The organism is Pseudomonas sp. Pseusp18 (assembly GCF_059506005.1).
Window position 1 is genome coordinate 1,893,077 of the sequence record NZ_CP169240.1, and the last position, 57,671, is coordinate 1,950,747.

Genomic DNA, 57,671 nt, shown 5'->3' on the forward strand with positions numbered 1-57,671 from the left:
ACGGCGCGGGTAATGGTTTGCGGGCGATCGTTCGAGGCCTGCTGCCACTGACCCTGATGTCGCCCACCCATTATGTTTTGCTGATGGGGCGCATGGCTCGGCCTTCGCTCATTGGACAAGCCTTGACTCCCCTCGCGGGCGGTTATCTGTTGCAGACCTGGGGCGCTGGCGGAGTGCTTGCGGGCTTGAGTTCGTTGGCCGTATTGAATGTGCTGTTGGTCTTGCTGCTCATTCGGCTGGTGTGAAAAGAACAGTGCCGACCCTGCGGCAAGGTCAGCCATGCACGCTGCTCAGATACTCGAACAACTTGGCCGCTTCCGGGGTCAGTTGCGCCTGACTCGCAACCCCCACGAACAACGTGCGGTGCGCCCAGTCATCGCTCAAGTCGACAGCAATCAGACGGCTGCCGAGCAATTCGGCACGCACGGATGACAACGGTAAAATCCCGATGCCCAAGCCGGCTTCGATCATGCGACAGATGCCGTCGAAGCTGCTGACCTGAATCCGGACCTTGAGGATCTTGCCCGCACTCACGGCGGCATCGGTGATTCTGCGCAGCAACGAGCTGCCCTGGTTGAGCGCGACATAATCGAAGCCAAGCGTGTCGGCAAAGGACACGCTGCGCTCATTCGCCAGTTCATGGCCGACCGGCACCAGGAGCACGAGTCGGTCGTCACGATAGGGCAGTTTGTACAGGCCCTCGGCCGGTACGTTGTCGGCAAAAATGCCGATGTCGGCGCGCCCGTTCTCCACGGCTTGAATAATCGGTTCGCTGAGTGCTTCTTCCAGCCCGATACGCACGTTCGGGTTGGCGCGCAGGAAAGACGCGAGGTCGTCCGGCAGAAACTGGACGACGGCGGAAGTGTTGGCGAACAGCCGCACATGCCCGCGCACCCCGACCGCGTAATCGCTGGCGTCGCACGCCATCCGGTTCACGCCTTCCAGAATCGTTCTGGCATGTTCAACGATCCCTTGTCCCGCGGCGGTCAGTTCGAGCCCCCTTGGCAGGCGCACGAACAGTGGGCACTGGGTGGTTCGCTCCAGCTCGGCTAACCGTTTGCTGGCCGCCGAGACCGTCATGTTGGCCTTTTCGGCGGCACGGGTCAGGTTGCCGGATTCGGCGGCGAAGATCAGCAGGCGCAATGACAGCAGATCGAAATGCAGGGGATTGATCATCAAGAGGATCCAAGGTTTTCCATTCTGGAAAGAGTAGTGGCGAAATATGAAATTTTCATCTGCCCGGTTTGTGTCGATTATCCATGCCACAAGTACTCAACAAGAACGGGAAACGTCATGAGGTTACCTCTGCAAGGTGTCAAGGTCGTGGAGCTCGGTCAACTGATTGCCGGGCCATTTGCGGCGAAAATGCTCGGTGAATTTGGCGCCGACGTGATCAAGATCGAGCCTCCGGTCACCGGTGACCCATTGCGCAAATGGCGCTTGCTGCATGACGGTACTTCCGTCTGGTGGGCCGCGCAATCGCGCAACAAACGCTCGCTGACCCTTGATTTGCGCCAGGCTGAAGCCCAACAGGTGGTGCGCCAGTTGCTGGCCGACGCGGATGTACTGATAGAGAACTTTCGCCCAGGGACTCTGGAAAACTGGGGGCTGGGTTGGGACACGCTGCATGTGCTGAATCCGAAACTCGTCATGCTCCGGGTCTCCGGTTACGGCCAGACCGGGCCTTACCGTGACCGTCCCGGCTTTGGCGTGATCGGTGAAGCGATGGGCGGGTTGCGGCATCTATCCGGCGAGCCCGGGCGGACCCCGGTCAGGGTTGGCGTTTCCATCGGCGACTCGTTGTCGGCCTTGCACGGGGTGATCGGGATTCTGCTTGCCCTGCGTCATCGCGAGCAGAACGGCGGTGACGGCCAGCAGATCGACGTGGCGCTGTACGAGTCGGTGTTCAACATGATGGAAAGCCTGTTGCCCGAGTACTCGGTGTTCAATGCCGTTCGTGAGCCCGCCGGCAGCAGTTTGCCGGGTATCGCGCCGACCAATGCCTATCGCTGCCGTGACGGTGGTTTTGCCTTGATCGCCGGCAATGGCGACAGCATCTATCAACGCCTGATGGAGGTGATTGGTCGCCGTGATCTGGGGGCTGATCCAGCGCTCGCGCAGAACCACGGCCGAGTGTTGCAGGTTGAGCGCATCGATGCCGCCATCTCCGAATGGACCGCGCGGCTCAGCCTCGACGAAGTCTTGTCGATCCTGACCGAGGCGCGCATCCCGGCCGGCCGGATTTACAACGCTGCCGACATTGCCCAGGACCCGCATTACCGGGCGCGCGACATGTTGCTCGACAGCCAGCTGGACGACGGCACGCCGGTGACCTTGCCCGGCATCGTCCCCAAGCTGGGTACCACGCCTGGCAGCGTGACTCGCTCGGCGCCGACCCTGGGTCAGCACACCGCCGAGATTCTTGGCGAGCTCGGCATCGACGCTGCGCAGCAAGCCGACTGGCGCCAACGCGGCATCATTTGAACCGGAGAATCAACATGCAACGTCTTTTCTTGCAGGAAGTCGCGACCCGTGACGGCTTCCAGAATGAAGCGCGCTTTATTGAAACCGTCGACAAGATCGCCATGATCGACGCCCTCAGCCAGTGTGGTTTCGCCAAGATCGAGGTCACCTCGTTCACCTCGTTCACCTCGCCCAAGGCCATTACCGCACTGCGCGACGCCGAGGCAGTGATGCAGGGGATCCGCCGCAACCCGGCGGTGGAATACACCGTGCTGGTGCCTAACGTGCGCGGTGCCGAACGAGCCCTGGCGTGCAACATCGATGAAGCCAACCTGGTGATGTCGGTCAGCGAGCCGCACAACCGTTCCAATCTGCGCATGAGCCGCGAGCAGTCGTTTGCCCAGCTCAGCGAAGTGGTCAGCGTGATCGGTCAGGGGCCGGTGGCGATCAACGTGTCGTTGTCGACAGTATTCGGCTGCCCGATGCAGGGCGATGTTCCGGTGGGGGAGGTGTTGCACTGGGTCGAGCGCTTCGCTGAGCTGGGAGCTCGCGGCGTGACCCTGTGTGACACCACCGGCATGGCGTACCCGAGTCAGGTCGAGATGCTGTCCCGGGCCGTCCGTGAGCGTTTTCCGGCGCTGCAGCTGACCCTGCATTTTCACAATACCCGTGGTATGGCCCTGGCCAATGCGCTGGCGGCCATCGAGGCCGGGGTCGATCGTTTCGATTCGTCCCTTGGCGGCCTGGGCGGTTGCCCTTATGCGCCGGGGGCCAGCGGCAATGTGTGCACCGAAGACCTGTTGCACATGCTGCAGTTGATGGGCTTCAACACCGGGGTTGATCTGGACCGGGTGCTGGCAGTTGCCGCGCAGTTGCCGGGTCTGGTCGGCCACGACATTCCCAGCCAGATCCTCAAGGCCGGCAAACGCCTGGACTTGCACCCGATACCCGCCCATGTCGCCAGCCTGGAAAAACAGGTGCCGTCGGCCCGAGCCCAGGAGCTGCACTCATGATCGATCATCTCGACCATCTAGTGCTGACCACCATCGACCCCGTGGCTGCCGAGGATTTTTACGTGCGGGTCATGGGCATGCAGGTGCAAACCTTTGCCGGTGGGCGCAAGGCGTTCGCTTTCGGTCAGCAGAAAATCAACCTGCACGTGCGTGGCCACGAGTTCGAGCCCAAGGCGCATTTGCCGGTGCCGGGAGCGCTGGACCTGTGTTTTATCGCCTCGATCCCACTGGACCAAGTGATTGCGCACCTGGCCCGTGTCGACTGGCCCATCATCGAAGGCCCGGTGTTGCGTACCGGTGCCACCGGGCCGATACGTTCGGTATATGTGCGTGATCCGGACTTGAACCTGATCGAGATTTCCGAACCCGTCCAGCCGGAGCGTGCAGCATGAAAGTGGTATTTCTTGATAGCGATAGCCTGCCCGTAAGTATCGCTCGCCCAGCCTGGGTCACCGACTGGCAGGACCGCCCCGACACGGCGCCGGACCAGGTGGTGGACGCTGCACGGGGTGCCGATGCAGTGATCACCAACAAGGTGCGCATCGGCCGGGCCGAACTTGAGCAACTGCCGAACCTGCGCTTCATCTGCGTCGCGGCCACCGGTTACGACTGCATTGATCTGGCGGCCTGCCGTGATTTTGCCGTGACGGTGTGTAACGTCCCGGCCTACTCGGCACAAAGCGTCGCCGAGTCGGTGATCGCGTCAATCTTCGCCCTGCGTCGACAGCTGTTTGCTTACCAGGCTGCGGCGCTGCGGGACTGGCCGGATTCGCGGCATTTCTGCGTCCATCGCGCGCCGATCCGCGATGTTCAGGGCAGCGTGTTGGGCATCATCGGCCGAGGTGGTATCGGCTTGACTACGGCGCGTCTGGCGAGCGCCCTGGGCATGCAGTTGCTGTTTGCCGAACACCGTGGCGTGGTCCCGGTGCGCAAGGGGTACCAGTCCTTTGAAACGGTGCTGGCGCAAAGCGACGTGATTTCTCTGCACTGTCCATTGACCGAGCGTACCCGACACCTGATCGGGGCCCTGGAACTGGCGCAGATGAAACCCGGCGCGTTGCTGATCAATACCGCTCGCGGACCGCTGGTGGACGAAGCGGCGGTGCTCGATGCGCTGGACAGCGGCCGCCTCGGTGGCGCGGCCCTCGATGTGCTTTGCCAGGAGCCACCACCGGCCGACCACCTTTTGCTCAATAGCCGCCACGCCAACCTGATCGTCACGCCCCACGTGGCCTGGGCCAGCCAGAGCAGCCTGCAACGGCTGGCCGACGGCATCCTTGGCAACCTGCTGGGCTACCACTCGGGGAACCTGATCAACCTCGTGTCGTGAAGGCTCCACCACCCAACAAGAAGGTCCACTCATGAAAACAATAACAATCACACCGGTCCGTCAGTTTGTCTCGTTGTTCATTGCCGCGCTGTCCCTGGGCGCATTGCTGCAGGTAACGCCTGCCGTGGCCGCCGTCATCGTGCCGCCAGGTGCTCCGGTGGTTGGGATGATCGACCACGTCGACCACATCGTCCTGACTGCCACCGACCCGCAAGCGACCATTCATTTCTACACCGAGGTGATGGGCATGCACCTGGAGAAATTCGGCGAGGGCCGGGTGGCTTTCACGTTCGGCAACCAGAAAATCAACATGCACGTGCGCGGTCATGAAATCGAACCCAAGGCCCACGTGCCCGTGCCAGGGGCCCTGGACCTGTGCTTTATCGCCAGCGCGCCACTGGACGAAGTCATCGCCCACCTCAAAACGGTGAACTGGCCGCTGGTGGAAGGTCCGGTGACCCGAACCGGGGCCCGGGGGCCCATTCGCTCGGTGTACCTGCGCGATCCCGATCTCAACCTGATCGAGATTTCCGAGTACATCCAGAAGTAATCATTCCCCCGAACACTCTTTCCCAGGCGATCGGTCGTGCACCGATGTGGCGGTCGGCTACCTGGGGAAATGCATCACGCCTGCGAGGAAGCCATCATGACAACAACAATTACACCCTCGATTGCCGAAAAAAAGCCGAGCCATTCACGCCTGCGCCGAGTGTTCCGCCACCTGTATGTGCAGGTGCTGCTGGCGATTGTGCTGGGCATCATCTTCGGTCATTTCTATCCCAGTCTCGGCGAAGAAATGAAGCCCCTGGGCGATACGTTCATCAAGCTGATCAAGATGCTGATTGCACCGATCATCTTCTGCACCGTGGTCAGTGGCATTGCCAGCATGCAGAGCCTCAAGCGCATCGGCCGGGTCGGCTTCAAGTCGTTGCTGTACTTTGAAGTGCTGACCACCCTGGCGCTGGTGATCGGGCTGATCGGGGTCAACCTGATGCAGCCTGGTACGGGCATGCACATCAACCCGGCGACCCTCGACGGCCATGCCATCGACAGCTACAGCAAGTTGGCCCATGAACAGAGTGTGGTGGGCTTTCTCACCCATATCGTGCCCAGTACCGTGTTCGGTGCCTTTGCTGAGGGCGATATTCTCCAGGTGTTGTTCATTTCCATTCTGTTTGCCTTCGCCTTGCAGATGCTCGGTGCTGCCGGCAAGCCGTTGCTGAGCCTGATCGATCTGGTAGCCCAGGCGTTCTTCCGCATGGTCAAGATCGTGATGTATGTCTCGCCGCTGGGGGCCTTCGGCGGCATGGCCTTTACGATCGGCAAGTACGGTGTCGGCTCCCTGGGGGCGTATGGCAACTTGCTGATCTGCTATTACGTGACGGCGCTGTTTTTTGTGTTCGTGATTCTCAACCTGGTCGCGCGCCTGGCCGGTTTCAGCCTGTGGCAGTTTCTCAAGTACATCCGCGATGAGCTGTTTCTGGTGTTGGGCACCTCATCTTCGGAGTCAGCCTTGCCTCGGTTGATGGGCAAGCTCGAGCGTCTGGGGTGCGAGAAGTCGGTGGTGGGATTGGTGGTGCCTTCGGGATACTGTTTTAACCTCGATGGCAGCTGCATCAACATGACAGTGTTGGCGATTTTCATCGCCCAAGCGCTGGATATCCCGCTCGACCTGTGGCACCAGGTCACCCTGTTGTTGATTCTGTTGCTGACCTCCAAGGGCGCGGCCAGCGTCACCGGCGGTGCGTTCATTACCCTCGCGGCCACCCTTGGCAGCCTGGATGTGATTCCGGCGGCCGGGTTGGTGTTGGTGCTTGGGGTCTACCGGTTTATTTCCGAAGGCGGGGCGTTGATCAACGTCATCGGCAACGGTGTCGCCACGCTGTTCATCGCCAAGTGGGAAGGGGCGCTGGACGAACAGACGTTGGCGTCAGAGTTGCGCAATGGCTGTACCCGGGAGGTTGAGGCACAGTCCTGAACGAGTTGTCGCAAGACAGCCCCAAGACCGCCCGGTCCACGAAAGCCGGGCGGTTTTGGGTTTCCAGATTGCCCATGGGGCAAGCCCTGTCAGATATCACTTCTTCGACGATTTGCTGCTGGCAGGAATATGCAAATAAGACATCACGCTCTCGGTCAGCTCGGTCGCCAGCTTGACCGCTTCTTTATTGCGCGCCATCACACCCGCCACCAAACCTTCAATCAAGGCGAGTACGGCGATGTTGGAGCTGGTCATCACCGGATGGTCGGCGGGGGCAAACAGCACGTGTTCGGCAATGCTGGTGAGCGGCGATGCGGGTGAGTCGGTGATCGCCAGCACCGAGGCGCCGCGCTCATTGGCGAAGCGGGCGAGTTGCAGGGTATCGAGGGAATAGCGCGGCAGGGAGATCGCCAGCAACACATCCTGATCGGTGATGGCGGCCAGGCGGTAAGCGGCGTTTTCGTTGCCGCCCTCCATGCTGATGGCGGTGGCGTCTGCACAGAAGGGCATCAGGGTCGAGGCGGCGAGGCCTGCGAAGTAGACGCTGTTGCCAAAGCCCAGGATGTAAATTTTGCGCGCTTCGATCAGGCGGGTGACGAACGCTTCAAAGGTGTCGGCGTGGTTGTTGGTGGCTGCCGTGGCGAGGTTGCTGGTGGCGCTCTGGATTTGTTCATGCAGGCCAAACGCACCGCCGGGACGATGCGCCAGTTCGTTGCGCAGTTTGTCGACCGGCGACACCATCTGCTGCAACGTTGCGACCAGCTCGGCCTTCATGCCGGTGTAGCCACCCAGGTTCAGTGCCTTGGCCAGACGATTGACCGCGGCCGGCGAGGTGGAGGTTTCATGGGCCATTTCTTCGATGGTCAGCGTCGCGGCCCTTAGCGGGTGACGCAGGATAAAATCCGCCACCTTGCGCAGTGACGGCTGTAGATCGGAAACGATTTCCGCCAGTTTACGCATCACCGGCGCGGCATAGACCGTGGTGTCTTTCGAAGGGGTCGGCATGTCCGGCTCTACAGTTCCTGAAGGGTTGGAGAAGGCTTGGTTCGAGGTTGGCTGGAGTGTATCGCATGCCAAACCTCGTTGTGCATCGCCAAGCCAGGGAGCGGTGAGCGAGCCGGTGGTTATTTCAAGCTGCCGGCCAGAAACTGCCGAAGCCGCTCGGACTGTGGATTGACCAGCACTTCACGCGGATTGCCGCGCTCCTCGACCAGGCCCTTGTGCAGGAACACCAGCTGGTTCGAGACCTCGCGGGCAAAGCCCATTTCGTGGGTCACGACTACCATGGTGCGGCCTTCGAGTGCGAGGTCCTGCATGACTTTCAGCACTTCGCCGACCAGCTCGGGGTCGAGGGCTGAAGTCGGTTCATCGAACAGCATCACTTCCGGCTCCATGGCCAGCGCCCGGGCAATCGCTACCCGCTGCTGCTCACCACCCGACATGTGCGCCGGCCAGGCGTCCATGCGGTGCGCCACGCCAACTTTGTTCAGGTAATGCTCGGCCTTTTCCCGTGCTTCTTTCTTGTTGATGCCCAACACATGCACCGGGGCCTCCATGACGTTTTCAAGGGCACTCATGTGCGACCAGAGGTTGAAGTGCTGAAACACCATCGACAGTCGCGAACGCATGCGTTGTAGCTGTTTGGGCTCGGCAGCCTTGAGCCCGCCGAGTTTGTTGGTCACCAGCTTGAGCGGTTCGCCATTGAGCACGATGTTGCCGGCGTTGGGCTGCTCCAGCAGGTTGATGCAACGCAGGAAGGTGCTTTTGCCGGAGCCGCTGGAGCCGATGATGCTGATCACGTCACCGGCCTTCGCCTCCAGGGACACGCCCTTGAGCACTTCGTGGGTGCCGTAGCTTTTGTGAAGATCCTGAATTTCAAGTTTGTACATGGTTTCAACTCTCTGGAATCAGTCGCTGAGCAAGCGGCCTTGGCGAATAGGGCGAGTACCGGCCACTTTGGCCAGCCACAAACCGGGCTGGGCAAAGCGCAGACGTTCACGGGCATAGAGGATGCCGTCGGTGCTGGCGCGCACGATGCTGTGGCGATCGGTCAGCGGATCAATCACTTCGAACAGCGGGTCGCCGACCCTGACCCGGGCACCCAGCGGTTGCAGAAAACTCACCACGCCGGGGTGCGGCGCATAGGCGTACTGCGCGCCGGCGAAGGGTGTCGCTTCACACTCGGTCGGTGGCGCGGCCGGCCAGTCACCGCTGATCAGGCCTTGCTCGGCGAGATAGCCGAGAATGGCCTGCGCGCTGTCGATGCAGGGCTCGCGTTCGGTATCGGCCATGCCGCGCAGTTCAATGGTGGTCGCCACACAGGCCAAAGAAATATCGGCTTCAGGGAAGAGTTCGGCCAGACGCAACCAGGGAATCGCGCAGGCTTCATCAAAGGCACTGCCGCCCGCATCCTCGGCCAACAATGCGGCGCCGGCACCCAGTCGAGCGGCCAATGAGCGCAGGCGCGGCCAGTGTTGCGGCATGGCGTAAAGCAGCATGATCGACTCGAAATCGCAGTGCAGGTCCAGCACCACATCGGCGTCACAGGCATGTGAAAGCAACAGGCGGCGCAGGCCATCGAGTTCCGAGGTCGGCGGTGGCATGTCGGCGAGAACATCGGCCATGGCGCGGCGGATCCGCCCGGTGTTGACGTCGGCGTGGGTGCCCAGTTGACCTTTCACCAGCGCCGCCACAGCTTCGGCCAGCTCTGGAAAATCACGATTGAAGTTCTTCCCGCTGGAGAACTCGAAACGGCCTTGATGGGTGGCCTGGAACATCTGGGCGATGCCAATCGGGTTGGCCATCGGCACCAACTCGACGACCCCATTCAGGCGACCTTGTTCTTCCAGCACACGCAGACGCTGCTTAAGTTCAACCGCCACGCGCATCCCCGGCAGCTCGTCGGCATGCAGGGAGGCCTGGATGTAGGCCTTGCGTGGCCCGCTGCCAAAACGAAACAGCGACAGCCGTCGTTCTGTGCCCGAGGCACCCCACGGCAACAGGTATTCAATGTGCTCCATAACAGCTCCTTAGTGCTTGCGCGGTGCCAGATACGCCAGCCAGCGGCGCTCGGCCAGCTTGAACAGACGAACCAGGATGAAGGTCAGGGCCAGGTAGATAAGGCCAGCGGTGATGAACGCCTCGAATGGCAGATAGAACCGCGAACTGACCGTACGAGCGGCTCCGGTGATGTCGACCAGGGTGACGATCGACGCCAGGCTGGTGGTTTGCAGCATCATCAGCACTTCGTTGCTGTATTGCGGCAGTGCCCGGCGCAAGGCGGACGGCAGGAGCACGCGGCGGTACAAGGTAAAGCGCGACATGCCCATGGCCTTGGCGGCTTCGATCTCGCCGTGGGCCGTGGCCTTCAAACTGCCGGCCAGCAGTTCCGCGCTATAGGCACTGGTATTGATCGCGAAGGCCAGGCAGGCACAAAAGGTTGCGCTGGACAGGTAAGGCCAGAGCACGCTTTGGCGTACCGCTTCGAACTGCGCCAAGCCGTAATAGATCAGGAACAATTGCACCAGCATCGGGGTGCCGCGAATCACATAGGTGTAGAGCCAGGCCGGGAAGCTGATCAACGGCGATCGGGAGACGCGCATCAGCGCTAAAGGAATCGCCAGCACCAGGCCAACGGCCAGGGAAATCAGCAGAACTTTGAGGGTCAACAAGGCGCCATTGAGGTACAGCGGCAGGTTTTCCCAGATCAGGTTGTAGTCGAGAATCATGGCTGTGCTCCCCGTCACAGTTCGGCGGCTTTGACGCCGACCGAGTAGTGGTTTTCCAGATAGCGCAGCACCAGCAATGACACGCTGGTCAGCATCAGGTAGAGCGCGGCCACCGCGAGGAAAAACGTGAACGGCTCATGGGTGGCGTCCGCTGCGTTTTTGGCTTTGAACATCATGTCCTGCAACCCGATCACCGAGATCAGCGCGGTGGATTTGGTCAGCACCAACCAGTTGTTGGTGAACCCCGGAATGGCGAAACGAATCATCTGCGGCACCAGAATCCGCCAGAACACCTGAGCGCCGCTCATGCCATAAGCCACGCCGGCCTCGCCCTGGCCTTTGGGGATCGCCATAAAGGCGCCGCGAAAGGTTTCCGAGAGATAGGCACCGAAAATGAAGCCCATGGTGCAGACGCCGGCGATAAAGGGGTTGATGTCGATGTAGCGGGTGTAACCGAGCGCGAGGGCAATGCGGTTCACTAGGTCCTGGCCGCCGTAGAAAATCAGCAGGATCAACACCAGGTCGGGAATACCGCGAATCAGGGTGGTATAGCCTTCGCCCAGCATCGCCAGCCATTTGAACGGTGACAAACGAAAGGCGGCGCCGATCAGACCCAGGGCAATCGCCATGGTCATGGAGGTCAGGGCCAGATTAATGGTCAGCCAGGCGCCATCGAGAATGCTCGATCCGTAGCCGTGAAGCATGATGAAGTTCCTCAAGCGAGCGCCGGGAGGCGCGCGAGACAAGCCAGAAGTGGCACCCGCAAACGCCGGCGCCAGGGTTTCGGGTAACGGCTTATTCGCCGTAGATATCGAAGGCGAAGTACTTGGCCATCACTTGCTGGTACTTGCCATTGGCGCGGATGGCGTCAATCGCTGCGCTCAGGCGTGCAACGTTCGCACTGTCGCCTTTACGCACCGCGATCCCGGCGCCTCTGCCGAAGTATTTCGGGTCGTTGATGTCCGGCCCAACCAGAGCGAAACCTTTACCTATGGGGGTTTTGATGAAGCTCTCATCGGTGTTGACGATGTCGGCGAGGGTGGCGTCCAGGCGACCTGATGCCAGATCGAGAAAGGCTTCATTTTGTGAGCCGTAGCGGACCACTTCGACGCCGGCTTGCGCCAGCTGCTCGGTGGCGAAACGGTCGTAGGTCGAGGCGCGTTGCACGCCGACTTTCTTGCCTTTGAGATCGACCAGCGGGTCGTTGATCACGCTGCCGCTCTTCATCGCGAACTTGCCCGGCGTGTGGTAGTACTTTTTGCTGAAGTCGACCGACTTCATCCGGTCTTCAGTGATCGACATCGACGACAGCACTGCGTCGATCTTGCGCACTTTGAGCGACGGGATCATGCCGTCGAATTCCTGGATGACCCACTCGCATTTGACCTTCATCTCTGCGCACAGCGCGTTGCCGATGTCGTAATCGAAACCACTGACATTGCCCTCCGGCGTCTTGAAGGAGAAGGGCGGGTAGGCGGCTTCGATGCCGATACGCAGGCTGTCCTCGTCGGCGTGCGCCAGCAAGCTTGCGGCGCACAGTGCCAGAGCACCTAGAAGTTCTGTCTTGTTCATATTGTTGACTCCTTGGATGGGGCGTTGGTGATACGGGGCTGCCGTCCGGTCTGGCGAGGTGGACTGTCCTGATGATTTACGAGGCTATAAATGACATAAAATATTTCACAAATCAACTGTGTGAAAATAAACATATCAAAATGGGGCGGCAGCTAACCGCTGCAAGACAGGTTTGGCTGCGGGGTGAAGGCGACATTGAAAGAAAAAAGGCAGTCGCCCGTTCAGGTTGACTGCCTTAGACCCGACCGGGGCAAGCCCCTAAAGCCGGTTCGACGTTATCCAGCGTCTTGCCCTCAGAATTCCAGCGTGGTGGACGGGATTGGCTTGGGCAAGGATGGCGACGCGGCTGGCACCACATCGACCACACGGGTGTGGTAGCCACCGAGGCTTTCACGATGGCCGATGCTGACCACCGTAATGTCGGTGGCCGCCAGCGCCTTGTACAAACGTCGTTCTGCAATGTCGTCCAGCCCCGAAGTGGCTTCGTCAAGAAACAGCAACGGTGGCTGTATCAGCAAGGCGCGGGCCATGGCCATGCGCTGTTGCTCACCGGGGCTCAGACGTCGGCTCCAGTCATCGGTGCTGTGCAGCGGAAGGTGCTGCAACTCTGCCAGTTTGAGTACCTCTTCCAGGCGCGTTTCATCGATGTCGACAGCGCTGGCCTCGCCAGTTCGATGCAGCAGCTCATGCAGCGAACCGCTTGGCAGATAAGGCCTTTGAGGCAGAATGAGCAGGCCCTCCCGGTCCAGTTCGGCACTGCCCTGGTGCCGTGGCCACAATCCGGCCAGTGAGCGCAGCAGGGTGGTCTTGCCCACGCCCGAAGGACCGCGCAGCAGCAGCCGTTCGCCGGGTGCCAATATCAGCGTCAGCGGTTCGAACAGCGGTAAACCGTGCTCGTTCAGCGGTGCAAAGTCATGTAGCCGCAAGCCGGCAGTACGACCGGTGACGGGGTCAACCGGAGCGGGCAGCGCTTCGAGTTCACGCCAGAAACTGCACAAGCGCGTCTTGGTCGCGCGCCATTCGGCGATCTGCGGGTAGCTGCGAATCAGAAACGACAGCGACGCCTGTATTTCGCCAAACGCTGAAGCGATCTGGGTCAGTTGCCCCAATTGAATCTCCCGCGAGAAGAAGCGCGGCGACACCAGCAGCAAGGGGAGGGTGAAAGCGAACCGCTCATAGGCCGCGTTAATGCCCAGCAGGTGTTTTTTCGAGCGAACCAGCTTGGCGTAATTGCTCAGCAGCAGTCCCAACTGCCCCAGTAACTGCTTGCTTTCCCAGCCGTGGCCACGGGAAAGGGCGACGTTTTCGGCGTCTTCACGCAAGCGCGTCAGGCCGAAACGGAAATCCGCCTCACGGCGTTGTTGCAGGAAGTTGAGCCCGATCAGAGGTTTGCCGATCCAGTGCGCAATGCCGCTGCCAATCACGGCGTAGATCAAGGCGAGCCACAACATGTAGCCGGGGATGGCGACGGCATGCCCGGCGACTTCGAACTCCAGCGTGCCGGAAATGCGCCACATGATAAGGCAGAACAGTACCACCAGAATGATCGCCTGCAGCAGGTTCAGGCCCAGGTCCAGGGTCTGCTCGACGAAGATTTTGCAGTCTTCGGCTATGCGCTGGTCGGGGTTGTCGTAGGTCACGCTGTGAAAGCGGCTGCGGTAGTAACGCTGGCTGTCGAGCCATTTGGCGAGAAAGGCCTGGGTGAGTTTTTCTCGCCAGTTGATCAGCAAGCGCTGCTGCACCTGGAACTTGGCCATGGTGCAGGCGATGAAGGCGACGTCCAGCACCAGTAGTTCCACGACGTGATACCCGAACGCGGCGGCATCCAGGCTTTGCAACGAGTTGTAAAAACCCAGGCTCCACTCGTTCCAGCGCACCTGGATCGCAATAATGCCGGCCACCGCCAGCATGGCCATGGTGAGAGTCAGCCAGGCGCGACGGCGGCCTTCAGCCGACCAGTAAGGCGCGGCCAGCAATTTCATATCATGGATGAACATCAGAGCGTCCTGCCTGGCAAACTCGGGGGATGACCCGCCGTGTAGAGTCTTCGGAATTCAAAAAACGTGGTAGGTTAACAGTTCTCAAACTCAGTTACGAAACCTCATGACGTCTCTTCAAACCACTGCCCGCATGCTCGACGAAACCCTGCTCGATCAGTTGTTTCGTTTCGAGGGCGCCTTTTTGCGCAGTACGTGCCGAATGAGCAACCAGGTCGAAGGTCGTGGATTGATTGAGTTTCGCGACCCGCAAACCTGCACTGAGCTGTTGGGTTTGTACGCCCACTACTATCCCGCCGCGCCGCGTGCCGCGCTGGTGTCGCAATGGTCGATGGATTTGATTTGCGTGACGCTGGCCTTGCCGCTGGCCGCCGCTGCGCAGAATCTGCGCTGCACCGTGCGTGATCCTCACGTGGTGCTGGAAGGAGGCATGCCCGTGGCCCAGCTGTTTGCAGCAGGCGAAGTGGTGCCCTTGAGTGACCCGCTGGCCTTCATGCAACAACTGCTGGTTGAAGATATGGCGCATTTGGTCCAGGCATTGGCCAGTGCCGGGCGTGTGGCCCAGCGCTTGCTGTGGAATAACGTGGCGGCCGCCATCGATGTTGCGCTCGACTACTTCCAGATGCCGCAAGCGTCACAGTGGCGCGATCACCTGTTCCGGGAGCGGCACTGGGCCGACGGTACGCGCAATCCACTGTACGGCTTCCTGCAACTGGCTCCCGGCCCGAGTGGCGTGCCGTTGCTGATGCGCAAGGTATGCTGCCTGCACCACCAGTTGGGTGATGCGCGCCCGTACTGCGACAACTGTCCGCTGGTGCCGGGCGCTGACATCACGCAGCCTTATCAGGCATAAGCCGCATGGGCCTCGACCTGGGTGAGGCGGCCATTTTCGACTTTCAATACTCGGTCGGCTTGTTGGAAATAGGCGTCGTCGTGGGTGATCACAATCACGGTTTTGCCCCGGGCTTTTAACTCCGGCAACAACTCCATATAGAACACTCGCTTGAAGGTCGGGTCCTGGTCGGCGGCCCATTCGTCGAACAGATAAAACGGCTTGTCGTCCAGATACGCCGACACCAGCGCCAGCCGCTTGCGTTGACCCGTGGACAGATCCACGGTGGAAAAACGATCGTCGACGATGCTGACCTTGTGCCCCAATCCCAAGGCTTTTACATAGCGCGTCGCCTCGGCGGTGCGCTGTTCTGCGCCCGGTCCGTCGTCGCCCAGCAGATGTTCGAACAGATGGAAGTCAGCGAACACGGCGGCAAAGTGCTGACGGTATTGCTCACGGTTGTCGTCGTCCACCTCCACACCGTTGAGCACCATACAGCCGCTTTCCGGCGCATACAGCCCGAGCAGCAGCATGGAAAGCGTGGTCTTGCCACTGCCGTTACCGCCGACCACAAACACCAGTTCACCCTGTTCCAGCGTCAGGTCCACCGGCCCGAGCATGAAGGGATGATCCTCATGTTCGCCGGGATAGCGATGGCACACACCGTTGAGCAACAGGCGCATCGGGCCTTTACTGGCGAACACGTTACCGACCGGCGCGGCCGCCTGGGCTTCAGCACTCAGTTCGGCGTCCAGTTGGCGAATGCGATTCAGGGCGATACTGGCCTGCCGCAGCGAGGGCAGGGCGATCATCAGATCGGAAATCGGTCGCACCAGATACAGCAACGTCACGGTGAAGCTGGTCAGCACGGTAATCGATTGCGGCAGCCAGAACGGTACGACAAACAGCAGCACGCCAAGGTTGAGGTAGAACAGCAGCGTGCCGAGGTTGGCCACCACCGAATACCCGGCCATGCCGCGCAGGAACCGCACGCGAAATTCATCGGCGCCCGGACGGATGACCCGCTCGACGAAGGCTTCGCCACGGGCGTTGCTCAGCTGCAATTCCTTGCTGCCTTCTATCAGGCTGCGAAAGTGCTGATAAAGCACATCCTTTTGTTGGCGTACCCGCTCCAGATGGCTTAACGGCCCGCGTTCGGCCAGGTGAAACGCGATCAGGCCGACCAGCAGGAACAATGCCAGAATCAACAGCAACGACCATGACAACCACGCCAGGTAGGCGAAGCACGCCAACGTCACCACGGCGTTGACGAACAACAGCGGCACCCACTCGAACGCCGCGGTAAAGGTGTGCACGTCTTCGGTAAGGATCACCAGCAAACGGTGTTTGCCCATGCCTTGCAGGCGTTTGAGCGGGGTGGCGAGCAGTTTGCGCGAGAGGTCGATGCGCATCTGGAAAATCGCGCTTTGGGTCAGGTGCAGCAGCGACAGTTCCGAGCAGAGTTTGCTCAGCAGCATGCCGACGCACAGCCCGAAAAACCCCAGGGCCAGTTCCGGCAATTGCTGCGGGTTGGCCAGCCCGCGGTTGATCAGCATCACCAGCCCCGCACTGGCCAGCCCGCCCAGTGCGCCGGTGATCGAGGCCAGTGCCAGCAGGCGTGCCGATTGGCGGTAGAGATAAAGAATCAGGTTCATGCGACGGCTTCCGTCGAGGCCACGGCCAGCGACTTGTTGAGTTGTTCATGGAAGACAGGCTGCTCGAGGATCGTGTCGTGATCGGCAGCGACCTGATGATGACAGGTTCGCTGGCTGATCGCGTCCCACTGCGCAGGCAGGGTCGGGCGCTCGACAAGAGTCTGTTCGGCCCACCACAGATGCAGGGAGGCGCGTACGGCGGGCACTGAGTAGCCGCTGACCCAACGACGTGCGTCGGCCATCACATTCAAGGTCTGTTCGATGTATGCCAGCGGTGCATTGAGGTCCAGGCCGTTGGCGCTCGTCCATTGCAGCAAGGCGAAACGCAATTGCTCCATGCGGCCCAATTCAGCGGTGGCTGTACGCAGTTGGGTCAAACGCTCCGGGTCGAGCGTGGCCAGTCGCTGGCGACTGTCGCTGCTCAATTCTTGCTGCACGACTGAGTACAACGCCTCCCACGCCAGTGTTTCGTTCTCGGCGTGGAACGTGCTGTCGAACAGGCCCAGCCACTCAACCGTTTGCCCTAGCGCCTCCAGTTGTCGAGTCAGTTCCAGCGCGAGTAATCCACCCATGGACCAACCGCCCAGGCGATACGGACCTTGCGTCTGAGTCTGCTGGATCAGCGGCAAGTATTCGCTGGCCAATGCGACGAGGTCCTGGTTGCGCAGCGACTCGGGCAATGCAATGCCGTACACCGGCATCGCCTGCGGTAACCCGGCGACCATCGGTAAATAGTGGTGAACTCCCCCCGCAGGTTGGTGCAGGCAGAACAACGGCGTCTGTCCTGCTTCGCCGGCCTGCAAGGTGATGACAGCCGCGTGGTCGTGCGGCCGGGTAATCTGCTCGGCGAGCCCCATCAGCGTCGGGTGCTGGAAGATGATGTTGACCGGCACCTCGATGCCCAGCGTGGCACGCAGCCTTGCGGTCATGCGCACCACCAGCAACGAATGGCCACCAAGGGCGAAAAAGTCGTCGTGACGACCGATCACCTTGGCCTCCAGCAGTTCTTGCCACACCGCCGCGAGTACCTGTTCGACATGACCTTCGGGCGCCGCGTAAGCCGCCAGGCTGCGGTTCGGCACCCGGGCCAGCAAGGCACGATGATCGATCTTGCCGTTGGCGGTGCGCGGCAGTTGCGCCAGCCATTGGATGTCCGCGGGAATCATGTGCGCTGGCAATAGGGTCGCCAGGGACTCACGCACGGCGTTGGCTTGAAGCTCAGAGGCCGATTCAACGAAGGCACGCAAGCTCGGTTCGGCCTGGATGGTGTCCAGCAGGACGACGGCCAGTCTGGCGCCGCTGACGCTGCACAGCGCGGTTTCGATTTCGCCCAGCTCGATGCGGTAACCGCGCAGTTTGATCTGCGAATCGGTGCGCCCGAGGAACACCAGTTGCCCGTCCAGATCCTGCCAGGCGAAATCGCCGGTGCGGTACAGCCGTTGGCCGTCGAGAGAGGGATGACAGGCCTGGATGAATTTCTCGGCGGTCATCTGCGGCAGGCCCAGATAACCTTCGGACACGCCAGGCCCGGCTATATGGATTTCACCCTTGAGCCCCCGGGCCACGGGGGCGCCGTCGCTGTCGAGCACATACACCCGAGTGTGGGCAATGGCGCGGCCGATGGGTACGGATGCTGTGCGCTGATCCGGCCGGCAGAGCGCGACGGTGCTCCACACCGAGGCTTCCGTCGGTCCGTATTCGTTGTACAACTGCGCGTCGGGCTGGCGGTGATAGTGGCTGTCGACCAGCGCTGGCGGGCAGCTTTCACCGGCGACAATCGCGGTGTTCAGCGGGCTCGGGCTGTCGCCCAATTCGTCCAGCAACAACGCGTACAGCGAAGGCAGCGCCAGCAGGTGCGACACGCCGTGGCCGCGGATCAACCGGGCCAGTTGCAGCGGGTCTTTTTGTTCGGCTTCGCTGGCCAAGTGCAGGCACCCGCCCTGGGCGAGGCTCCAGAACAGCCCGGCGATGGAGCTGTCGAAGGCGAACGATGACAACAGCAGAAAGCGTTGCACCGGTTGCGGATACCCCGCCAGCCGCGCCGCCAGCGAATGCAAAGCGTTGGCATGGCTGATGACCACGCCCTTGGGCTGACCGGTACTGCCGGAGGTGTAGATCAGATAGGCCGGTTGGTCTCGGGAGATGTTCGGTTCGTCCTGTAACGGCACTGTCGGCATCGCTTGATCAATCGCCAGCGCACTTGGCTGCCAGTCCGCCGGCAGGTCTTGCACGCGAGCGTGATGGGTCAGTACCAGACGTGCCTGGCTGTCGCGCAGAATATGTTCGATGCGCTCGGTGGGGTAGGCCGGATCGATCGGTACGTAGCAGGCACCGGCGCGCAGAATGGCGACCAGCGCCACGACCGCATCGATGTCGCGCGGCAGGAAATGCGCGATCCGCGTACCGGGTTCCAGGTCTTGGGCGAGCAGTTGTTGGGTGAGGGCACTGACACGCTGATCAAGCTCGGCGTGGCTCAAGGTGCCGCTCGGGCCGGTCACCGCCGGGCGTCCGGCATGGGGGGCCGAACCCCTGGAGAAGCAGGCGGCCAGGTTTGGCAGGGCGAAGGTGGCTGCATAAAGGCGTTCTTGCGCCGGGTTCAGGGTCGGTGCAGTGGCCAGTACGCCGGTCACCCGTTGTTGCTCGGCGGCGCTGCAAGTCGCTAGGCGACTCAGGCTGGCGGACGGCTCGTGCAAACTGTGTTCGATCACGCTCAGCAGTTGTTCGGCGAGGATCTCGACATGGGCGGGCATGTAAAGCGCGGCATCAAAATGTAGCGACAAACCACTGGCCGAGCGCGGCTGATACTGCAACAGCAATGCGCTACCGGCGCTGACACTGTCGGCCTGTTCGAGCTGCCAACCGGCATCGTTCAGGGCACTGTGCGGCGCCAGCGAGAGTTCTCGAAAACCCACGCCCGACAATGGCGGTACATTGCTCAAGTGGCTCGGGTAGCTGTCCCGCGCATCGTTGAGCAGGCCGACACGCTCGCTCAGTTGCTGGCACAGCGCGGCAAACGATAGCTCGGGCGCGGTGTCGAGGGTCAGCGGCAACGGTTCGGAAAACAGCCCGAGGGCATCGCCCAGTACGTCCGGGCGTGCCTGGTTTTCGTAGGCGAGCGTCAGGCGCTCGGCTTCGCTGTAGCGTTGCCACAAGGTGACCCAGGCGGCGAGCACGACAGTGCCGCTGCTGACACCGAGGCGGGTCGCTTGCTGATCGAGGCGTTGCTGGGTTGAGTCGTCGAGCGGCAGTTGTACCCGGCCCGGCTCCACCAGCCCGGAGGTTGCCGGGTTCTGGCGCTGCCAGGGCAAAGGCACGTCCGTGACCACTGCGTTGAACTGCTGCTCCCAGAACTGGCGACCCGCGTCGTCTACCGACTCCAGGCGCCAGGCCGCGTAGTCGGCGTATTGCAGGGGCGGGTCTTGCGGCGCCGCTTGCAAGTAGCCTAGCGCCCATTCTTCACCGAGGTAGCTCAGGCTGGTGCTGTCCAGATGCAACGCCGGCAGGTGCAGCGTCGCTGACTGGGCGTCCACCTGCAGTTCAATTCCCAGCGCCTGCCAATCAGTGGCCGAATCGTCGATCACCTGCATCGGCAGCGACAGGCCCGGCAGTTGCTGGTAACGGGTGCGCAGAATTTCGTGGCGTTGCATCAGCGCCAGCAAACTGTTTTTCAGTCGTGCGCCGTCCAGCGGTTGTTCACTGCGAATGCGCAGTGTCGCCCGCTGGGCTGACGGCGCCAGGCGGGTTTGTTGCAGGCGCCACAGATGAGCCTGTTGCGGCGACAGTTCGAAGCCTTCGAACGGCGTGTCTTGGTGAGTCTGAGTCATGCTGAGACCTGTACAAAAAAGTTGGACATGAGCGAGCGGGGCGATTGGCCGATGACCATCATTGTTCGGCCTCCTTCACGACACTGCGACGACGGGCCTGGCCCAGGGTGCTTTGACGCGCATTGCCGGCTTCACGCAGCGCGGCTTGCGCCTGGTCGCGGCGGGACTGTTGCAGTTGATTGAGTGGCAGCAGCAACTGGGCGACTCGGGTGTCGGCGTTCAGCACAAGTTGCTCCAGCAGACAGACGAACAGGCTGTCGAGCAGTTCGATGTAGGCACTGGCGTAACGCCCGGTGTCGTAGTCGTACACCACCAGCAGGCTCTCGCCGTCATCCACGACGTTGATCAGCAGGTCCACGTCCGCAGCTTGTGGCTCCAGCGCCCGCTCGCTGATTGCCAGGCCTGGCAAATGCAGGTCCTGTTGGCGGGTGTTCTGCACCACCAGTTTGACCTGGAAGAATGGCGTATACCGTGCGTCACGCTGCGGCAGCAGGTCGGCGACCAGGGCGTCGAACGGCAAGTCCTGATGGGCAAAGGCATCCAGCGCCACGCGCCGGGCATCGCTCAGCAGCTCATCGAATGTCTGCTCGGGCGTCACGCGGCAACGCAGGACCAATTGGTTGACGAAGAAGCCGATCATGTCTTCGGTCTGTTGCTGATGCCGGTTGGCGATGTCGGTGCCGACCAGCAGGTCTTCGCGCCCGGTCTGCTGATGCAGCAACACGTTCAGCGCACTGTGCAGCACCATGAACGGCGAAGCCTCGCGGGCCGTCGCCAACTCGCCGATGGCCCGGGCCAGCGACGCGGGCAGGCGGCTGCGATGACGTGCACAACCGCCGTGCTCGCGGGTTTGCGCACCCGGCAATAGCAGCGGCGCCGGACTGGCTTGCAACTGCTGGCGCCAGTAGGCCAGTTGTTGCTGCCAGACCGGGCCCGGCAGGTGCGTGCGTTGCCACACGGCAAAGTCGGCGTATTGCAGGGCCGGGGTTTCGATGCGGGCAGCCGCGGTGCCGAAACCGACGTAGTCCGCGGCCAATTGCTCCACCAGTTGGGCAATGGACCAAGCGTCCACGGCAATATGGTGCATGGCAATGGCCAGCACATGGGTCTGCGCATCCAGCTGCAATAACCGCGCACGCATCAACGGCGCTTGGGTCAAGTCGAACGGCCGGCCAAAGACATCGGTCAATTGCACCTGGATGGCCGGCTCCTGTTCGTGCGCCGGGACCTGTTGCAGATCGGTGACCGGCAAGGCAAACGCCTGCGCTGTTTCGATCCGCTGCCAGGGTTCACCATGATCGCTGTGCACGGTGCTGCGCAGCACTTCATGACGGGCGATCAGTTGTTCGAACGCCAGGCGCAGGGCTTCGACATTCAGCGCTCCGGTCAGGGTCAGGGCGAACGGAATATTGAAACCGCTGGAGCCAGGGTTCAACTGCTCAATGAACCATAAACGCTGTTGGGCAAACGACAACGGTAACGGTTGCGAACGGTCGGTCGCGGTGATCGCGGGCAGGGCCAGAGGCGCCGCCTGCAAGCGCGCGCTGTCGATGGCGCGGGCCAGGTTTTCCAGTACCGGGTGATCGAACACCGCACGCAGTGGCAAGTCCACCGAGAGCTGGCTGCGAATCCGCGAGACCACCAGCGTTGCCAGCAACGAGTGCCCGCCGAGGGCAAAGAAGTTGTCGTCGGCGCCGACCGCCGTCACGTTGAGAATCTGTGCCCAGATCGCGCCCAGCTGCTGTTCGGTGTCGCTGCTCAGAGGTCGTTGCTGGTTCAGGTCGCTGTGGTCCAGCGCACGTGCAGTCAGCAGTTTGCGGTCGACCTTGCCGTTGGCGTTCTGCGGCAATGCCTCCAGCTGTTGCCAATGTGTTGGCACCATGTACGACGGTAGGCGTTGGCTCAGCCATTCGCGCAGTTCGGCCACCGGTGTGTCGCCGCCGGTCCAGTAGGCGACCAGTTGCAGGTCGCCACGCTGGTCAGCGTTGACGATCACGGCCACCGCTTGCACGGCGGGATGACGGCCCACGTGATCTTCGATTTCACCCAGTTCGATCCGGTGACCACGGATTTTTACTTGCTGATCGCGGCGACCGAGGAATTCGATCACCCCGTCCGCACGCCAGCGCCCCAAGTCACCGGTGCGGTAGAAACGCGCGCCGGGTTCGAACGGGTGCGCCACGAACGCCGCTTGGGTTTTCTGCGGATCGTTGAGGTAGCCACGACCGACGCCGACACCACCGACGCAGATTTCTCCCGGTACGCCCACCGGCACCGGGCGCAGTGCCGCATCCACCAGATACAGGTGGTTGTTGGCGGTCGGCCGGCCAATCGGCATGGCATTGCCGACTTCGCTCGGCACGCTGGTCAGCGAATGGAACGCCACGTCGTCCGAGCACTCCGCCGGGCCGTAGGCATTCATCAGCGGCACATGGGCAAAGCGACTCAGCCAGGCTTGAGCCAATGCCGGCGGCAGGGCTTCGCCGGTCGGCAGCAGCCAGCGCAGGGCCGACAGTTGTGTGTCGGTGCGGGCCAGGTCGAGCAGGGCGCGGATCATCGTCGGTACAGCTTCGAGGACCGACAATTGTTGGTTCTCCAGTGCTTCCAGCAGGCGCTCGGGATCGTGGGCGATCACGTCTGGCAGGATGTGCACGGTGGCGCCGAGGATCGGTGCGGCAAGGAATTGCCAGACCGAAATGTCGAACGCCGGCGAGGCGGTCTGGGCAATTCGGTCCGCACTCGACAGGCCCAGCGTCGGTACTTTGCCGAAGATGTTGTTGAGCATGCCCCGTTGTTCGACCATCGCGCCTTTGGGCGTGCCGGTCGAACCCGAGGTGAAGATCACGTAGGCCAGATCGTCAGGGCTGGCGGCGACGTCCAAGGGGGCTGCGTCGCCTGCCAGCCACAGGGTTTCGGTGCGCAGGCGTTGCGGTGTCGCAGCGCTTGCGGCCAGCGCCGGTTCGATCACCGAGTCGGCACTTTCACTGGTCAACAGAATCGTTGCTCCGGACAGTTCGAGAATCTCGCTCAGGCGCTGCGGCGGATGCTTGATATCCAGTGGCAGGTAGGCCGCGCCGGCCTTGAGCACGGCGATCATCATGCTCAGCAGCGGCAGGCCACGTTCGGCGGCCAAAGCCACCAGGGTGTCGCGCCCGGCGCCCGTTTCAATCAGTGCTCGCGCCAGGCGGTTCGAGCGCTGATCCAGTTCGGCGTAGCTCAGGCTGTCGGCACCACACACGGCAGCGATGCGCTGCGGATGCTCCGCCACCTGTCGGGCGAACAGCTCGGCGTAGGTTTGATCCAACGGGAAGTCGAGCTCACTGCGGTTCCAGTCCACCAGCAGGGTCTGGCGTTCATCCGGCGTCAACAGCGACAGTGAAGCCAGTGGTGCGTCAGGCTGGGCGACCATTTGCGTCAGCAACTGGCGCAGGTGGCCGAGCATGCGCTGCACGGTATCGGCGTCGAAACGCGCGGCATCGTAAGTCAGGCGAATGCCCAGGCGATCGCCGGGGTAAAGCACCACGGTCATCGGGTAGTTGGTGTGCACGCGGTCTTCATAGATGTCGACGTTGAAGTCGACCTGACGATCCGACAGGCCGGCGTCGAACGGCGCGTTTTCAAACACCACCAGGCTGTCGAACAGCGAACGACCGTGCTCGATTTCACTCCAGCGCTGAATGTCCACCAACGGTGCATGTTCGTAGGCACGCAACTCGAAGTTGTGCGCGAACAGCGCTTGCAGCCACGGCACCACGGTTTGCGAGTCGTCAACTTTCACCCGCAGCGGCAGGCTGTTGATGAACAGCCCGACAATGTCCTCGACACCCGGCAAATCGGTCGGCCGGCCCGACACCGTGACGCCGAACAGCACGTCGTCGCTGCCGCTGTAACGGGACAGCAGCAAAGCCCAGGCGCCCTGAATCCAGGTGTTGGGTGTGAGTTGGTGCTGTTGGCACAACGCGGTCAATGCGCGGGTGTCGGCAATCGACAGGGTGACATCCAGGTTAGCCACCACTTCGACCGCCTGTTCGGTCACGACCGGGCGATCCACCACCAACGGCGTCGGCGCGCTGAACCCGGCCAGTTCGCGGGTCCAGAATTGTTCGGTGATAGAGCTGTCCTGACATTGCAGCCAATGGATGTAGTTGCTGAACGATGGCAGCAATGGACGGGCGGCCGGCTGGCCGAGCACCCGAGCCTGGTAGTGGGCAAACAGGTCGGCCATCAATAGGCCGAAGCACCAGGCATCGGTCAGAATGTGATGGAAACTGCGCACGATCAGGAATTCCTGATCGGCCACCTGGAACACCCGCAGGAACGTCAGCGGCGGGCGGCGCATGTCGAAACCCTGACGGCATTCGGCGTCCAGTACGGCATCCAGTTGGCGCTGGCGGGTCGCTTCATCGAGGTTGCGCCAGTCGTACCAGGCGAATGCCGGGTCGGTGTCGTGGTAGACACATTGCAGCGCAGCCTTACCGTCTTGCCACCAGAAACCGGTGCGCAGCATCGGGTGCCGGGCCAGTTGTTGTGCCCAGGCGTATTCGATGGCGCTACGGTCCAGTTCGCCGTCCCAGCGATAACGTTGCTGCATCAAATAAATGCCGCTGTTGGGACGCAGCAGAGTGTGCAGCAGCATGCCTTCCTGCATCGGCGACAGGGGCAGCAAGTCGTCGATGCCGGCCCAGTCGAAGTTCGCGCCCAGGGCCGTGAGGTCGTGGCCGGCGGCGCGGCACAACGGGAAAGCATGCGCACCGGGAATGGCTTGCCCGGCGTCGGCGGCGAGCAGGCTCAAGCGCTGCTCCAACGCCTGGGCCCAGTGTTCGGCGTTGGCGCCACGGCAGTCGATCTGCAATTGACCTTGTTGCAGGCTGACAGACAGGGTCAGCCCGGTGGCATCGATTGGCGCGCTGGCGGCGATGACCTCGCTCAGCGGCCCTTCATATGCCTGCCATTCGCCAGCCATGACGATATGCACAGTCGGTTGCGGCAGGCTCAGCAGTGGCTCACGCAGGTAGTCGTTGTCGGCGAGGTAACGCAGCACACCGTAATCGTCACCGGCGTGCGGTGCGGCGGCCAGTTGCGCGTCAATCTGTGCGAGCAACTGCGCAGCGCTGGCGGTCTGTGTCACGGTCAGGCGCAGGGGAACGGCGTGGCTCAGGGCGCCGATCACCGTGGCCGGGTTGAAATCGGTGCGGCTCAGGGGGCTGGTGAGCGGCAGGCGTGTGCGTTCGCAGCGGCCGCGGTCCAGGCTCAGCCAAACGTCTTGCCCGGCACTTTGCTGCGCCAGTTCCGCGGCGACCGCCGTGGCGACCAACGAGGCCCAGGGCGCATGGCTGCGCCGTTGCAGCAGGTTCAGGCGAGCGCTGAGTGACGTCGAAATCTGCACGCGGGATTCAGTCACCACCGAGTCTTGCGGCGTGGTCGATGGCAGGGTTTCACCGGCGTATTGCAGCCAGTATTCCCAGGCCGATTCCAGACCGTCTTCATCGCTGGCGTAATTATTCTGATGCTCGGCCCATTCATCCAGGTGCCCACCGTGACGCGGCAGTTCGATCGCACGATCGTATTGCGCTTGAGCCACGGCCAGCGCCAGGTCGGTCATCAGCAACGCCCAGGAGGCAGCATCCAGGCGTAGTGCATGGCTCACCAGCAGCACGGCGTCACCCTGTTTCGAAAGACAAGCGTGCCAGCCTTCGCCCGCCGCGTGATCCAGCGTGGCCAGGGTGGTTTCGGCCAGAGCGTTCAGTGCGTTCGAGTCGTCAATGTTCAGTGGCTGACGGCTGGCACTGACCGGTTTAGGCGCGGCGGGCAGGGTTTGCACCCAAGTGCCGTCAGCCTGCTGGATGAGGCCCAGTTGCAGCGCACGGTGTTGCTGTTGCAGGGCCAGCACCGCGCGGTTCAACACCTCGACGCTGACCGGCGCATTCAGCGCCACGCAGCGCCAGTCCGCCGCCAACGGCCCGGCTTCGAGACGGGCGTGTTGACCGGCGGTCAGCGCTACATTTCGCGCAGCGCTGCTGGTGTCGCGGCTGTAGTTCGCGCCTTGGCTGATCACCGCGGAGATTTCAGCGATGGTGCGGTTTTCGAACAACTGCTTGGGCGTCAGCTTCATACCGCGCTGGTGGGCGCGGGCAATGATCTGCAGGTTGAGAATCGAGTCGCCGCCCAAGGCAAAGAAATTGTCGTGAATGCCCACGCGCTCGACCCGCAACACATCCTGCCAGATCTCGGCGAAGGCGATTTCCACCGCATCGCGTGGGGCCTCGTAGTTGTCCTGACTGGCGGGGGCATCGGGCAATGGCAGGCGTGCGATGTCCGGTTTGCCATTGGCGTTCAGCGGGATCGCATCCAGCGCGATGAAATCCGACGGCACCATGTAATCCGGCACGCGCAGCGCCAGGTCATGGCGCAGTTTGTCGACGGACATCGAGGTGCTTGCCACCAGCCAGGCGACCAGGCGGGGCGCCTCGTTGGCCGATTGCACCACGCGCACCAGCACTTGCTGGAGGTTGCTCGACAGGCGTTTGATCTGTGCTTCGACTTCGCCCAGTTCGATGCGATAGCCGCGCAGCTTGATCTGGTTGTCGACGCGCCCGAGGAACGCCAGTTCACCCGATTCCAGCCAACGCACACGGTCGCCGGTGCGGTAGGCGCGGGGCAGGTCGGCGACGGCGGTGAAGCGTGCGGTGGTTTGCGTTGGATCGCCCAGGTAGTCGATGGCCAGGCCTTCGCCGCCCACCCACAGTTCGCCCGGCACGCCGACCGGCACGGCGTGGCCGTGGCTGTCGAGGATCCGCAGTTGTCGGTTCGGTTGCGGATGGCCCAGCGGTTGCACACCGGCCAATGGCTGGTCGATGCGCGACAGGCAAATGCCCACGGCGCTTTCGGTCGGGCCGTAGTGGTTGTAGACCGCGAGCTCCGGGCGCAGCGCCCGGATCGTGTCCAGCAATGCACCTTGCAGTGCTTCGCCGCCGAGCAATAACGCGCGGCGCGGCAGCAGGCCGGCGTCAGGGTGAGCGGCGAGCAAACCGTGCAGATGGTTGGGGGTGAGTTTGACCAGATCCGGGACGAATTCGGCAAAGCACTGCGCCAGGGCATTCGGGTCGGCACGGGTGTCGTCGTCCACCAGCAACAGGCTGCCACCGCTGACCAGCGCGCCGAACAATTGGGTGTAACCGAGGTCCGCCGCCAGGGTCGAGAGCAGCGCATGGCGCCACGGTTGTTCAGCCTCGGCGCAACCCAGTTCAGCGAGAATGCCCATGACATAGGCGACGATGGCGCGATGGGACAGGCGTACGCCTTTCGGCGTACCGGTGGAGCCGGAGGTGTAGATCACATACGCGCAGGCCAGTTGATCCACCGTCGGCAGGTCGATGCCGGCGGCGCGGGCCGAGGCGTCGATCACTTGTGCGGAGGCGGTGTCGAAGGTCGGCGCACCGATGATGAAATCCACGTCGGCACTGGCCATCAGCGCACTCAGGCGCGAGGCCGGTTGGCCCAGGTCCAGCGGCAGAAAGCAACCGCCGGCCTGCATCACGGCCAGCAGCGAGATCACCGCATCGTTGCAACGGGGCAGGGCCAGCGCTACGCGATCACCCGGTTGCAGACCGCGCTGGCGCAAGGCGCTGGCCAGTCCGGTCGAGGCTTCAAGCAGTTCGTCGTAACTCAAGGCGCCGTTGGCGTCGCGCACGGCTTCACGCTCGGGGTGGCGACGGGCCTGGGTGGCGATCAGTTCATGCAGCGCAGCATCAGGCAATTCGAGGGGCGCACCGTTGCCCCAGGTGCGAGTCAGGCTCAGTTCCTGCGGCGGGCACAATGGCACATCGGCCAGTGGTCGATGGGCGTCGCGGCTCAGTTCCTCGATCAGCGTCACCAATTGCTGCAGCAGACGCGCACCGGCGGCATCGGACAAGCGTTTGCGCTGATGCACCAGGTGCAGATGCAGCCTTTCACCTTCCATCGAAGCGATCAGCGACATCGGATAGTTGTTGCGTCCACCGGTGTGGCGCAACGGCGCGGTATGTTCGGTCTCCGGCAATCCGACAAGGCCATCGTCGATCTGGTCCAGCTCGCGGGGGAACGGGAAGTTTTCGAACACCATGATCGCTTCGAACAACTCACCACCGGGCGGCAGCGCGGTCAATGCCCGCAGACTGCTCAGCGGTGTGTGTTCGTGCTCGCGCATCTCGGCGTTCCAGTCCTGGATGCCCGCCAGCCATTGGCCAACGGTCGGCGCATCGTTCCAACGCACCCGCAACGGCAAGGTGTTGATGAACAGACCGACCATCCGCTCGACACCGCTGAGGCGCTGTGGACGCCCGGCCACGGTGACGCCGATCAGGGCTTCGTCGCTGCCGTTGTGGCGGCCCAGCAGGTAAGCGTAAGCCGCTTGCAGCAAGGTGTTGATGGTCAGGTTGTTATCGCGGGCGAAGCCGGACAGGCGAGCGGTGGTGGCGGCATCCAGCACACACTGATGTTCGGTGCAGGGCAGGTGCGCTTCCACGTGGTCGATGAGCAGACCGCGTGGGTCCGACTCGGGTATGCGCGTGGTGTGGGCGAAGTCTGCCAGGCGGTTGCGCCAGAATTGATCGGCCGAGGGCCGTTCGCTGAGGTACGCCACGTAATCCTGGAACGGACGCACGGTCTCCAGCGCGGCGTTTTGCCCGCGACGGGCCGCGCGATACAGATCGCGCCAGTCCGCCAGCAACGAACCGACGCTCCAGCCGTCGAGCAACAGGTGATGGTGCGTCCACACCAGCGACCACTGCGCTTGTCCGTTCACATCGTCCAGACGCGCCAGGGTCAAGCGCATCAGCGGCGCGGCGCCGAGTTCGAATGCCTGTGCGTGATCTTCAGCCGCCAGGGTTGCCAGCCCTTGCGGGTTGCCGCGCAAGTCGACTTCGCGCAGCGGCAAGTCGACTTCCTTGAGGATGACCTGATAGGCGTCGTCCAGCTCTTCCCAGAGGAAGGCCGTGCGCAACACCGCGTGGCGTTGCATCAAGGCCAGCCAGGCCTGGCGGAAAGCATTGAGGTCGAGGTCGCCGGCCAGCCCGATGTTCATCTGCTGGTAGTAGACCCGGGACTCGGGCGCATAGGCCTCGTGGTACAGCAGGCCTTTTTGCAGGGGCGTCAGCGAATAGATGTTTTCGATTTGGTCATGCATGGCGGCAGTGTTCAATCCAGAAAAACGAGGAGGCATGTGCGCCGCGGACGGCGCACTCCGAAGTCAAAAACAGGTCGATGCCGGGGCTCACTTCTTCGGCCCCAGGCGTTTGAGCAGGGTGTCGAGGGTCGCCTGGTTCATGCCTTTGGCCAGCGGGAAGTCTGACGGCATCAGCGTTCCGGCTTGCGGGTCGAGGCAATGCCCGACCAGCGCTTGCAGATGCTCCAGCAGGCGGCCGGGCAAGCGGCTGTCGGCGCTCGGCGTGACGCTGTGCCACTCGACACGCAGTACGCCGCCTTCCAGCCAGGCCACCACTTCGCGGCCATGGGTGACCCGGTTGGCCAGCGCCACTTCCGGCGGAGGGGTCAGGCTGCTGGCGCGCAACCATCCGCCGGTCGATTGCTCATGCCCGAGGTAGTTGAACAGCACATCGCCACGGCCCGGCGGCAACTCGCCGCGCTGGCGCAGCAGACCGTGGCCAAGGCCCTGGCCCGGTACGGCGCGCAAGGCTTCCTTGGCGTTGCGCACCCGATCGCCGGGGGCTCCGCTGGAATTCACGCGTAGCGGGTACAGGGTGGTGAACCAGCCGACGGTGCGGCTGACATCCAGGCCTTCGAACGGCGCATCGCGACCGTGGCGTTCCAGGTCCACCACGATCTCGGCGCGGCTTTCGGCTTCTGCCAGCGTGGCGGCGAGGGCGGTGATCAACAGTTCTTCCGGTTGTGTGCGGTAAGCGGCATGGGACTCGGTCAGCCATTGGTGGGTGCGGGTGGCATCCCAGCGGGCTGACAGCGTTTGCCGTTCGGCGAGCGTGGCCACCGGCCTGGCGCTCGCGACTGTCTGGGTGCTCCAGTAGCGGTGTTCGTTGCTGACCGTGCCGGCATGGGCGTGCAGGTGTTCGGCCCACTGACGATAGGACGTGGTTTTCGCCGGCAGGCTCGGGTTCTCGCCACGTTCCAGCCCTTGATACAGCTGCTGGAAATCTTCCAGCAACGGCGTCCACGACACCGCGTCAATCACCAGGTGATGCGCGACCAGATACAGACGTTGCGGTTCGCCTTCCAGCAACGCAGCGGCGAACAGCGGGCCGTGTTGCAGGTCCAGGCTTTGCGCGACGTGTGCCAGTTGCTCCGGATGGTCGCAGCAGGTCAATTGCACAGGCTCGGCCTGCGCAAAGTGCGCTTGCCATTGCCCATCAACCTCGGTGAAACGCAGACGCAAGGCGTCGTGGTGGGCGACCAGCCGATCCAGCACGGCCTGAATGATAGCCGGCTGCAGACGACGGTCGCTGTCGGCCAGCACCGACTGGTTCCAGTACGCTGCTTGCGGTTGTTGTTGGTCGAAGAACCACTGATGCAACGGCATCAATGGCATTACGCCGGTGATTTCCCCTTGTTCGGCCAATGTCAGCAATGGGCTGGCCACCTGAGCCAGTGCTGCCGGAGTCGGCGAGCGGAACAGGTCTTTTGGCGTGAGCGAGTAGCCCTGTTCGCGCAATCGGGAGATCAGCTTCAAACCGAGAATCGAATCGCCGCCCAACGCGAAGAAACTGTCCGAGGTGCCGACTTCGCGGCCACCGGTCAAAGTCTCGCCGAGCAGTTCGCCGAACAACTGGCAGAGCAGGGTTTCCAGGTCGTTGCGCGGCGCGGCGTAGTCTTCCTGGGTTTGCGGCAATGGCAGGGCGGTCAAGGCCTTGCGGTCGATCTTGCCATTGCTGGTCAGCGGCAAGGTCGGCACTTCGACCCACACCGCCGGTACCATGTACGCCGGCAGCTGGTTTTTGAGTTGGGCGGCGAGCAGGGTTTCGAGTCCCGCTTGCGCTGCACTGCTGCTATAGAACGCGACCAACCGGTTGTCGATCACCAGGGTGCAGGCACCGGTGATTGCAGGTTGATTCAGCAGCGCGGCATCGATTTCCCCCAGTTCGATCCGCTGCCCGCGCAGTTTCACCTGGTGGTCAAGACGCCCCAGGTACTCGATGTTGCCATCGGCGAGGAAGCGGCAACGGTCGCCGGTGCGGTACAGGCGATCACCGTCGATGAACGGGCTGGCGAGGAAACGTTCCTGCGTCAGGTCCGGTCGTTTCAGGTAACCGCGCGCCACGCCGACACCGCCGATGTACAGCTCGCCGATACTGCCGATTGGCAGCGGCTGCATGGCTTCGTCGAGGATGTACAAGCGCAGGTTGGCGATCGGTTTGCCGATCGGCACGATCGCGTCGTTCACCGAACAACGCCACACCGAGACGTCGATCGCCGCTTCGGTCGGGCCGTACAGGTTGACCAGGGCGGCCGGGTGTTGACTCATGAAACGCCGCACCAGATCCACCGGCAGCGCTTCACCGCTGGCGAACACCTGACGCAGGCTGTGGCAGTCGGCCAGGCTCGGTTCTTCGACAAAGGCGCGCAGCATCGACGGCACGAAGTGCAGGGTGGTGACCTGTTGCTGCTGGATCAACTGGCTGAGATAGGCCGGGTCGCGATGGCCGTCCGGACGCGCCACCACCAATGTGGCGCCGGTGATCAGCGGCCAGAAGAACTCCCACACCGACACGTCGAAGCTGTACGGGGTTTTTTGCAGCACACGATCATTCGGGCCAATCGGGAAGGCGTCCTGCATCCAGTACAGACGGTTCATCAAGGCGCCGTGTTCGTTCATCACGCCTTTCGGTTGGCCGGTGGAGCCGGAGGTGTAGAGCACGTAGGCCAGATCGCTGGCACTGACGCTGATCGGTTCACCGATTTCAACTTGCGGCAGGGCGTCGAGGGTCCAGGCGGTGTGCCCGACCGGCAGACGCGCCAGCCACTGCGCTTGGGTCAAGGTGACCCGGGCGTCGGCGTCCTCGATGAGGAAGGCCAGGCGCGCGGCAGGCAGTTCCGGGTCCAGCGGCAGCCACGCGGCGCCGGAATGCACGATGCCGAGCAAGGCCACCACCATCTCCACGGAACGTTCCATGCACACCGGCACGATGGCGCCGCTGCCGATACCGGCAGCGCGCAAGGCCCGGGCGACGGTTTTCGCGCGTTGATCCAGTTCGGCGTAGGTCAGGCGCTGGCCTTCGAACACCAGCGCCGGGGCATTCGGACTGAGCGCGGCTTGTTGGCTCAGGGCGGTATGCAGGTTGGTCGGGCCGCTGTAGTGACGTTCGGTGGCGTTCCACAGGTCCAGTTGCTGTTGGTCCTGTTGTTGCGGGAACAACTCGACCAGCGCTAGCTCCGGCGTGGCCACCAGTGCATCCAGCAGCGCGCACCATTGCGCGCTCCAGCGCTGCATCGTCGACTCGTCAAACAGCGCCGATTGGTATTCCAGCGCGAGGGTCATGTCGCTGCCGTCGTCCTGGACTTCCCAGCTCTGTTCGAACTTGGCGTCGATTACCGGCAGCGTCTGCTCTTCGATGTTCAGCCCCGGCCATTGGCTGCTGTCCATGCGGCCGTGGTTGAGGGAGAACATCACCTGGAACAGCGGTGTGCGATTCAGGTCGCGGCGCTGGGCAATGGCGCCGACCAGCGTTGCAAACGGCAGGTCGGCATGGGCCTGGGCCGCGCGCAGATCAGCTTCAAGGCTGGCCAGTAATTGCTCGGCCGGGGCCTGTTGATCGACTTCGCTGCGGATCACCAGCGTGTTCACCAGGCAGGCCAACAGCGCTTGAGATTGCGGCTGGTCGCGTTGGTCCGCCGGGGTGCCGAGGCGAATGTCCCGCTGACCGCTGTAACGCGCAAGCAATGCACTCAGGGCACTGGCCAGCACCACATACGTGGTGGTGCCACGTTGACGGGCGAACTGGCGGATCGCTTCAGCCCGCTGGGCACCGAGGCGCACGGTCAGTTGCCGGGCACGAGGATCCGCTTCGGCGGCGCGTGGATGGTCGATGGGCAGATCGAGTTGGTAGTCGTCTTGGCCGAGGTGATTTTTCCAGTAATCCAGACTGTCAGCGCGTCGGGCTTGAGTGTCCGGGTGCTGTTGCCACAGGGCGAAATCGACATAGTCGACGTCCAGCGCCTTCCAGGCGGGTGACTGCCCCTTCAGACCGGCGCTGTAGGCCTGGGCCAGTTCGTCGATCAACAATTGCATCGCCCAGCCGTCGGTGGCGCTGTGGTGCAGGCAAACCAGCAACAGGCTTTCGTCGCTGCCCTGACGTTGCAGCAGATGCGCACGCCAAGGTGCGGCGGTGGCCAGATTGAACGGTGTCATCAGCTCGGTCCGGGCACTGGCGCAAGACGCTGTCCAGTCCTGAGCGGCGACCGAAGTAACCGCGAGCACCGGGCCATGATCGTCGATCAGCAACTGCGGCTCGCCCTGGACTTCGACAATGCGGCTGCGCAGCACCAGATGGCGCTGGCTGACCTGCTCGAAGGCCTCACGCAAGGCCAGGACCTGAAGGTCGCCACGCAAGGTCAGAGCGAACGGCATGTGGTACTCGCGTGAATCCGGTACCAGACGGCTGAGCATCCAGAACCGTTGCTGAGCCAGGCCCAGCGGTAATTGTGCCGGACGCGGTTGCGCGGTGATCAGCTCGCCCGGCATCGCCGCGCGCAGATGACCGGCCAATGCCGCCACCGTCGGTTGGGCGAACACCAGTGCCAGCGGCAGGGTGGCGCCCAGGCGCTCACGGACCCGAGCGACCAGGCGGGTGGCCAGCAAGGAGTGGCCGCCGAGATGGAAGAAGTGATCGTCGATTCCTACCGAGGAACATTCCAGCACTTCGCTGAACAACTCACAGAGCACTGTTTCAGTGGCATTGCGCGGCGCCACATGAGGTTGGCCTTCGCCGGCATCTGGCAATGCAGTGGCGGCAAGCGCCTTGCGGTCGAGCTTGCCGTTGCTGTTGAGTGGCAGGCTGGCGAGTTGCACAAAAAGGCTTGGCAGCATGTGCGAGGGCAGGTCGTCGCTCAATGCGTTTCGTACTGCGGATTCATCGGCGTCACCGCACCAGAAACTCACCAGACGCTGATCGAGCAACAAGGTGGTCGCATCGCGAACGCCCGGTTGCGCGAGCAATTGAGCGTCGATTTCTCCCAGTTCGATCCGCTGGCCACGCAGTTTCACCTGATGGTCAAGACGCCCCAGGTACTCGATGTTGCCATCGGCGAGGAAGCGGCAACGGTCGCCGGTGCGGTACAGGCGATCACCGTCGATGAACGGGCTGGCGAGGAAACGTTCCTCGGTCAGGTCCGGACGTTTCAGGTAACCACGCGCAACGCCGACCCCGCCGATGTACAACTCGCCGATGCTGCCGATCGGCAGCGGTTGTTGAGCTTCGTCGAGGATGTACAGGCGCAGGTTGGCGATCGGTTTGCCGATCGGCACGATCGCGTCGTTCACCGAACAACGCCATACCGAGACGTCGATCGCCGCTTCGGTCGGGCCGTAGAGGTTGACCAGGGCGGCCGGGTGTTGGCTCATGAAACGCCGCACCAGATCCACCGGCAGCGCCTCGCCGCTGGCGAACACCTGACGCAGGCTGCGGCAGTCGGCCAGGCTCGGTTCTTCGACAAAGGCGCGCAGCATCGACGGCACGAAGTGCAGGGTGGTGACCTGTTGCTGCTGGATCAACTGGCTGAGATAGGCCGGGTCGCGATGGCCGTCCGGACGCGCCACCACCAATGTGGCGCCGGTGATCAGAGGCCAGAAGAACTCCCACACCGACACGTCGAAGCTGTACGGGGTTTTTTGCAGCACACGATCATTCGGGCCAATCGGGAAGGCGTCCTGCATCCAGTACAGACGGTTCATCAAGGCGCCGTGTTCGTTCATCACGCCTTTCGGTTGGCCGGTGGAGCCGGAGGTGTAGAGCACGTAGGCCAAATCATTGGCGCGGACGCTGATCGGCTCGAACGCTGGCGCTTGCGGCAGGGTGTCGAGGGTCCAGGCGGTGTGCCCGGCCGGCAGACGCGCCAGCCACTGCGGCTGAGTCAGGGTGACCCGGGCGTCGGCGTCCTCGATGAGGAAGGCCAGGCGCGCGGCAGGCAGTTCCGGGTCCAGCGGTAACCACGCGGCGCCGGCATGCACGATGCCGAGCAAGGCCACCACCATCTCCACGGAACGTTCCATGCACACCGGCACGATGGCGCCGCTGCCGATACCGGCAGCGCGCAAGGCCCGGGCGACGGTTTGCGCGCGTTGATCCAGTTCGGCGTAGGTCAGGCGCTGGCCTTCGAACACCAGCGCCGGGGCATTCGGGCTCAGCGCGGCCTGTTGGCTCAGGGCGGTGTGCAGGTTGGTCGGGCCGCTGTAGTCGCGTTCGGTGGCGTTCCACTCGACCAGTTGCTGTTGACGCTCAGACGCCGCCAACGGTGACCAGTCGCCGAGGCGGGTCTGTGGTGCGTCGAGCATGGCTTCGAGCAGTTGTTGCCATTGCGCCAGCCAACGCTTGGCCGTGGTTTCACTGAACAGCGCGGCGCGGTATTCCAGCAACACCGACAACACCTCGCCGTCATGCACTTCCCAGTTCAGGTCGTACTTGGTGGCCTGAGCGGTCACTGCCCGTTCACGCACCTGCAATTGCGGCCAGTGGCTGGCCGACGAATCGGCGTTCTGCATCACGAACAACACCTGGAACAGCGGCGTCTGGCCGAGGTTGCGTTCCGGTGCCAGGTGTTCAACGACCTGATCGAACGGCACGTCCTGGTGCTGCTGGGCATCCAGCACGCGGTTGCGCACCTGGCTCAACAAGCCTTCGAAGTCCAGCGCCGGATCGAGGTCGGCACGCATTACCAGGGTATTGACGAAGCAACCGATCAGCGGCTGCAGCTCGGCCAGCGGACGCTGGGCCACCGGGCTGCCGAAACGCACGTCGCGCTGGTTGGCATAGCGCCCCAGCAACAACTGCGCCGCGCTGAGCATCAGCATGTACAGGGTGGCGCCGCGTTGCTGGGCGAACTGACGCAAGCGTCCCGCCAGTTCTGGTGGCAGTTGCAGTTGCACCGCGCCGGCGCCCGGTTCGAGCAGGCTTGGGCGACCCTGCTCGGTGGGCAGGTCCAACAGGTAATTACCGTCTCCCAGTTGGGCGCGCCAGTATTCGAGTTGGCTGCGGAACACAGTTTGTTGACCGGGCTCGCGCTGCCAGAGTGCGTAATCCGGGTATTGCAGGGCCAGCTCCGGCAATGCAGCGACGGTGCCTTGGCATTGAGCGGTGTAGAACTGTGCCAGTTCATCCAGCAGGGTCTGGCTGGAGGCATCGTCAGTGGCGCAGTGGTGCACGGTCAGCAACAGCAACGCCTGGGCGAAACCGTTGCGTTGAATCAGCGTGGCGCGGATCGGCACTTGGCTGGCGAGGTCGAAACGGTGTCCGGTTTCGGCGTGGATGGCATCAAAGGTCAGCTGTTGCCAGATGTCGTCGGTGGTCGCGTTCAGTGCTGCCACGGGCAAGGTGATGTTGACCTGTGGCTCGATGACCAATGCCAACTCGCCGTCGCCATCGCGCACGATGCGGCTGCGCAGGATTTCGTGGCGTTGAACCACGCTGTTCAGTGCGGACTGCAAGGCCAGCGTGTTGAGTTCACCGTCGAACTGCACGGCGCTGACCACGTTGTATTCACCACCGCCAACACTCAGTTGTTCAAGGAACCACAAGCGTTGCTGTTCAAACGACAACGGCAGGCGCGCCGGGCGTGCCGTCGGGACGAAGGTCGCCGCCGGGGTATGCAGGGGATCGCCGAGCAATGCGGCCAGGGCGTCGAGGGTTGGGTGTTCGAACACCGCGCGCAGCGGCGGAACCGTGGCGAACTGTTGGCGCAGTCGGGCAAACAGCACAGCCGCCAGCAACGAATGACCACCAAGGTAGAAGAAGTGACTGTCGCGACCGATCTGCGTCAGCGGCACGTTCAGCAGCTCGGACCACAGGGCGGCGAGTTGTTGTTCGGCGATGGTCCGCGGCGGGTCCTGGGCGTCCGGTTCAGCCTGGATGTCCGGCGCGGGCAACGCCTTGCGGTTGAGTTTGCCGTTGTCGGTCAGCGGCAACTCATCGAGCAGCACAAATGCCGACGGCACCATGTAGTCGGGCAGGGCGGCGCCGATGGTTTTGCGCCAAGCGTTGATATCGGCCTGCTGGTCGCAGGTGACGTAGGCCACCAGGCGCTTGTCGCCGGGCACGTCTTCACGGGCCAGCACCACCGCCTGACGCACACCCGGCTGGGCGCCGATCAAGGCTTCGATTTCCCCCAGTTCGACACGGAAACCACGGATTTTTACCTGATGATCCATGCGCCCCAGGTATTCGAGCTGGCCGTCGGGCAGCCAGCGCACCAGGTCGCCGGACTTGTACATCCGCGCACCGGCCAGCGGCGAGAACGGATCGTCGATGAATACCTTGGCGGTCTGTTCGGCGCGGTTGAGGTAACCCTGGGTCACGCCGGCACCGCCGATGTGCAGTTCCCCTGGAACGCCGACCGGCATCGGATTGAGAAAAGCATCGAGCACGTAAGTGCGCACGTTGGCGATCGGCCGCCCGATGATCGGGCGCTGCGGGAAGTCGTCGACCGCACACCCTGTAGCGTCCACGGTGCATTCGGTCGGGCCGTAAGTGTTGAAGAAACGGCTGCCGGCAATCGACGGCAGTCGCTGCCAGAGTTGCGCGTCCACCGCATCGCCGCCGAACAGGATGAAGCGCGGCAGGTACACCTCGCCACGACGCACGCCGTCACTTTCGAGCAGGGCTTTGAGCTGCGCCGGGGTGCACTCGAAGGCTTCCAGACGGGTTTCGCGGAAGAACTGCGCCAGGGCGTCGGGGTCGTAGCGCACGTCTTCCGGGGTCAGGTACAAGCTGTGGCCGTCGAGCAGCAGGATGAGTTCGGCCACCGAACTGTCGAAGGCAAACGAGTAGTTGAAACTGCTGCGCATCGGCTGATCGGCGTAGCGCCGATACAGGCCATGGATCCGCGCCCAGGCCAGGTTGACCACCGAGCCGTTGGTGACCAGGGTGCCCTTGGGCTTACCGGTCGAGCCGGAGGTGTACATGATGTAGGCGAGGTCGTCGGGACCGGCGAGTGGCGTGAGGTTGCAGTCCGGTTGATCGGCGAACAGGGCGGCGTCGCTGTCCAGGCGCAGGCGCGGCAGTTCGGCGCCCAACTGCTCCAGCAAGCCCTGCTGGCCGAGGAACAGCGCCGGTTGCGAATCTTCAAGCATGTACGCCAGACGATCCACCGGGTAGGTCGGGTCCAGCGGCACATAGGCACCGCCGGACTTGAGAATGCCCAGCAGGCCGATCAACAACTCCAGCGAGCGCTCGACGCACAGCGCCACCGGGCGATTGGCGATCACGCCGCGGCTGCGCAGGTAATGCGCCACCTGGTTGGCCCGACGGTTCAGTTCGCCGTAGCTCAGGCTGCGGCCTTCGAAGCACAACGCATCGCGATCCGGGGTGCGCTCGGCCTGCTGTTCAAACAACTGGGCGAAGGTCAGGTGCTGCGGCACGTCCATCTCGGTGCGGTTCCACTCGACCACGGTGCGCTGCCATTCCGCCGCCATCAGCAGCGGCAGGGCGGCTACCGGGCGTTGCGGTTCGGCGAGCATTTGCTCGAGCAAGTGCTCCAGGCGGGCGAGGGTCTGACGGGCGCTGTCGGCGACGAACAGGTCCAGCGCGAACATCAGCTCCAGTTGAATCGGCGCGTTGGCCGGGCACAGCACATGCAAATCCAGATCGCATTCGGAGTGCTTGAGCGGCGTGTCCAGGGCTTCAAACTCCAGCCCCGGGAAGCGCAGCCGCGATTCCATGGCCAATTGCTGCGCGACCATCACTTGATACAGCGGCGCATGACTGAGGCTGCGCGGCAGTTGCAGGCTGTCCACCAGTTGCTCGAATGGCAGGTCCTGATGCAGCAGGCCATCGCGCAGTCGTTTGGCCACCTGGCTCACCAGGGCAGTGAAATCCGCTTGCTGATCGAAGTCAGCGCGGATCGCCAGGTTGTTCAGCAGAATGCCGAGCAGGCCTTCGGTGCCCGGTTGTTCACGGTGGGTGACCGGGGTGCCGATCAGCACCGTGGCGTCGCCGCTCAAACGGTGCATCAGCACGGCGAACCCGGCGAACAACACGGTGAACGGTGTGGTGCCCAGGCGGCTGGCGAAGGCTTGCACACGGGCACTGAGGTCGGCGCTGAGTTCACGCTGCACGATCCCGGCGCGGTAGGTTTGCATCGAGGGCCGCGGATGGTCGGTGGGCAGCGCCAGCAGCGGACTGCCTTCGCTGTCGCGACGATCCAGCGTGGTGGTCCAATAGTCGAGTTGGCGCTTGAGTTCGGCGCCTTGCAGGTGTTCGCGTTGCCACAGGGCGAAGTCGGCGTATTGCACCGGCAGGGCCGGCAGTTCGGCGGCGGCGCCGTTGCAACGGGCTTCATACCCCAGGGCCAGTTCCCGCAGGGCAATGGTCGCAGACCAGGCGTCCGAGACCAGGTGATGCAAGGCGATGCCCAGTACGTGTTCACCCGGTGCCAGGCGCAGCAGGCGCGCACGCAGCAACGGCGGCTGGGTCAGGTCGAACGGCTGCTCGAAGGTTTCTTGCAGGGCGTTGAATTGTGCACCGGCGCGAGCGGTGGCGCCGAGGTCCGACAGGTCTTCGAATGGCAGTTCGATGTTCAGCGAATCGCTGATGTGCTGGCAGGGCACGCCGTCGGTGCTGCGGATGCCAGTGCGCAGGATTTCATGGCGCACCAGCAGGTCGTTCAGGCTGGCGTGCAAGGCTTCGACGTTGAGTTCACCTTTGAGGTGCAGGGCGAACGGGATGTTGAACAACGTCGTGCCCGGCGTCAGTTGTTCGATGAACCACAGGCGCTGTTGCGAGAACGACAGTGGCAGCAGCGCCGGTCGCGCCTGGGCTTTCGGCGCGCTGATCGTGGCGGCCTGCGGTGCGGCGGCGTCGGCCTGGCGAGCGGCGATGGCCACGGCCAGCAGCGCCACCGTTGGTTGTTCGAACAGCACCCGCAACGGCAGGTCGAGTTTGAAATGCGTGCGCAGGCGCGCAACGATCTGGGTGGCCAGCAGCGAGTGCCCGCCAAGGGTGAAGAAGTTGTCTTCCACCCCTACAGTGTCGCGACCCAGCACCTCGGCCCAGATGGTCGCCACGGCGGTTTCCAGCTCGTTGCGCGGCGCGATGCTTTGCTGGGTGTCGGCCTGCCAGTTCAGTTCCTGGGCGGCCAGGGTCTTGCGATCGACCTTGCCGTTGTTGTTCAGCGGCAAGCGCTCCAGGCACACGAAGGCAGCCGGCACCATGTACGGCGGCAATTGCGCGCGCAGGTGTTCGTTGAGTCCGTCGCTGCCCAGTGTGTCGTCATGGGCCGACCAGTACGCCACCAGCCAGGCTTCGCCCACGCTGTTTTGCCGCAGCAGTACGGCGGCTTCGCGCACGTTCGGGTGCTGCGCCAGACGGTGTTCGATTTCGGTCAGTTCGATCCGGTGTCCGCGCAATTTCACCTGCTGGTCGCGGCGGCCGAGGTATTCGATCACGCCATCGTCACGCCAGCGTCCGAGGTCACCGGTGCGGTACACGCGACCTTCAAGCTGCGGGTGGTCGATGAACGCGTCAGCGGTGCGCTGCGGATCGTGCAGGTAGCCACGACCGACGCCGACGCCACCGACACAGATTTCCCCGGCAACGCCAACCGGCACTGGCCGCAGGGATTCGTCCAGCACGTACAAGCGGTTGTTGGCGGTGGGCTGGCCGATCGGCATGTGGCTGACGTTGGCGTGCGGCGCTTCGAAGATTGGCTGGAAGGCCACGTCGTCGGCGCATTCGGCCGGACCATAGGCGTTCATCAAGGCGATGTCGGGGAAGCGCGCAAACCAGTCCCGCGCCACGGTTGGCGGCAGGGCTTCACCGGTGGGCAGCACCCATCGCAGGCCTGGTAATTGCAGGTCGCACGGGCACAGCGCGAGCAGCGTGCGCATCAGGCTCGGGACAATTTCCAGCACGCTCAGACAGTCGCTGGCGATCACTTGCAGCAGGCGTTGCGGGTCGTGCGCGACTTCGTCCGGCAGGATCTGCACCGTGGCGCCGAGTACCGGCGCGGCGAGGAATTGCCACACAGAAATGTCGAACGCCACCGAAGCGGTTTGTGGAATCCGGTCTTCGGCGTTCAGCCCCAGGGCCGGCACTTTGCCGAAAATGTTATTGAGCATGCCCCGTTGTTCGATCATCACGCCTTTGGGCGTACCGGTCGAACCCGAGGTGAACAGCACGTAGGCAAGGCTGTCCGGGCCGCCGAGCAGCGGCAGCGGCGAATCGTTGCCGGATGTCCAGCAGGCTTCGGCGAACAGCGCTTTGGGCGCCTGATCGAGGCCGCTGAGCAACTGATCGAGCAGGCTACTGCAGTCTTCGCTGGCCACCAGCAACGGTGCACGGGACAGGCTGAGGATTTCCCGCAGGCGTTCGGGCGGATGATTGACTTCAAGGGGCAGCATCGCCGCGCCAGCCTTGAACACGGCAATCATCATGGTCAACAACGCCAGACCCCGGGGCGCAACCAGCGCGACCAATTGATCTTTATCGATACCGGCGTCGCGCAAGACGTGCGCCAGGCGAGTGGCTCGCTGATCCAGTTCGGCGTAGGTCAGGGACTCACCGTCGCAGATCGCCGCAATCTGCTCGCCACGTTGGGCGACCTGCGCGGCGAACAGTTCGGCGTAGCTTTGATCCAGTGGGAAGTCGTGCGGGTTGACCGCCCACTCGCCCAACAGTTGCTGGCGCTCATCAACGGCCAGCAGTTCGAAACTGCCCAGCGGTGCGTCCGGCGCGGCGAGCATCCCGCGCACCAGGCTGGCGATGTGGCCGAGCAAGCGTTGCACGGTCGGCGCCTCGAAACGTTCGCGGTCATAGGACACCCGAATGCCCAGTTGCTCGCCGGGCAGGATCACCACGGTCAAGCCGTAATGGGTGTGCACGCTGTGATCCATGCCTTCGAGGCTGAACTGGAAGCCGCCTTCCAGGATCTGTTCGTCGATCGGGGCGTTTTCGAACACCAGGATGCTGTCGAACAGGGTTTCGCCCCGTGGGAAGTCACTCCAGCCCTGAATGTCGGTCAAGGGTGTGTGCTCAAAGTCGCGCATGTCGACGTTCAGCCCTTGCAGGGCACTGAGCCAATTGCCCAACGACGCTTGGGGATCCACCGACACTCGCAGCGGCAAGGTGTTGATGAACAGGCCGATCATCTCCGCCACGCCGGTCAGTTCTGCCGGTCGACCGGCCACGGTGACGCCGAACAGTACGTCCCGTTGACCGCTGTAGCGCGACAGCAGCAACGACCAGACACCCTGGAAAAACGTGTTTGGCGTGATCCTGCGGCTACGACAGAACGCCGCCAGCGCCTGGGTTTCCTGCTCCGTCAGGTGAATCAGTTGATCGTCCACCAGCACCGCGTCGGTGTAGCGGTCGCGGGCCACGCCGTTGTCCACGGTCAGCGGCGTAGGGGCATTGAGCCCTTGCAACTGGCCGCGCCAGAACTGCTCGGCCTTGCCCGCGTCCTGGCGTTGCAGCCACTGAATGTAATCGCGGAACGGGCGCGGGCTCTTGAGCTCCGGCTTGCGGTCGTTGCACAGCGCTTCATAGACTTTGAGGAAGTCCACGGTCACCAGTGAAATGCACCAGGCATCCATCAGGATGTGGTGAAAGCTGCGAATGAACTCATAGGACTCGTCGGCCAGCCGCACCAGCCGGAAGCGAATCAACGGCGGCTTCGACAGGTTGAAACCGACTTTCTGTTCATCCTCCAACAGCGTGCGGATCCGCACTTCTTGCTCATGCGGGGTGAGCCCGCGCAGGTCAAGGGTGTCCAGCGGCACTTTGACTTCGCGATGGATCACCTGCACCGGTTGCTTCTGGGTTTTCCATTGAAAACTGGCACGCAGGGAAGGGTGCAGCGCCACCACCTGGCGCCAGGACTCAAGGAACGCCACTTCATCGATGGCACCGCCGATGCGGTAGCGATCCTGCATCAGGTACACACCGGAGTCTTCGTGCAGCAGGGAGTGGAACAGCATCCCCTGCTGCAGCGGCGACAGCGGGTAGATGTCTTCGATCGGATTGCGGGTGGTTTTTTCGGTGGTCATTGAAAGCGTCCTGCAAAAAATGGGGCAACGGTGAGGGCGTGGTGGCGAGGGAAACCGGTCACAGGTCGGCCTCGTTCAGTTCGGCCATCAGCGCTTGCATTTCGTCGTCGGACAGTCCCGAGGCGCTGAACTCGGCGCTGTCGGCTTGCGGCTCTACAGTGCCTGCGGCCAGCGGTTGCGCGACCTCGGCCATGCCCGCGATGGTCTGGCGTTCGAAGACATGCTTGGCCGAGAGCGCAATACCTTGCTCGTGGGCCTGCGCCACCACTTGCAAGCTCAGGATCGAGTCGCCGCCAATGGCGAAAAAGTTCTCGGTGACGCTGACGGTCGAGAGCTTCAAGACCTTGGCCACGATCGCTTGCAGGGTGGTTTCCATCGCGTTGCGCGGTGCCACATGGGCGCCTTCGTCGAACTGGTCCGGGTCGGGCAGCTGACGGGTATCGAGTTTGCCGTTAGGGGTACGCGGGAAGGTCGCCAGGGTCAGCACCCGGGCCGGCACCATGTATGACGGCAGGCGTTCGCCGAGGAAGCGCTTGATCGCTTCCGAGTCTGGCGCGTAGCCGTGAGCGGCCAGGATATAGGCCAGCAGACGCTTGCCGGCGGCGTGTTCTTGCACAATCACCGCGGCTTCGCGCACGTCACTGTGGCTGCACAGTTGACGTTCGATTTCGCCGAGCTCGATGCGGTAGCCGCGCAACTTGACCTGATGGTCCTTGCGGCCGAGGAACGCCAGGCGCCCGTCCGCCAGCCAGCAGGCCAGGTCGCCCGTGCGGTAGGCGCGGGTGCCATCGGCCAGGGTGACGAAGGCTTTGGCGGTTTCTTCGGTTTTGTTGCGGTAACCGCGGGCCAGGGTCGGGCCGGCGAGGACGATTTCCCCCGGTTCGCCGATGCCGCTGGCAAGGCCGTGTTCGTTCAGCACGCGCAGGTCCATGCCGGCGATTGGGCGGCCAATGGTCAACGCCCGGCTTGGGTCCAGCACTTCATAGGTGGCCCAGACCGTGGCTTCGGTGGGGCCGTATTCATTGACCAGTCGAGCTTGCGGCAAGGTCTTGCTGTGCTGTGCGATCAACGACGGCGGGCACGCCTCGCCGGCGACGATCCAGCACTCTAGGCTGTCAGCACCACCGGTGCGCTGTAATTGATCGAGCAACGCCTGATACAACGAGGGCAGCGACAGACCGTGGCTGACCCGATGCTGGGCAATCAACCGCGCCAGACGGGACATCTCCAGCTCTTCGCCGGTGGCCGGTAGCACCAGACGCCCGCCCTGGGCCAGGGTCCAGAAAATCCCCGCGACCGAGCTGTCGAAGGCAAACGATGACAGCAGCAGGTAGGCGCGCACCGGCGCCTCATAAGCGGCCATGCGCACCTGGGTCGAGAAACTCAGTGCACCGTGGCTGATTTCCACGGCTTTCGGCGCGCCAGTGGAGCCAGAGGTGTAGATCAGATACGCAAGGTCGTCTGCGTCGGGCAACGGCAGTGGCGGCAAGTCGCTGGTTTTTTCAATTGTCAGACCGTCAAGCACGAAGCATTGCAGGCTGGCAGGCACGCTGTCGGCCAGTTCGGCGCTGACCACGATGTGCGCGATGGCGCTGTCGGCGAGCATGTAGGCGCGGCGATCCGCCGGGTAGGTCGGATCAACCGGCACATAAGCGCCACCGGCCTTCAACACCGCGAGCATGGCGACGATGGCGGCGTTGCTGCGGGCGAACAGAATGCCTACGGGCACCCCCGGACCAATTCCGGCCGCCACGAGTTGATGGGCCAGATGGGTCGCGCAGGCGTCGAGGCGGGCGTAGCTCAGGTCGCTGTCCTTGTCGCTGAGGGCGATGGCGTTCGGCTGTTGCTGAACCTGACGGGCAATCAGCTCGACCAGGGTCACCGGTTCGATCAATGGCAGGTCGGGTCGGGCATCGAGCATGTTGGCTTGAAGCGGCCCGCTCAACGGCAGTTGCGCCCAGGCTTGCCGCAGGTCGGCCAGTGTGCCCAGCAGCAGTTGCAGCCATTGCTCGGCGAGGCAGGTCGCCGCTTCACTGCTCAACGTATGGCGGTCGTAAACCATGTGGGCCTGCAAGCTGCCAGGCAACTGGCGCACGTTCAGGCAGGCTTTCACCGGGTTCATCACCGCGCCGGCATAACGTTCCTGGGCATCGCCCGAACGCCAGGCAAAGGCGTAACCGCCGTTGAGATCCTGGGTGTAATAGTCCTGCCAGCCAACCGTCCGTTCGATCATGGCGGCGACGTGTGTGCTTTGCTCCAGCAGGGTCGTGCGGGCATCCAGTTCGATGCGCACCGGCAGGCACTGTTCGAACAGCCCCAGGGCATTTTCCAGTTCCGGGCCACGGCTTTCGTGGATCAAGGTGATCGGCACTTGCTGTTGGCCGGCCAGGCGTCCGAGTACCACGACCCACGCCGTCAACATCAGGTTCGAAGTCAGGGCCGGGTGGCGGGCGAGGTCGGCCGGTAATGCCAGATCCACCCGCGCTGGTGCAAACCCGTTGCTGGTGGTCGATTCAAGCGATAGTTGCAACGTCGGCTGCTCGCTCTCAGCCAAAGGTCTCCAGAAGTTCACGCCCGGATGGTCCGGCTCATCTTCTGTCAGGCTCCAGCGCCACTCGGCGTAGTCGGCGTATTGCAGTGCTTCGGACAGGTCCGGGGTGACGCCTTGCAGCAGCGCGCCGGCCAGCAGTTTCAGGCTGGCGAGGTCGAAGTGGCTGCTGGCGGCGGCCAGGTCCAGCACCGAGTGTTCATCCGACAGGCGCACCAAGGTCACGGACAGTGGGTTCGTCCAGTCACGGGGCTGCGCGGCGAGGTTGGCCAGTGCGGCGTCCTGATCGGCGAGGCTGTGCTGACGCAAGTCCTGCACCGTCATGGGCAGGGTGCAGGTTTCGTGGATCACCTGTACCGGGTGACGCAAACCCGGCACCGGCATCAGGCGTGTGCGCAGGATTTCACTGTCGGCCAGCAGCGCCAGTAGACGACTGTTCAGCGCCTCAACGTCCACCGATCGGGACAATGACCATTGCAAATGGCAACTGAACGGGTGTTCAGCCGCGCCGTTGAGGTGCGGGTACACCGATGCCTGTTGCGGCGAAATACGAAAACCTTGGAGTCCGTTCATGTTCAACTCGACTAAAAATTGGGCGTGAATCTGGGCCATGGCGCAGGCGCCGAGGCTCGCTGACCGAGTGTCAGTCAAGCCTCTTGCGAACAGCGGTTGCGCCCGTTGAAGGTCAGACGGCGACGTCGCTCGACAGCAGGGCTTCGGCCATGCCGGTCATGATTGCGCGCTTGCCGGTGAAGGGTTCGCGCCCGTGAACCGCGAGCATGTTGTCGATGAACAACACGTCGCCCTGCTGCCAGCTGAACCGCACCAGCGAGTCGAGGTAGGCCGCGCGTAGCGACTCCAGTACCTGCGGCTCGATCGGTTCGCCGTCGCCGTAAAAGGTGTTGGTGGGCAGGTCGAGGTCGTTGAAGTTGCTTTGCAGCGAATCGCGGATCGCCGGGGGCAGGGTGCTGATGTGGAAGAAGGTCGCATGGTTGAACCAGACTTCTTCGCCGGTACGCGGGTGGCGCACCACGGCCGGCCCGCGCTGGCGGGTGCGCAGGCGGTTGTTGTCTTTCCATTCCACTTCGATGCCGACACTGGCGCAGTAGGCTTCCACTTCGCTGCGGTCTTCGGACTGGAACACGGTCTGCCACGGCAGTCCGAAACCATCGCCGTAGTTGCGCACGTACAGCACGCCTTTTTCACGGAACCGTGCTTCGATTTCGGGGCTGATGCCGGCCTTCACCGCGCGGGTCGAACCGATCGGTGTTTCGCCACCGGTCTCGGATGGAATGTGGCAGTAGAAGAACAGTCGCAGTGGAAAGCGCGGCGAATAGGAATGTTCGTTGTGCGGGAAAATCATCTGATCGGCTGGGTAGTCGGTCGAGGTGTAGATGTTGCCGCCGACCCGGGTGCGGGGCGAGGCGCGGAACATGTATTCCAGTGCACCGGGGGAGAGCGCGGCGATGACCTGGTCGAATTGCTCCACGGACAGCACCGAGAACCCGCGAAACAGCAGGGCGCCGTATTGCAGCAGTTTCTGCTCCAGGGATTCGCGTTCCCTGGCCGCCCAGGCGACCAGGTCGACGCCGCTGACCGCCGGCTCGATCACCAGTGGCAAGGCGTGGTCCGGGCTGAGCAGGCGCTCGCTGACCAGTTGCTGTTCCGAGACGTTCATGGCTTTGCGGCGCACGGCGCCGAGGGCGCGAGACGATGGGGGCACGATAGACATAAAGGCATCCAACTCGGTTAAAGGGTCAATGAGCGACGTTTGGTTTGCATCATCTGGCTGCGACCGGCCAGCGCCTGGGCCTGTTGGCGTTCACGCTGGAAGGTCTGGTCCCAGGCGGCGAGCCGTTCGGCCAGTGCCGGCAGCGGTTCGTCCAGCAGGTTTTGGGTCTCGTCCAGCAGGCGCGTCCACAGGTGTTGCAGGCGCAGGGCGCGGTCCTGATCGAAATATTCGCCGCGGTACTTGAGGGTGGCGTCGATGCCTTCGGCGCCGTGCACCAGATCGAGCACCAGATGGAAATCTCCCGGCGCCTGCGCCACGTCCAGCGCAGTCATGCGCGCGCCGGCGATGGCGGTCGGTGTGACCCGGGTCGGTTGATAGTTGAGCTTGACCTGGAACAGCGGTGAGTGACCGGGACGGCGTTCCGGCGCCAGCGCCGACACCACCAGATCGAACGGCAGGCCCTGATGGGCGTAGGCCAGTCGTGCTTCGTCACGAACCCGTTCGAGAAAGCCGGCCAGGGGCGGTTCGCCGTGCAGGTCACAGCGCAGGGTCAGCTGATTGACGAAAAAACCGATGACGTCGTTGTGTTCTGCCAACGGCCGGCCACTGACATCGGTGCCCAGCAGAAACTGTTGCTGCCCGCCGAGTTGCTTGAGCACCAGTTGATAGCTGGCCAGTAGCAGCATGAACAGGGTCATGCCTTGCTCGCGGGCCACGGTTGCAAGGTGTTCGCAAGTGGTTTGCGGCACCGTGAAGTTCAGGCTGTGCTCGCCCGGGGTCTGCCCGCTGCCACCCAGTTCGAGGGTTTGCGGCATGCTTGCCAGATGCTCTCGCCAGAAGCCTTGTTCGGCGGCGATCCGCTGTTCGCTCCAGTGATCGGCTTCGCATTGGGCGAAATCCAGGTACTGCACCGGCGGTTTGGCGTCGGTGGCGCCTGCCAGCTCCGCCAGCAACACTTGCGCCGAGCGCCCGTCGAAAGCGATGTGGTGCAGGGTCAGCAGCAGGTCATGCTGCTGGTCATTGCGGCTGAGCAGTTGCGCGCGCAGCAGCGGTCCGGTTTCGAGTTCGACCGGTGTGGCGTGTTCGTTGGCCAGGCTGTCGCTGAGTGCTTGTTGCTGCTGCGACTCGCTCTGATCACGCAGGTCATGCCAGGTCAGCGGTACGTCCGTGGCCGGCAAAACCTGTTGCCGAGGGCCATCGATACTGTCGCGATACACCGTGCGCAATACGCTGTGGCGCATGACCAGATTGTTCAGCCGCAGCGCCAGGGTTTCAATGTCCAGTGGGCCTTGCAGGCTCAGGTGCAACACCAGGTTGTGCCGCGTGTCGTCCGGGTTCAATTGGCGCAAGAACCACAGGCGATTTTGCGCAAATGATTGACGACTTTGGCTGACGCTTGTGCGTTCGGTGGATGCGCTGGTTTTCGGCGATGGCTCGCTCAAGAACACCTGCAAGGCCAGCGCCCATTCAGCCAGCGTTTGTTCACCAAACAGACGTTGGGTGTCGAGGCTCCAGCCCAGATCCTTGTGCAGGCGAGCGGCGAAGTCGGCCACGCTGATGGAGTCCAGGCCCAGGCCGATCAGGCTGAGTTCGAAGTCTGCCACGAGATACGGATTGACCTCGCGCAGGGTTTGCTCAAGCCATTGGCGGCAAGCGGTTTGCGCGAGTTGCGGCGCATTGCTTACGCGGTGCTTCAGTTGAATGAGGTCAATGGTTTCGCTGTTCGGCGCGATCTGCCCACCGCTCTGGGCAATGATGCTTAACGTCCCCGCGGCCAGTTGCTTGCGCGCGCCTTGACGGGCGATCTTGCCGCTGGTGGTCATCGGGATGGTGCCGGCTTCCACCAGCACAATCTGATCGATGCCGCAGTCGGCGGCTTCGCGCACGGCGTTTTGCATCGACGCAAACAGCGTCGGGTGATGCGCCGGGTCGACGAATTTGCGTTGCGGCTCGGCGACGATCACCAGTTTCTCGCGACCCAGTGCCGGGTCCATTTCCGAGAACGCGGCAATGCGCCCGGTGCGAATGCCCGGCTCGGCATCGGTAATGGCGAATTCGATGTCGTGAGGGTACAGATTGCGCCCGTTGAGAATCAGCAGATCCTTGAGCCGTCCGCAGATCACCACCTGGCCATAGTGCATGAAACCCAGGTCGCCGGAGCGCAGGTAGTTGTCGGCTTCGCCGACAATCCGTGCCTCAAAGGCTTCGCGACTGGCCTCGGGGTTTTTCCAATAGGCTTCGGCGTTGCTCGGGCCCCTCAGCCAGACTTCGCCGATGCGATCGGCGGCGCAGCGTTCATGGCTCTGCGGGTCGACGATGGCGATGCTGTGCAAGGCTTGCGGATAGCCGCAGGCGACGAACTCCACGGCGGCGTCATCGGTTGTAGCCAGGGCCACACGCCCGGTTTCCAGTACGGCCTTGTCCAGGCTCAGCACCAGTGGCAGCGCGTCGGCCGGCGTGGCGCTGACACACAGCGTCGCTTCGGCCTGGCCATAACCGGGGCTGATCGCCAAAGGATTGAGGCCACAAGCGGCGAAGCGTCTGGCGAAAGCGTCGAGAGTGCCGGGGTGGATCGGTTCGGCGCCGTTGATTGCGTGTTGCCAGGCGCTCAAGTCGAGTTGCGCGATCAGGTTGTCGCTGACCACCCGGTTGCACAGGGCATAGGCGAAGTTGGGGGCAAAACTGGCGGTGGCGCGATAACGACTCAACGCCTGCAGCCAGGTCGATGGCGCATTGACGAAGGTCTGCGAAGCCATCAGGTAGCAGGGCATGCCGCTGTAAAGCGGGGCCAGCATGCCGCCGATCAACCCCATGTCATGGTACAGCGGCAGCCAGTTGACCATGGCGCCATGCTCATTGAAACCGTAGGCCTGACGCATCAGTTCGACGTTGGCAATCAGGTTGCGCTGACGCACTTCCACGCCTTTTGGCGTGCCGGTGGAGCCCGAGGTGTATTGCAGGAAGGCCACGGTCGCACCGTCGACATCCGGACGTTGCCACTCACTGGCCAGCGGTGTGCCGAGGTCCTGGACCGTCAACACATCGGCCCGGTCTTGCACCAGTTCCAGCAAGCCCTGGCAATGATCCGCCGGTGCGAGGATCAGTGCCGGTTCGGCATCCACCACCACATTGCGCACGCGGTCGAGGTGGCGCGGCTTGCGTGACGGCGGTGAAAACAACGGCACGGCGATCAGGCCGGCATATAGACAGGCACAAAACGCACGGGCGTAGTCGAGGCTGCTGGGCAGCATCAACAACACGCGATCGCCGGGCGCGTAGCGCGATTGCAGGGCGGCCGCCAGGGAGCGGGACTGCTCGTGCAACTGGGCAAAGGTCAGGGTTTCGCCGATCTCGACGCCGTCCGGCAAAAAGTGCAGGGCAGCACGCTGCGGGAAGTGCAGCGCGTTGGCCTCCAGCACTTCGATCCAGTGATTGAATGAAAACATGTGCAATTCACGCCATGGCAACGATGACTTTGCGGTCACCGGTGTAAGGATTGCGGCCGTGTGCGACCAGTCGATTGTCGAGCATCAGGATGTCGCCGGGCTGCCAGGGGAAGCTGATGGCGGTCTGGCGATAGACCTCGCGCACAGTGTCGAGCACGTCGTCGGGAATGGCCGAGCCGTCGCCGAAGTAGACGTGGCGCGGCAGGTTCTCTTCACCCACCGCCGCCAGCAGGCTGGCGCGTACGCTGGGTTCGATGGCCGATACGTGAAACAGGTGCGCCTGATTGAACCAGACCCACTCACCGGTATCGGGGTGCTGCTGCACGGCGGCGCAACGCTGACGGGTGCGCAGGTCGCCATCGGCTTTCCATTCCCACTCGATGTCGTTGTCCTGGCAGTAGCGTTCAACCTGGGCACGGTCTTCAGTGTTGAAGACTTTCTGCCAGGGCAGGTCGAGGGCGCCGCTGTAATTGCGCACATAGAGAAGCTCGCGGCTGGCGAACAACTCGCGAATCTCGGCGGGCATGCGCTGGTAGATCAGGCGGCTGTCGGCAATCGGCGTTTCGCCACCGGTTTCACTGGCCTTGATGCAGTGGAACCAGATGCGCGAAGGCCATGGCCGGGTATAGGCCTGCTCGTTGTGCAAGGGGATGAATTGATGGGCCGGGTATTCGGTGGAGCTATACACCCCGGCGAAGACTTTGCTGCGTGGCGTGGAGCCGAATTCGTAGCTGGCCAGCGGTGCGCCGAAACTGGCGGCGAAGCGCTTGAAGTCGATGGGAGTGGCGACGGTAAACCCGCGAAACAGCACCCCGCCAACGGTGGTCAGTGCATGGGGCAGGCTGTCGCGGATCGATGCGTCGAGATCATGAATCGACTGTCCCGGCACCGCCTGCACCAGCACGGGTAACGACAGCTCGCTGCCATCCGCCGGAGCAATGGAAAAAGGCTCGGAACGCCCGCTCAGGTGTTCGATTGAGGTCATCCTTTACACATCCTTTTTATCTTTTTCGACCAGTCGGAGCGGCTTGGGCAGACCTTGAAAACAGGGCAGAGGTCGCCGGCGCAGAGCTCGACTGAAATGTATTCGCTCAGATACACGGCGGCATCTTAGTTACAAATGAGATGGATTATCAATCTTATTCCTTTAAATTTTTTTTTCGATTAGACTCCGCCCCGCTGGCGCCGAACAGCATTCAGCCAGTTGAAAAAACAACAAGTATCTGTCGCATGGGAGCGGGGCGTGAATTTCAAAAAGAATACGATTGCGTTGGCTGTGGGGTCGGCGGTATGCCTGATTAACAGCGCATGGGCGGCTGAACAGTCGAACACAATGGAGATCGCTCCGATCACCGTGACGGGTGAAAAAATCAACCGCACCCTAGAGCAAACCCAGTCCAGCGTCGTGGTCGTCACCGAACAGCAATTACGCGAGAAGGCCGACCACAGCCTGGTCGATGTGTTCGCCCGCACGCCGGGCGTGTACAGCCAGGCCGGTAACGAGAACTGGGGTATTCGTGGTGTGCCGGTGTCAGGTTTCGATGACCAGGGCCCGGCGACTCTCAACGGTGCGGTCTCGGTGTATGTCGACGGCGCCGTGCAACCGAACCGCGCACTGACCCTCAGCCCGATCCCGCTGTGGGATGCGGAACAGGTCGAAGTGTTCCTCGGCCCGCAGTCGACCACTCAGGGACGTAACTCTCTGGCTGGCGCGGTGGTGATCCAGACCAAAAATCCAACCTTCCAACCGAGCTTCTCGGCGCAAACCAATGTGGGGAACTATGGTGAGCGCGGAGCAGCTGTTGCGGGCGGCGGTTCGATCGTCGACGACAAGATCGCCGGGCGTATCGCCGTGGATTATCAGGACGGCGACGGTTACATCGATAACGTCACCACCCAAGACGATGCCAACCCGCACCGTACGAGCAATGCCCGCGGTAAATTGCTGATCCTGCCTAATGACGACACTGATGTATTGCTGACCTACGCCCACAGTGAACACCGTCAGGGCGACAACTCGGTGATGCGCGTCAACGACAAGGTCCGCTATTACAAGGTTGCTTCCAACACCAAGGCCTTCGATAACCTCAAGCAAGACACCGTCAGCGCCAAGGTAGACTATCGCCTGAACGATGCATGGTCCCTGACCAGCCTTACCGCCAACACCCGTTCGGACTACAGCAATCGTCTGGACTTCGACCAGACCGCTGATGCCAACGAAGTCATTCTGCGCAAGCAGGACGGCGACCTGTTCAGTCAAGAGCTGCGTCTGAATTACGCCTCGGACACGGTCAAGAGCTTTGTCGGTGCCTACTATGGCCACAACACCAACAACTTCCACGACAAGTTGTTGTTCGATAACGAACTGTTTGCGACCGTCAAGGGCGACACGACGATTGAAAACAAGGCGGTTTTCGGTGAAATCAACTGGACCTTCGCCCCGCGCTGGACGTTGATTACCGGTCTTCGCTACGACCACGAGACGAACGATACCGACGTCAATCAGGATGACTTCTCCAGTCCCGGGAAAGTCAGCAAGTCGTTTGATGCCGTGCTGCCGAAACTCGGTATTAACTACGAGTTGGCGACCGGGCAGTACCTTGGATTCATGGTGCAGAAAGGCTATCGCGGCGGCGGCGTCAACGTCCGCGCCGGAGGCGGTCACGAGGCCTACGACCCTGAATACACCACCAACTACGAACTGTCGTACCGCGGTTCATTCTTCGACGAGACCCTGCGTACCCGCGCCAACCTGTACTACACCGACTGGAAAGACCAGCAGGTCAGTGTGCAGGACCCGGACACTCAGTTCGCTCGCGTCTTCAACGCCGGCCGCAGCGACATCAAGGGTCTGGAAGTCTTTGTTGAAAAAGACCTCACTGAACAGCTGACGCTGACCGCCGGTGGCGCCATCACCGATGGCAAGTACAAGGACTTCGTCACGGGCGATGGCCGGGACATGAGCGGCGAATCGTTCCTCTATTCGCCCAAGTACAAGATGTCGGTGGGCGGCACCTATCGCTTCGACGACCGCCTGACCTTCAACACGGACGTCACCTACCAGAGCACCACCCCGTCGGAATACAAGTTCGGCGCGGACGGCAAGGTCACCGGCGAGCGCAAGAGCGACAACTACTGGCTGGTCAACTTCAACACCGAATACAAGGTCACCAAGAACGTCGCGGTGTCCGGTTTCGTGAAAAACGCCTTCGACAAGGAATACGTCACCAACAACCGCAGCGGCGACATCATCGACGTCGGCGCGCCGCGCACGGTGGGTATGGTTCTGCGCTACGACATGTAAACCCATAAGCGCGGGGAGGCAGGCTCCCCGCGTTCGGTTTCAAGGTTGTCGCTGCCTGAGACGTTCGTATTCAGGCAGCCCCGTTCCCTTCCAAACCCAGTCTCCATGGAGGAAATCATGAGTGCTTTTTCGAATGTCACGGCGGGTGGCGCGCAACAGCTACGTCTGTTGCATACCGGTCTGTCGAGCTCTTACTGCCTGGATTCCACGCCGCTGCTGGAACGCCAGCAACAGCAGGAATCCAATGCCCGCAGTTACCCGCGACGCATTCCACTGGTGCTCGAACGAGCCCATGGCATTTATGTGCAGGACAGTCGGGGGCAAGTGTTTGTCGATTGTCTGGCCGGTGCCGGAACCCTGGCGCTGGGCCACAACCATCCGGTGATTATCGAAGCCATCACCCAAGTCATGGCGGCCGGTGTGCCGATGCATACCCTGGACCTCATGACCCCGGTGAAGGACGCCTTCGTACAAGAGATTTTTGCTTGCCTGCCCAGCGAATTCGCTCGCAATGCGCGCATCCAGTTTTGCGGCCCAAGCGGTGCCGACGCGGTCGAAGCGGCGCTCAAACTCACCCGCACAGCCACCGGGCGGCACTCGGTGCTGGCGTTTGAAGGGGCTTACCACGGGATGACCCTGGGGACGTTGGCCATCAGTGGCAACCTGTCGCCGAAAAATGCCCTCGGTGCGTTGATGCCAGGCGTACAACGCTTGCCGTTCCCCCACGATTACCGTTGCCCGTTCGGTGTGGCCGGCGATCAGGGGGTAACGCTGAATGTGCGTTACCTCGAGCATTTGCTCAACGATCCGGAAAGCGGCGTCACCGCGCCGGCGGCAATGATCCTGGAACCGATTCAAGGGGAGGGCGGGGTGATTGCCGCGCCGGACCGCTGGCTTCAGGAACTTCGCCGATTGACCCAGGCTCACGGCATTCCGCTGATCGTCGACGAGATCCAGTGCGGCATCGCCCGCAGCGGCCGGATGTTCGGCTTCGAGCAATCGGGCATCACGCCTGACGTCATCACCTTGTCCAAAGCCATCGGTGGTGGTCTGCCGCTGTCGGTCATGGTCTATAACGATTCGCTGGATGTCTGGCAGCCGGGTGCCCACGCCGGCACCTTCCGTGGCAATCAGCTGGCGATGGCGGCCGGCACCGCGACCTTGCGCTTCATCCGCGATGAAGGCCTGGTGGCCCACGCCGAGACCGCTGGCGCACACCTGCGCAAACAGTTGCAGATGCTGCAAAGCGAGTTCACCTGGATTGGCGATGTACGTGGTCGCGGTCTGATGCTCGGCATGGAAATCGTCGACCCGCAGGGCGCTCTCGACGTACAGGGGCATCCGCCGGTGGACACCGCACGGGCAAAAGCCTTCCAGCAGGCATGCTTGAAGCGCGGCCTGATCGTCGAGCTGGGTGGACGCTTTGGCGCGACCGTGCGCTTTTTGCCGCCGCTGATCATCACCGAACAGGAAATCGATTTCGTCGCGCAAATCCTGTTCCAGGCAGCCAGCATGATCAACGAGCACCCCGCGCGTTAATGATCCGTCGATGTCCAGGAGCTTGCCGATAGGGACCGGCAAGCCCATTTTGTCGGGATCAGGGAACGATTGCCGATGGTGCGGGTGCTGCAGCCCTCAAGTTACATTTTGCGGACGCCGTCATGCAGGGGCGACGTGTCGGTCAGCAGTTTTTTCGACGTGCTTTTATTGTTCGGCGATCCATCACTGAGTTCCCAGATCTCAAGCATTTTGGCGTACTCAAATGCATGGCGTGGATCGATCTGGATCCAGTGCTGGAAGGCCAGACGCTCTTCGGTCGTACAGGTATCATCCTGCAAACGCATGCACCAATGCGCGGCTTGAGTGAGAATTTCTTCGTCCATCTCGCAAGGGCTGGGGGCTTTCATTGACAGTTACCTATAGGGCCAGACAAGCCACTCTACGGGTGAGATTGGCAAAAAAATGTCAAAAAAGGTCAGCGTAAAAACCAGGTCTGGCGACCTGGGCTTGAAGAGTCAGTAGGGCGCAGGGGAAGCAGCCGCTCATCCTTCGGCTTTCGTCGATTTGATGAGGTTGTTGCGCAGTTTCACGATCGCGTTCTGCAACTGTGCGAACTCTTCCGGTTCCAGACCCGTTGCGTGGGAAAGGCCCTTCTCGGGGCGGTCTTCGCGTAGCTGGCGACCGCTTTTCGTCAGGCTGATCCGCACCTGCCGTTCGTCCTCGGGATCACGTTGCCTCTGCAGATAGCCCATCGCTTCCAGTTTCTTCAGGATCGGTGTGAGCGTGTTCGATTCGAGAAACAGCTTCTCGCCCAGGCTGCCCACGGTTTGGTGGTCTTCCTCCCATAGCGCAACGATGGTGATGTATTGCGTATAGGTGAGCCCCAAGTGCTCGAGTATCGGCTTGTAGGCCTTGCCGAAGGCCAGGTTCGTGGAATAGACCGCAAAACACAGGAAGTCGGAGAGCTTCAGATCAGCGGGGACGGTCTTGTCAGTGCGTTTCATGTGCTTCCTCGTTGGCCAAAGTAGAAGGCTCGCAAAGGCAAAATATACCTCGTATACGATTGTGTCGGAACAGCTCTGATTTGTTGACGGTGGCCGGTCTGACAGCAACGTCTGACCGGCCGCACGCATGGGTTTGTGATTCGCATGCGCTTAAAGCGTATGCGATGTATTTGGAGAAAAAATGCAATCGCTGTGCGTCAAACCGTGAGGACGTTCAGGGCAACGTCGATATTGCCGCGCGTCGCCTTCGAGTACGGGCAAATCTGATCGGCGGTGTGCGCCAGTGTCGTCGCAACGTCGTGCGTCAGCCCCGGCACGCGGAGCGTCAATCGAGCCTGAAGGAAGTAGGCCGCACCGGTCTGGCCCAGATCGACTTCGATGTCGACGGAGAGATCAGACGGCAGCACCACGTTCATGTCATTGGCCACCAGCCCGACGGCGGCGGTGTAACAGGCCGACCATGCACCGGCGAACAGTTGCTCGGCGGTCGGGTGTGGCTGAATGGCGGTGAACACGTGCGCCGGTTTCGCACTTCCAGGCGACGACAG

Annotated in this window: 29 protein-coding genes (2 of these 29 running past the window's edge); 10 read left to right on the forward strand and 19 right to left on the reverse strand. The window is 62.6% G+C overall.

The window, feature by feature from the left end:
• A protein-coding gene (locus ACEN9A_RS08440; RefSeq protein ID WP_258674157.1) for an MFS transporter crosses the window boundary here: on the forward strand, positions 1-245 show its 3' portion. 865 nt of this gene lie to the left of the window's left edge; only the last 245 of its 1,110 coding nucleotides appear in the window; the start codon falls outside the window, past its left edge; the stop codon is at positions 243-245.
• Between the two features lie 28 nt (positions 246-273).
• Here the strand turns inward: ACEN9A_RS08440 and ACEN9A_RS08445 are convergent, their stop codons facing one another.
• The gene (locus ACEN9A_RS08445) at positions 274-1,176 is read right to left on the reverse strand and encodes a LysR family transcriptional regulator (protein WP_258672964.1); all 903 of its coding nucleotides are present in this window, start codon (positions 1,174-1,176) and stop codon (positions 274-276) included.
• A 117-nt stretch (positions 1,177-1,293) separates the two neighbouring features.
• Here ACEN9A_RS08445 and ACEN9A_RS08450 point away from each other — a divergent pair, with 117 nt between their 5' ends.
• The 6 genes from ACEN9A_RS08450 to ACEN9A_RS08475 all read left to right on the forward strand — a co-directional run bounded on the left by ACEN9A_RS08450 (position 1,294) and on the right by ACEN9A_RS08475 (position 6,784).
• On the forward strand, positions 1,294-2,484 hold the full coding sequence (locus ACEN9A_RS08450) for a CaiB/BaiF CoA transferase family protein (RefSeq protein ID WP_258672965.1): 1,191 nt from the start codon (positions 1,294-1,296) through the stop codon (positions 2,482-2,484).
• 14 nt (positions 2,485-2,498) lie between these two features.
• Positions 2,499-3,476, forward strand: a complete 978-nt coding sequence (locus ACEN9A_RS08455; RefSeq protein ID WP_413387677.1) for a hydroxymethylglutaryl-CoA lyase — start codon at positions 2,499-2,501, stop codon at positions 3,474-3,476.
• Positions 3,473-3,868, forward strand: coding sequence for a VOC family protein (locus ACEN9A_RS08460; protein ID WP_007995886.1), 396 nt, complete (start codon positions 3,473-3,475; stop codon positions 3,866-3,868). Before ACEN9A_RS08455 ends, ACEN9A_RS08460 begins: the two co-directional genes overlap by 4 nt.
• Positions 3,865-4,806 carry a D-2-hydroxyacid dehydrogenase gene (locus ACEN9A_RS08465; protein ID WP_258672966.1) on the forward strand — a complete coding sequence of 314 codons (942 nt, stop codon included), beginning with the start codon at positions 3,865-3,867 and terminating at the stop codon, positions 4,804-4,806. Before ACEN9A_RS08460 ends, ACEN9A_RS08465 begins: the two co-directional genes overlap by 4 nt.
• A 166-nt stretch (positions 4,807-4,972) precedes the next feature.
• Entirely contained in the window at positions 4,973-5,356 is a 384-nt protein-coding gene (locus tag ACEN9A_RS08470; RefSeq protein WP_026345858.1) for a VOC family protein, read from the forward strand.
• A gap of 96 nt (positions 5,357-5,452) precedes the next feature.
• Positions 5,453-6,784, forward strand: coding sequence for a dicarboxylate/amino acid:cation symporter (locus ACEN9A_RS08475; RefSeq protein ID WP_258672967.1), 1,332 nt, complete (start codon positions 5,453-5,455; stop codon positions 6,782-6,784).
• A gap of 96 nt (positions 6,785-6,880) precedes the next feature.
• On the opposite strand, the gene ACEN9A_RS08480 is transcribed toward ACEN9A_RS08475, so the two are convergent.
• The 7 genes from ACEN9A_RS08480 to ACEN9A_RS08510 form a co-directional block, all read right to left on the reverse strand.
• Positions 6,881-7,789 (reverse strand): MurR/RpiR family transcriptional regulator, encoded by a 909-nt coding sequence (locus ACEN9A_RS08480; protein WP_007940239.1) that lies wholly within the window; start codon positions 7,787-7,789, stop codon positions 6,881-6,883.
• A 119-nt stretch (positions 7,790-7,908) separates the two neighbouring features.
• Entirely contained in the window at positions 7,909-8,673 is a 765-nt protein-coding gene (locus ACEN9A_RS08485) for an ABC transporter ATP-binding protein (RefSeq protein ID WP_204124436.1), read from the reverse strand.
• Positions 8,674-8,691: 18 nt separating this feature from the next.
• Positions 8,692-9,804: a succinylglutamate desuccinylase/aspartoacylase family protein gene (locus tag ACEN9A_RS08490; protein ID WP_258672968.1), complete on the reverse strand. Its 1,113-nt coding sequence runs from the start codon at positions 9,802-9,804 to the stop codon at positions 8,692-8,694.
• A 9-nt stretch (positions 9,805-9,813) separates the two neighbouring features.
• Positions 9,814-10,512, reverse strand: coding sequence for an ABC transporter permease (locus ACEN9A_RS08495; protein ID WP_018928327.1), 699 nt, complete (start codon positions 10,510-10,512; stop codon positions 9,814-9,816).
• Positions 10,513-10,526: 14 nt separating this feature from the next.
• On the reverse strand, positions 10,527-11,216 hold the full coding sequence (locus tag ACEN9A_RS08500) for an ABC transporter permease (RefSeq protein ID WP_258672969.1): 690 nt from the start codon (positions 11,214-11,216) through the stop codon (positions 10,527-10,529).
• 91 nt (positions 11,217-11,307) lie between these two features.
• Positions 11,308-12,084: an ABC transporter substrate-binding protein gene (locus ACEN9A_RS08505; protein WP_019581928.1), complete on the reverse strand. Its 777-nt coding sequence runs from the start codon at positions 12,082-12,084 to the stop codon at positions 11,308-11,310.
• A gap of 293 nt (positions 12,085-12,377) precedes the next feature.
• Positions 12,378-14,081: an ABC transporter ATP-binding protein/permease gene (locus ACEN9A_RS08510; RefSeq protein WP_258672970.1), complete on the reverse strand. Its 1,704-nt coding sequence runs from the start codon at positions 14,079-14,081 to the stop codon at positions 12,378-12,380.
• Positions 14,082-14,187: 106 nt separating this feature from the next.
• Between ACEN9A_RS08510 and fhuF the strand changes: the two genes are divergently transcribed.
• Positions 14,188-14,934, forward strand: coding sequence for a siderophore-iron reductase FhuF (gene fhuF / locus ACEN9A_RS08515; protein WP_258672971.1), 747 nt, complete (start codon positions 14,188-14,190; stop codon positions 14,932-14,934).
• On the opposite strand, the gene ACEN9A_RS08520 is transcribed toward fhuF, so the two are convergent.
• The 8 genes from ACEN9A_RS08520 to ACEN9A_RS08555 form a co-directional block, all read right to left on the reverse strand.
• A complete protein-coding gene (locus tag ACEN9A_RS08520) occupies positions 14,925-16,568 on the reverse strand; it encodes a cyclic peptide export ABC transporter (protein WP_258672972.1) in 1,644 nt (547 codons plus the stop codon). The two genes, fhuF and ACEN9A_RS08520, sit on opposite strands and share 10 nt — an antisense overlap.
• Positions 16,565-20,392: a non-ribosomal peptide synthetase gene (locus ACEN9A_RS08525; protein ID WP_258672973.1), complete on the reverse strand. Its 3,828-nt coding sequence runs from the start codon at positions 20,390-20,392 to the stop codon at positions 16,565-16,567. Before ACEN9A_RS08525 ends, ACEN9A_RS08520 begins: the two co-directional genes overlap by 4 nt.
• A 58-nt stretch (positions 20,393-20,450) precedes the next feature.
• Positions 20,451-29,555, reverse strand: coding sequence for a non-ribosomal peptide synthetase (locus tag ACEN9A_RS08530; protein ID WP_258672975.1), 9,105 nt, complete (start codon positions 29,553-29,555; stop codon positions 20,451-20,453).
• 87 nt (positions 29,556-29,642) lie between these two features.
• On the reverse strand, positions 29,643-43,589 hold the full coding sequence (locus tag ACEN9A_RS08535; RefSeq protein ID WP_258672976.1) for a non-ribosomal peptide synthase/polyketide synthase: 13,947 nt from the start codon (positions 43,587-43,589) through the stop codon (positions 29,643-29,645).
• Positions 43,590-43,647: 58 nt separating this feature from the next.
• On the reverse strand, positions 43,648-46,710 hold the full coding sequence (locus tag ACEN9A_RS08540) for a non-ribosomal peptide synthetase (protein WP_258672977.1): 3,063 nt from the start codon (positions 46,708-46,710) through the stop codon (positions 43,648-43,650).
• A 112-nt stretch (positions 46,711-46,822) separates the two neighbouring features.
• Positions 46,823-47,869 carry a TauD/TfdA family dioxygenase gene (locus ACEN9A_RS08545; protein WP_019649560.1) on the reverse strand — a complete coding sequence of 349 codons (1,047 nt, stop codon included), beginning with the start codon at positions 47,867-47,869 and terminating at the stop codon, positions 46,823-46,825.
• A 17-nt stretch (positions 47,870-47,886) separates the two neighbouring features.
• The gene (locus tag ACEN9A_RS08550; RefSeq protein WP_258672979.1) at positions 47,887-51,315 is read right to left on the reverse strand and encodes a condensation domain-containing protein; all 3,429 of its coding nucleotides are present in this window, start codon (positions 51,313-51,315) and stop codon (positions 47,887-47,889) included.
• A 7-nt stretch (positions 51,316-51,322) separates the two neighbouring features.
• On the reverse strand, positions 51,323-52,300 hold the full coding sequence (locus ACEN9A_RS08555; protein WP_258672980.1) for a TauD/TfdA family dioxygenase: 978 nt from the start codon (positions 52,298-52,300) through the stop codon (positions 51,323-51,325).
• Positions 52,301-52,558: 258 nt separating this feature from the next.
• Between ACEN9A_RS08555 and ACEN9A_RS08560 the strand changes: the two genes are divergently transcribed.
• Positions 52,559-54,619, forward strand: coding sequence for a TonB-dependent receptor (locus tag ACEN9A_RS08560; RefSeq protein WP_019649557.1), 2,061 nt, complete (start codon positions 52,559-52,561; stop codon positions 54,617-54,619).
• A 117-nt stretch (positions 54,620-54,736) separates the two neighbouring features.
• Positions 54,737-56,158 (forward strand): diaminobutyrate--2-oxoglutarate transaminase, encoded by a 1,422-nt coding sequence (locus tag ACEN9A_RS08565; protein ID WP_258672985.1) that lies wholly within the window; start codon positions 54,737-54,739, stop codon positions 56,156-56,158.
• Between the two features lie 101 nt (positions 56,159-56,259).
• On the opposite strand, the gene ACEN9A_RS08570 is transcribed toward ACEN9A_RS08565, so the two are convergent.
• From ACEN9A_RS08570 to ACEN9A_RS08580, 3 genes are all read right to left on the reverse strand, one after another.
• Positions 56,260-56,526, reverse strand: a complete 267-nt coding sequence (locus ACEN9A_RS08570; RefSeq protein ID WP_026345856.1) for a FecR/PupR family sigma factor regulator — start codon at positions 56,524-56,526, stop codon at positions 56,260-56,262.
• Positions 56,527-56,661: 135 nt separating this feature from the next.
• Entirely contained in the window at positions 56,662-57,123 is a 462-nt protein-coding gene (locus ACEN9A_RS08575) for a MarR family winged helix-turn-helix transcriptional regulator (RefSeq protein WP_192351466.1), read from the reverse strand.
• A 197-nt stretch (positions 57,124-57,320) separates the two neighbouring features.
• Positions 57,321-57,671, reverse strand: partial view of an Ohr family peroxiredoxin gene (locus tag ACEN9A_RS08580; protein WP_019649553.1) — the 3' portion only. It continues 102 nt past the right edge of the window; 351 of the gene's 453 nt are visible here — the last part of the coding sequence; its start codon lies beyond the right edge, outside the window; the stop codon is at positions 57,321-57,323.

Bases quoted from the DNA above. Each gene is read 5' to 3' on its own strand.
- ACEN9A_RS08445 (WP_258672964.1), bottom strand. From the start codon at position 1,176: ATGATCAATCCCCTGCATTTCGATCTGCTGTCATTGCGCCTGCTGATC.
- ACEN9A_RS08450 (WP_258672965.1), top strand. From the start codon at position 1,294: ATGAGGTTACCTCTGCAAGGTGTCAAGGTCGTGGAGCTCGGTCAACTG.
- ACEN9A_RS08455 (WP_413387677.1), top strand. From the start codon at position 2,499: ATGCAACGTCTTTTCTTGCAGGAAGTCGCGACCCGTGACGGCTTCCAG.
- ACEN9A_RS08460 (WP_007995886.1), top strand. From the start codon at position 3,473: ATGATCGATCATCTCGACCATCTAGTGCTGACCACCATCGACCCCGTG.
- ACEN9A_RS08465 (WP_258672966.1), top strand. From the start codon at position 3,865: ATGAAAGTGGTATTTCTTGATAGCGATAGCCTGCCCGTAAGTATCGCT.
- ACEN9A_RS08470 (WP_026345858.1), top strand. From the start codon at position 4,973: ATGATCGACCACGTCGACCACATCGTCCTGACTGCCACCGACCCGCAA.
- ACEN9A_RS08475 (WP_258672967.1), top strand. From the start codon at position 5,453: ATGACAACAACAATTACACCCTCGATTGCCGAAAAAAAGCCGAGCCAT.
- ACEN9A_RS08480 (WP_007940239.1), bottom strand. From the start codon at position 7,789: ATGCCGACCCCTTCGAAAGACACCACGGTCTATGCCGCGCCGGTGATG.
- ACEN9A_RS08485 (WP_204124436.1), bottom strand. From the start codon at position 8,673: ATGTACAAACTTGAAATTCAGGATCTTCACAAAAGCTACGGCACCCAC.
- ACEN9A_RS08490 (WP_258672968.1), bottom strand. From the start codon at position 9,804: ATGGAGCACATTGAATACCTGTTGCCGTGGGGTGCCTCGGGCACAGAA.
- ACEN9A_RS08495 (WP_018928327.1), bottom strand. From the start codon at position 10,512: ATGATTCTCGACTACAACCTGATCTGGGAAAACCTGCCGCTGTACCTC.
- ACEN9A_RS08500 (WP_258672969.1), bottom strand. From the start codon at position 11,216: ATGCTTCACGGCTACGGATCGAGCATTCTCGATGGCGCCTGGCTGACC.
- ACEN9A_RS08505 (WP_019581928.1), bottom strand. From the start codon at position 12,084: ATGAACAAGACAGAACTTCTAGGTGCTCTGGCACTGTGCGCCGCAAGC.
- ACEN9A_RS08510 (WP_258672970.1), bottom strand. From the start codon at position 14,081: ATGTTCATCCATGATATGAAATTGCTGGCCGCGCCTTACTGGTCGGCT.
- fhuF (WP_258672971.1), top strand. From the start codon at position 14,188: ATGACGTCTCTTCAAACCACTGCCCGCATGCTCGACGAAACCCTGCTC.
- ACEN9A_RS08520 (WP_258672972.1), bottom strand. From the start codon at position 16,568: ATGAACCTGATTCTTTATCTCTACCGCCAATCGGCACGCCTGCTGGCA.
- ACEN9A_RS08525 (WP_258672973.1), bottom strand. From the start codon at position 20,392: ATGACTCAGACTCACCAAGACACGCCGTTCGAAGGCTTCGAACTGTCG.
- ACEN9A_RS08530 (WP_258672975.1), bottom strand. From the start codon at position 29,555: ATGCATGACCAAATCGAAAACATCTATTCGCTGACGCCCCTGCAAAAA.
- ACEN9A_RS08535 (WP_258672976.1), bottom strand. From the start codon at position 43,589: ATGACCACCGAAAAAACCACCCGCAATCCGATCGAAGACATCTACCCG.
- ACEN9A_RS08540 (WP_258672977.1), bottom strand. From the start codon at position 46,710: ATGAACGGACTCCAAGGTTTTCGTATTTCGCCGCAACAGGCATCGGTG.
- ACEN9A_RS08545 (WP_019649560.1), bottom strand. From the start codon at position 47,869: ATGTCTATCGTGCCCCCATCGTCTCGCGCCCTCGGCGCCGTGCGCCGC.
- ACEN9A_RS08550 (WP_258672979.1), bottom strand. From the start codon at position 51,315: ATGTTTTCATTCAATCACTGGATCGAAGTGCTGGAGGCCAACGCGCTG.
- ACEN9A_RS08555 (WP_258672980.1), bottom strand. From the start codon at position 52,300: ATGACCTCAATCGAACACCTGAGCGGGCGTTCCGAGCCTTTTTCCATT.
- ACEN9A_RS08565 (WP_258672985.1), top strand. From the start codon at position 54,737: ATGAGTGCTTTTTCGAATGTCACGGCGGGTGGCGCGCAACAGCTACGT.
- ACEN9A_RS08570 (WP_026345856.1), bottom strand. From the start codon at position 56,526: ATGAAAGCCCCCAGCCCTTGCGAGATGGACGAAGAAATTCTCACTCAA.
- ACEN9A_RS08575 (WP_192351466.1), bottom strand. From the start codon at position 57,123: ATGAAACGCACTGACAAGACCGTCCCCGCTGATCTGAAGCTCTCCGAC.